The sequence below is a fragment of the Streptomyces sp. NPDC059008 genome, assembly GCF_042749045.1.
In the GTDB taxonomy this organism is placed as follows: domain Bacteria; phylum Actinomycetota; class Actinomycetes; order Streptomycetales; family Streptomycetaceae; genus Streptomyces.
This window is the reverse complement of sequence record NZ_JBHYJC010000037.1, coordinates 1-57671: the sequence shown is the minus strand read 5'-3', so window position 1 is coordinate 57671 and position 57671 is coordinate 1. Positions and strand designations below refer to the sequence as shown.

Sequence of the window (57671 nt, the reverse complement as noted above, 5' to 3'; positions counted from 1 at the left end):
GATGTGGTGCCTGCTGCGGGGCATCCGGGTAGTCACCCTCATGAGCTGGCCAGATACCTTCTTCAAGCCCCTGAAGGAGCCGATCGGGAGCCTGCGACCCAGCAGACTGGGTGACCGCAGGATGACCGTATGGACTGTCTGCGTGTGATCGTGCACCTGCCAGCCGCAAGTGGCGGCCAGCGGGTGCGGATCGACGGCGAGATTCTCACTGCTACCGCCGCCCCTTGACGATGATCCTGGTCATCGATGCCGTGCGGGCCTCCTTCCCCGCGGAGGGGGCCCGCACGGTCTTTGCCAGACTGGGGGGCATTTAAACGCCGAGACGTCGAAGCGGAGACCATCGCGGTCGACGGTCCTATGTAGGGGCCCGCCGTGGCCAGCGGGGTGCCCAGACAGGGTGTGACCGATCTCCGGCCCATGTGGTCGACGAGGTGGCGTGCGTGTCAGGGCCTGATCACGTGCCACACCGCAGGGACGCTCAGCCCCGTTGGCAGGGCTTGGCCGGGTGGCGGCAGCAGGCCATCAGGCGCGTTACCCCGCGCTGCGGAGAAGCCCACGGCGCCGCCGGAGAACTCCGCGCGGTCGAAGGTGACCGTGCTGCCGGCGAACTCCGAGCCGTCGAAGGTGACCGTGCCGTCGGTGAACCTCGCGCGGCTGAAGGTGACCGTGCTGCCGGCGAACTCCGAGCCGTCGAAGGTGACCGTGCTGCCGGCGAACTCCGAGCCGTTGAAGTTGACCGTGCCGTCGGCAAACTCCGCGCTGATGAAGTCAAACGTGCCGCCGGTGAACCTCGCGCGGATAAAGCCGACCCTGCTGCCGGTGAACTCTGCGCTGGTGAAGGTGATCGTGCCGCCGGTGAACTCCGTGACGTCGAAGAAGATCGTGCCGCCGGTGAACTTCGTGCGGTTGAAGGTGACCGTGCCGTCAGGGAACTCCGCGCCCTTGAAGGTGACCATGCCGCCGGAGAACTCCGCGTCGTCGAAGGTGACCGTGCTGCCGGAGAACTTCGCGTCGCCGAAGGTGACCCTGCCGCTGGTGAACTCCGCGTCGATGAAGAAGATCGTGCCGCCGGTGAACTTCGCGTCGTCGAAGGTGACCGTGCTGCCGGTGAACTTCGCGTCGTCGAAGGTGACCGTGCTGCCGGAGAACTCCGCGCCGTTGAAGGTGACCGTGCCGTCAGGGAACTCCGCGCCGTTGAAGGTGACCGTGCCGCCGGAGAACTCCGCACGCGAGAAGTCTCCACCGTCAAAAATCACGTTGCTGAAGTCCAGGTCATGCCCCTGCCACGAGTGAGAGTGGCCGTAGCGGAGGCGGAGGTGGTCACGGATGAGGCGGATGACCGTGTGCCGGACCTCTCGCAGGGCCAGGTAGCCGTGGAGTGCATCCGCGTCGTCTACCGGGAGATCGGCCTTGGCGGTGTAGGGCAGGCGGAGGTAGGCGCACAGGACGTCGATGCAGGTCTGGCGCAGGGCGGGGGTAGGGGCGTCGTCGGCGAGGCCGGCCAAGGCATGCACGCCGCCGAGGCGGACCGCGGCGGACTCCTGGCCTAGCTGGGATACGGCGGTGGTGAACCGCTCGGTGTGCAGCCGGGTGGCTTCCCGCAGGGCGCCGTCCTCATCGACCCGCTGGCGGCGGTAGGCCACGACCAGAGCCACCAGGGCGCCCGCTCCGGCGACCGCCCCGAAGGACAGTTTCACCAGATCGAACAGCGTCGTGGCGCTGAGCTGGCGCTCGTGCTTCAGGCCCTGGGCGCCGAGGAGGTCCCAGCCGGCGAAGAACGCGCCGGCGGCCACGGCGATCGCGGTGGCGAAGACCGCGGGCAGGACGATCCAGACGTGCCACAGGCGCAGGCCACGCTGGCCGGTACCGGACCGGGACAGAGGAAGGTTCACACCCACCGAGACCACTCAGCCCCTCTGCCGGTTGCAGGGCCTCATCGCGGCCGGCGTCTGGACTCCGGATACGCTCCCCATATCCGGTCTTTACGGCGGATCCTGACCAGCTGTCAGTGTCACAGTTATGCCGATACCTGCGACAGCGGACGCCCCCTCGGCCGAGAAGGCGTCCGTTGCCAACCGTGTGCCTGCGATCAGGCGGGTGAGCCGATGATGCTCAGACCACGCCGGCGCCACACGGGAGGCCGCTGTGCAGGTGCCGTCATCGCGGCGATGATCACGGCCGCCCAGGTGCCGAGCGCCTCGATGTACTGCGGCTGAACCCAGGCGACGCTGGTCAGCACCACCACCCCGATCACCACAAGCCAGATCTTCCGGCGACGCGGTGAAAGCGGGTGGTCATCGGATGGGTTACGTTCGAACTGCACTTCTTGTGCCTCTTAATCTGCCGATCTACGTCGGTGGCTGAGGGAACCGCACCGCTTCAGGTGCCAACCAGGTGAGCGGTGCGGTTCCGGAGTGCCCGCGCGCTTATTGCGCGGCGGGAGTCTTGTCGGCGGGCGTCAGCCCGCGGTGGTGGTACGGCTGTATCAGCGAGTACAGGGGGCGGACGCCCCTGCCGCTCTTGGTGTGGAGCGTGTCGTACCACTCCTCACCGACGTGTTCGAGGACGTCGTGGTCTCGGAGTTCCTGAACTCCGTTACCGATCGTCTGCGTGCTGAGCCCGTACCAGTCGTGGATCTTCTTCTGAACCAGCGCGAACTCCTCCTTGCGCAGGCTGAGAGAGATCAGCAGCATCGCCTTGCCGGGGAGCGTCAGCCGGTTGTGCAGCTCGTTCTCCCAGTACTCGAAGGGCAGTTGGAAATAGCGATCCCCGCTGCCCGGGGGGATGTAGGGGGAGCCCGTCCCGTCCTCCAGGAGTTTGGTGACCTTGGTCTTGCGCTCGGCCCCCCGCTCGGTGGCGATCAGGCGGAGATCCCGCAGCGTCTTCCACGCTCGCGACACCGCCGAGCCCCCCGTCTTCTCGTCATGGAGGTCGACGCACCGGGCCCAGGTCGTCGACCAGTCGGTGGCCGAGTGGTCCGTACCTCCCGTGACAGCGGCCAACAGGAGGTAGAGATCGAGCGCCCGCTCCTTCTTGCCGCTCACCAAGCTCTTCAAGGGGCCAGCCGCCGTTGAGCCAGGCTCACCCTGCTGAAGCAGGACCCTCCGAATGGGGACTGTGCGGTTCTTCCGCTGGGAGCGCTCAAGGAGCAGTTCGATGGTTCGCGCCTGGGACATCTGCTGGTCCTCCGGCGGCTGACTGCTCCCTGATTCCGTCGTCGTCATGCCCTAATAGTGCCGCATACCTGCACATAGCGCACGGCCGATTCTCGCGCCGTGAGAGCCCGACTTGACGGTTCATCAAGCGCCATACGAATCACTAATCTAGGATGTCTCTATAAGAAACCTGTAAGACTACAAACTAAGACGAACAAATTAAGCGACTCGACGTGATCTTGGATCGTCGACGCTGGGGTGCCGCGATCTCTCTGGGCGGTCCCATGAATTTGAGAAATTTTCACCGGGTCAGCCGGAGAGACCGCGAGGGGCGTGGACCTGGTCCACGCCCCTCGCCTTCCTCGGTGCAGCGCTCAACGAGGCCCAGGCAGTGCCGTCGTGGGCGAAGCGGCACTCAGGGAGTCCCTCCCGGCCGCCAGCTCCGGCACGTACTTGTAGATCGTGGTGCGGGAGACCCCAGCAGCTTGGCGATCGAGGTGATCGTGTTCTCCGGGTCGGTCAGCAGCCCGCGGGCGTGGCGGATCTGTGAGAGTAACCGCGTGTGTTGCTCTGGCCCTTGCTCGCGGACGGGGAAGATCACCAGGGTGAGGTGGACGGCGTTGCGGCCATCTCGAGCTTCGCAATGAGGAGCCGCGCGTCGGCGACTGCGTCGTGCGGGCCGCCGAGCGGCTGGTTGCGGTACGCGCCCCGCTTGACGGACCACAGCCCGCGCCAGACCGCGTACGGCACCATCGCGTCCTCCCGGACCCGGGCCAGCCACGCGTCCGCCGCCGCGGGGTCGCCGTGGTGGCGGTGGAGCTCGCGCTCGATGACGCCGCGGTCGAAGTCCATCTTGTACGCGACCGCGGTTGTGCCGTGGAAGACGTCGGTGAGGCGGGGCAGCAGCTCGGCGAAGACGGGGGCCTGGGCGAGGCGGTCCGGGGTGATGCCGTGCACGGCTACGGCGGCCGGCTCCAGAGGGGCGTTCGGCTGCACGTACTCGTTGAAGACCACGGTGCCCCGGCGGTCGACGGCGGCGACCTGCACAGCGTACGCGTCCTCCAGCCCGGTCGTCTCCACGTCGACGGCCAGCAGCGTCTCGTCGGCGAGGAGGCGGCGGGCCCAGGCGGCGACCTGCTCGCGCTCGCGGGTCCACGACGACGGGCGCCGCAGGGAACGGATCGCGTCGTCCAGGTCGCGGTGGGCCTCCCGGCTGCCCTGAACCCGCCACAGCGGCCGTCCGCCGTCCGACTCGGCCCGCCACGGTGCCCCGGTAGACCGCGGCCTCGTACAGCGACCAGGTCGGGCGGTCGGTGTCGGCGGGCCGTACGAACTGCACCGGCTGCTCGTCGACGTCGCGGACGAACAGGTCGTCCCAGGTGGCCGGGTTCTCGGTCTGCCGGGCGGTGGTCACGGGCGCCTCTCGCGCGGGCGGCGATGCGCTCGCCGAGCTCGGCGGTGGCCGGGCTGTCGGGGATCGAGGGCAGGCGGGCGGCGATGTTGGTCAGGCCGTCGTTGATCCGTACGGACTGCACGCCGTCGGCGCAGTCGAGGAACTCGCTCCAGGTGGCGAGGGCGGTCTCGGTGTTGCCGCGCTTGAGCTGGACGTGGCCGAGGTCGGTGAGCACGATCGCCCGGGTGCGCTTGCGGTCGAGGCCGTGGATGTCGAGAGAGAGGTGGAGGTGTTCCTCGGCGGCGGTGAGGTCGCCGAGTTTGGCGTGGATCATGCCGGACTCGTGAGCCCACCGGCCGTGGCTGTAGTGGCTCGCCCAGGACTGCCCCGGCAGGGCCGGCGCGTGCTCGATCGCGGCCTGGGCGGAGGTGAGGAGCTTCGCGGCGGTGGTGTGGTCACCGCCGGCTGGTGGCCGGGCCGGACCGCCTGCATGGAGACCGCCCTCGGGGCCGTGCTCGCCGAAGCCCTGCTCGGCCGTCGCCTCGACTGGCACCTGGGGCCCGGTTCGCGCCGCCGCCGGTCGAGTACCACGCCTGGGCCGAACTGCCCGGCCACGGCCCCGTCGGCGAGTACACCGCCGCCGGATGGCACCACCACACCGCCCTGACGATCTGACCCCGCCGACGAGCCGCCGGGCGCGTGTCCTTCACCCGCCCGGAGCAGTTGCCCGTATACGAGTGCACGTAGCCCCTCGAAGGAGTGAGCAGTGACCGCCGTCGCCGACGTCGCCCAGTCCGTCCCCGAACGCCACTACACCCACCACGACGGCCGCGGCGCCACCCTGCACCGTTCCAACCCGGTCGTGATCCACCGCGAGCTCACCACCCTCGACGTCCAGGCGGGCATGAACGTCGCCGAGTTCGGCACCGGCTCCGGCTACTCCGGCGCCCTGCTCGCCGAGATCGTCGGCCCCACCGGCGCGGTGACCAGCCTCGACATCGACGCCTACCTCGTGAAGTGGGCGAACCTCAAGCGCGGCTTCGACCACATCCGCTGCCACGTTGCCGACGGCACCGCCGGCTTCGCCGAGCGGGCCCCGTACGACCGGATGGTGGCCTGGTGCACCCCGCCGCTGCTGCCGAAGGCGTGGGTGGACCAGGTCGCCGACGGCGGCCTGATCGTCGCCCCGCTGCCGATCGCGACCGTGCCGAACATGACGGTGGTCGCCAAGGTCCGCGTGAGCGGCGGCGAGCCGGTCGTGGAGGCGGTGTTCACCGGCGGGTACATCGAGGCGACCGGCTCCCCGAAGGACAACCTCGACCTGCCGGGCCGGTGGGTGGACTGGGAGAACCGCGCCCCCGCCCCCTCGTGGATCTCCATCGCCTGGCGCGAGCGCGACGACCACCTCCACACCGGCGCCCGCACCGCACTCGCCCGCCTGCTCAAGGACGCCCACACCGAGCCGTACGACGGCGGCGAACTCGACTGGCCATCCTGGCGGACCTTCGCCGCCACCCAGGCCGACCCGCAGCTCACCATGGCCGGCCTCACTCCGGACCTGTGGGCCATCGGGCACTCCACCGCGACCACGGCCGCCGTCCTCCAGCAGGACGGCACGATCCTCGCCGACCGCCCCGACTCCCCGTCCCTCGCCGTCCTGCGGGACTGGCTCACCGCCTGGGAGAGCGCCGGCCGCCCCGCACCCGAGACCTACACCCCCGCCCTCGCCCAAGGCGCCGACGGCTGGCACCTGCGCCTGTCCCGATAGGCCGCGCCGAGCCCTCCAAGCTCAGGGGCCCGGGCGGGGAGCGTGACGGCCCCCGCCCGGGCCCCTGGCACGTCCGCCAGCTCCGGCCGACCGGCCGGAAGCCGGCGGACGTAGGTGTTGACGTGCACGAGCGCGGACTGAAGCAGGTGCAGCGCGAGCATCGAGGTCTCGGCGTGCTCCTTGTGTACTCCCGTCCGATGGCAGCCGGATCAGCACCCCCGGCCACCGCCGCGAACGCTCCCCGTGTCATGTCCGCCATGGCCCCGGACATCTGATCGTGTAGCGTGAGAAGGCGATCCCCTGCCTTCCGAGCGGCGGCAACCGGGCGCGTTGCGGATCACACGGCCTGGTCAGGAAGCCCGGCGGCCCTTGCCCGTCACGGCGCTCGGTGGCCTGCACTCAGCCCATGTGGGGGTCGTCTGAACAGTAACCTCCCCGTTGCTGCAGACCATTGGTTCCCCGCTGGGACAATCCACAATCTCGATCTCGCTAATGTTCCGGGGCAGCACGTAGCGTCCAGGAGTCCGGTGCATGGCGCAGAACCACGCCGGGTCGTACGCCGCACTTCCCATGTAATCGTCCGGTCATGCGAAGCGTCCCGACGCGGCGGAGGCGGTGGCCAGCTGGAGGGTCTGGGCGGCGAGCTGGCGGCGGTGCTGGTCGGCCTGGTCGAGGTCGGCGCGCAGGCGGGCGGCGGACTCTGCTGGTGCCCGGTCGAGGGCGGCATACGCGTCCTCCAGGGCGGGGTATCCGGCTTCCTGGATCTGGCGGTACGCCATCTCGTCGCGGGGCGTGGAGCAGAAGATGGGTCGCTTGAGGGCGCTTTCGGCGTGGTCGCGCCACATGTCGATGGCGATCCGGGCCTCGTCGACCGTGGCCACGTAGGCGTGGTGCGCGGCGAGCCAGGCCGCTGCGGTGCTGAGTGCCTCCCAGCGGAGTTCCACCTGGTGCAGCAGAGGGTCGCGTTCGGCGCGGGCCACCTGCTCGTGGGCGAGGCGGTCGCGCACGTCGGGGGGTTTCGCGGCGACGTTGTTCGCCGGCACCGCACCCACACCTCCCTCCCGAGACCTCACCCGAACCCTCCGACACTGGAAAGGCCGCGCCTACGTCGCCTGGGCACGCCTCCTCCAGCACACCGTCGCCGACGACGCACGGCGCCAAGGACACGTTGCCCGCCGCAACCAAGCCATCCGAGCCGCAGCAACCCACGACATCGACAAGACCACCCTCGCCCGCACCCTCCGCCTCAGCGAGCCACCGTTGCGCAGGCCGCGAAAGGGTGACCGACGAGCGAATAACCCCACACGAAGGACCGCAACCCCCTACGCCCCGCCGCACGGCCGGTGGGGCGCTAGGTTGAAGGCGAGCACAGGCCAGCCCAAGGACGGTCCCGGTGAGCGAAGCGCCAGCCGACTACAGCAACGGCGTCGACCCCGAGCGCGCCCTCAAATACGCGCTCCAACACATCCGCGGCGACCGCGCCGAGATCATCGAGGGGGTCACCCCGGCCAGCCGCCGTTTGGCCTTGGGCGGCCACCTACCGGGGTAAGGGACGCGGCGTCCAGGCTTGCTCTGGATCCGTAGCGCATTATGTCGGGTCGTCCCTGGCGGCCGTGGGCCACCAGGGACTGCTCAGTTTCAGAAGAACGTTCTGTCCCAGTCGCCTGCGGCCAGCGCGCGGATCGCATTCTCAAAACCATTCGCGATCCGCTGATACCCGGCGTCTCCGACGAACAGGACGTCGTCGTTCTCTGCCAGCAGCACAGCCTCCTCTGTCACGAATGCAGTACCGACCAGCAAGACACGCTGGCCAAGTTCTTTGCTGAAGATTCGAACGTTCCGAGGAGTGGCGTGTGTGCTTCTCAGAGTTCTTTCAACGGATGTCGTGAGCTCCATCTCTGACGTCTGAAACTTCAGGACCAGGGTGAGCTCACCATACCTCTCAAGAAATTCTCGGAGCTGGTCGGTGACCTCATAGCCGTCTTCGGTGTATCGCTGGCAGGCTTCTTCCACGTCCAGAGGATTGGCCTCGATGGTAGCGGACCCCGGTAGGGCGTCCCTCAGTTCCTGTAGCGCCCGCCGCTCTGGTGTGCCGTTCATCCCGTCAGGACCTCTCCTCCGAATTCGGGAACCCACGTCCTGCAGTTTTCGCACATCTTAAACTTGTCCCCCTTGGTGTTGACGGTCACCAGATCAATGTTCTTGGGATCTGCGCCGTCCTTGATCGCATTGGTGAACATTCGAGGCTCAGCACACACCCCGGGCGGGCGATTGTCTTTGTCCTTGCGTTGAGATTCCTCAGGCATTGCGTCGAGCACAGATTGTTCGTGGCCCGTTTCCGGGCCGCTGTCACCGTAATAGATTTTACCCGTGGTCCGATCCTTGCCTACGGCGTAGGCCCCAGGGGGCCTTTCGTCCTCGCCGAGACCGTCGGCGACGTGTTGGACTCGCTCCTTGCCCAAGCCCATCAACTCCTTCTTGAGCGGGTTGCCCTGGTTCTTCGGCATGAGGCCGAGCGGGTCGCACCACGTGTGAGGGTTGTGGACGTAGGCATCAGGATTGGGGGCGGGCCCGAGGCCGAGCGGGTCCGGAGTGACGTAGCGGGCTGTCTCGGGGTCGTAGTAGCGGTTGAGGTTGTAGTGGAAGCCCGTCTCGGAGTCGAAGTACTGGCCGGGGAAGCGCAGCGGTGTGTTCGTCGTGCTGTCGGCTGCCGAGGCCGTGTTGCCCCAGAGGGTGGGGACAGTGCGCCAGGCGATGGTGTCGGTGGCCGTGTCGACGAGTTCGGTTGGGGCGCCGACAAGGTCGGTGACTATTGCGAAGAACCGGCGGTCGATCTGGTCTTGCGGAGTGTCGGCCGTTGCCGGCGTCGTAATGGTCTCGGTCTGCGCCAGGGGGTGCAGGCCCCGATGGTCCCAGCTCATGCTGTAGGGACCGGGCAAGGTGGGCGCGTACGTCGTCTGTTCGGCAAGGTTCGAGCCGTCCCACGTGAAGTAGGTCCGCTCTTCCGCAGTGCTCCCGTCCGCCGCCAGACGCTCCTTGGAGATGCGCCGGCCGAACGGGTCATAGATGTATCGCCAGTGTGCGCCGTCGGGGGTGGTGACGTGGACGAGGCGGTCTTCGGCGTCCCAGGTGTAGCGCCAGGTGGCGGGCTTCTTCGACAGACGGGTGACCTGGCGCAGAGTGGTGCGCCCGCCGGCGTCGTATTCGTAACGGATTCGGCCGGCGGTGATGAGCTGCGTGCCGTCGTACGTCCGGGTGCCGACTGCCGCCTTGCCGGGGCCGGCCGCGGGCCAGTTCGCCTCGGTGAGATTGCCGGCGGGGTCGTAGGCGTACCGCTCGGTCCATGTGGCGGCCTGGACGGCTGTGACGCGCCCGGCGGTGTCGATGTCGAAGGTGCGGGGCCCGTTGAGCTGGTCTTCGACGCCGGTGAGGATGCCGTCGGCGCGATAGGTGTAGTCACGGCGTTGCAGCACCGAATGCTCGGACCGCAGGATCTGGCCGGTGAGGCGGTGCTCGCTGTCCCAGGAACTGGTCAACGCGAGATGGTCGCCGAGGGTGCGCTCGACCTCGTGGCCGGCTGCATCGTAGGCGAACTCAAGTCGGCCGGAGCTGGTGGTCAAGGAGGTGCGGCGGTCGGCCTGGTCGTAGGTCCAGGAGCTGGTATGGCCGCCGGGGGTGGTCCGCCCAGTGCGTCGGCCGAGGTGGTCGCGGGTGTGGGTGAGGGTGCGGCCGTTGACGGTCTCGGTGATCAGGTTGCCGACAGCGTCGACGGTGCGGAGCACGGCGACGTCGGGGCTGGTTGCTTGGAGCAGGTGTCCAGCGAGGTCGTAGGTGTAGCGGGTGGCGGCTCCGTCGGCGTTCTTCTCCACCAGCTGGCCCAGTACGTCGTAGCGGTACTGGATCTGCTGTCCCAGAGGGTTGGTACGCGAGACGAGCTGGCCGGCGGCATCCAGTTGGTAGCCGACCCTGCGGCCGTTGAAGTCGGTCTCCGACATCAACTGGCCAGCGGCGTCGTAGGTGTATTCCCAGGTTTGGCCGAGAGGGTTGGTGACGGCCACGAGCTGCATGTGGGCGTCGTAGGCAAAGGTGAGACGGGTCCCGTCAGGGTTGGTGCGGGCGGCAAGCGTCTCGAACGGCGTGTACTCGAAAGTGGTGACCCCGCCCTGCGGGTCGGTGTGCGCGAGAACGTTGCCCTCGGCGTCGTAGGTCCAGGTCTCGGCGTTTCCGTCGGGAGCCGTGTACGAGGTCAGGCTGCCCTCGGTGCTCCAGGTCAGCCGGGTGACGCTGCCCAACTGGTCGATGATGGTGGTGACGCGGCCGAAGGCGTCGCGCTCGTAGCGGCTGGTGGCTCCGACGCGGTCGGTGACTTCAATGGGCAGGCCGGCCGGGTTGCAGCGGACGCGGGTGGAGTTGCCGAGAGCGTCGGTGACGGAGGCCAGATGTCCGGACTCGTCGTAGCCGTACCGCGTGGTGGTACCGGCGGGGTCGGTAAGCGAGCTGCGTCGGCCGGCCTCGTCAAAGGTCTGCCGCCAGGTCAGACCGCCCGGTCTGGTGATCAGAGTCGGAAGGTTCGAATCGCCGAAGTAGGCAGCGGTGGACCGTGCGCCGTCCGGACGGGTGACGGCGACGAGGCTGCCTGTGTCGTCGTACTCGAAGCGGGTCGTGCGCCCGAGGGGGTCGGTCTGGGACAGCAGGAAGTCGTATTCGTCCCGTTCGAAGAACGTGGTGTTTCCGAGAGGGTCCGTCTCGGCGACGACCTGGGCGTGCTCGTTGATCTGGTAGCGGGTGGTGTGGCCGAGCGCGTTGGTCTCGGAGTGGACCTTGATGCCGGTGACCGGGTCGGGGGCACCGTAGTCGAAGTGGAATCTGAGTGAGCCGTCCGCGCCGCCCTCTTCCACGACCCGGTCGAGCTCGTCGTAGGTGTAGAGGTAGCGGGTGCCGTTTCGGTCGGTCCAGGACAGGATCCGGCCCTGAGCGTCGTTGGCGAATTGCATGGGACGGCCGGAGGAGTTGTAGACCTCCGTCAAGTGGCCATCGCTGTAGCCGTAGCGCGTCAGGAGCACGTCCTGGCCGTCTGCGCTCGCGCCAGCCAGATGCAGGGCAGTGATCCGGCCAGCGTCCGTGGTGACCTGGAGGCGGTAGCCACCGGAGTGGGTCATGTCCAGCGGCGTGCCGTAGGCGTCGTAGCTGAAATCGACGCGGTGGCCTGCCCGGTCCCGTATCCCGGTCAGCAGGGCCATCGCGCCATCCGGCTGACGGGTGAACTCCCGGACCAGACCCGTGGTGACGTCCGTCAGGGTGTAGTGGCCCGTCAGGTCGTCAACGTCGAGGTCTAGGCGTGCACCGGCCGATGCCTGGACGGGCTCACCAGGGGTCGGATGCGGATACGCCTGCGCCGTTCGGTCGGCGCTGAGGTAGACCACGCCCTCATCGTCGATCTCCAGCCGCTCGTCGAAGGTGCACACCCACCGGGGGCCCATCCAGCGCCCTGCTTGGTAGCCGGACTCGAAGGAACGCCTGAACAGCATGGGTAGCGAGCCAGGCAGCGACAGGTCCATCTGATCGATGAACATGCGGCCTGTCGCCATATCGACTGGCTCGCCGCCCTGGCAGACCGAGTCCTGCGGCCGTCCGGCCTCCCGAGGGTTCTCCACCTGCTTACGGCCGCGGCCACCGGCACCCGGCGCATCGCCACGGCGGGAGTGCGTGCCTTTCGAGTTCGCCGACGCTCCTCCGCCGCTGCCGCCAGACCCTGAGCTGCCGTTGGGGCCCTTGGGATCCTTCTTGCCGTCTTTGCCCAGTCCCTTGAAGTGGTCGGAAAGCGCACGATCGTTGTCGTGATGGTTCTTGGCCATCTGCTTGACACCGCGGGTCATGTTGTCGTCGAGGTGCTTGGCGGTCTTCTTCACGCCGTCCTCGATGCCGTCGATGACCTTGTCCAGCATCGCGTTCGCCGCATCCGCGATGGCATCCTTGCCCCGGGTGCGCCCGTGGTGGCTCCTGGCCCGGCCGATCTTGCCGCCCGCCTTGTTGCGGAACGTGCCGCCCGCACTCTGCAGCCCCGTCACCACCCGGTCGTGCTCGTCCGGGTCGAAGCTGAAGCCGCCAGCAGCGCCCGCGCTGCCTCCTGCTCCGCCGCTTCCCCCGCTTCCTGTGCGACTGCCACCGGCACTGAGCAGTTCCATAGGGTTATCGGCGGCTGACTTGGCCGAGTCCTTGGCATCCTGGACGCCCTGGTTGAAGCCATCCTTGCCGGCTTTGGCCGTCCGGCCGAGGTCGATGCCGTCTTGGACACCGAGGGCATTTGCGCCGAGCTGCACCACCAGGTCGCCGACCATCGCCCCCAGGGCTTCCTCGACGGGGGTCAGGGCGATGCTGATGACCTGTTCGGCGACCTGCTGGCAGACCTCCTTGAACAGCCGCTTCACGATCATCCGGGTGGCCTGGGTAGCAGCCAGCGCGCCGACCTCGGACAGCCCGAGGGTGAAGGGGGCGGCCGCCTGCGCGGCGATCACCTCGGCCGCGAGGATGCCCAGTTGGACCAGCGCACCGATCTTGGCACCCTCAATGAGCACCGCGACGCCGTCCAAGGCGGTGGCCGCCATACGGCCGCATTCACCCAGGTTCTTCAGATGCGTGCCGTTGATCTTGCCCCAGTGCGCGTTGAGCGCCTCCACCGCCAAGGAGCCGCCCGCGGAGCCCACCAGCCCCTGGATGGCCTCATGCGCCTCGTTCGCGCCCTCGTCGATGTCATCGGCGAACTCCCGCATGGCCGTGGCCATCTCGCGGTAGTCGTCCTCATCCACATTCGGCCACGACACGCCGATGAGATCGAGAATCTCATCCGCCCACCCAGGCAGCACAACACCCACGCGAAACACGCCCCCCGTTAAGCACTTCAGATGATCTGACCCTCTCACCTGGGGAAATGGTTCCTCAAGTTCACAATGAGCCGAAACAAGACGTGCTGGGTGCCAAGAATTCAGAGGCGAGCGGCGTCGACGGCCAGCGCGCCTGCGCGGCGCTGGGCGCGGCGGTCGGCCTGCCGTTCCTCGCAGCGCGCGGTACCCGCCGGAGTCGAGCAGCGCGCCGTCGTCGCACCGCACATTTCCGCGCTGCGGGCCCGGCAACCGTCGCCCTCCTGGCACCGACGGCCGACCGGTCCTGTCCCCAGTACAACCAGCGCCACCACTCCCGTCGCCTGACCCGTGAGCGGGCGCGGCCAGCTGCCGGCAACGGTGCCGGACACAGACGCAGCGAGTGCAACGTGTGACGACGGCCGCCGACCGCCCGGCCCGGTAGCCGTCGGTCATGTGGACGCGGCGTGCCCTACGCCAGCTCCGGTAGGCCTCACATTCAGCAGATGTGACGCCTCGGGTCCGTTCAGCGCTTTCCCGGAAACAGGCCATGAAGGCGCTCATGGCCAGCGTGGAGGCGTGCCACATCTGCTGCCCGGACACCGAACTCAGCCTCTGGCCTTGTACCGGCCTCGGCGGTGTAGCCAAGGACGGTCACAGAAACCCGGCGGTCGCGGTTCAGGACCCGGGCGAGGCGGTGGCGGTTCAGCTCGAACCCAGGTGGATTCCCGGTCGCCGTCGGTGGGCGGCGCGACCGGGACGCGGCTCAGCTAATCGGGCCGAAGATCTCGGTGCGGTCGAAGTCGGCGTCCATGCCGTCCAGCACCGCTCCCAGTTGCTTCTCCTCGTACTTGAAGTGCGTCTCCATGACCGCCTCGACCCCCTCCAGGTGACGGTGCGCCACCTCTGGGTCGGTCGACTCGGCCACCGCCTACTGCAATCCACCGATGCGGTGCTCGATCATGTTGTGGTCCTGAGTCAGCTTCGCGACCACCGGCGCCAGGTCGGGTCGCGCCCGTACCAGTTCCGGGAACAGCGAACCGTCCTCGGCGCGATGGTGGCCGGACAGGGCAGCGCAGAACCCGTGGCAGAACAACAGCAGGTCGGTGGCGGCGTCTACAACACCCAAGGCCGGCACTCCCACCTCGGCCGCCCGGGCCATATCCCTGGAACACCGGCTCACCGTCCGGGAGCGACAGCAGCTGCTGTCGCGCGCGCTCTCCCTCCGCGTCCAGCGGATGGCACTCAACGTCCGCCTGCTCCTGCGCCCCTCAAGCCCGTGGGCGTCGTCGAACGCAAGGTCGACACCGTCGAAGGCCACCGCTGAGGTCCTGTTGTGACCCATGGCAACGGCGCCGCCACTGGGGCTCTTCATTCTCGGGTTGCCAAAATATGAGCCCAGAAAGTACTTTCCACTTGGAAAGTGACTTTGCGTGAGGAGCGAGCGGATGGACGAGTACCGGGTAGGCATGGACGTTGTGGCTCGTCAGCGCCAGGCCTCGGCTGCGCGAGTCCGGCTGGGCTGGTGGTTTCCGGTGTTGATCACGGTGTCCTGGACGCTTTCGGTCGGCAGCGTGTTCCCGGCGGCCGGTTACCGGCGCTTGGGCATTCCGGACCTGCCGTACGGCATGGTTGGCAGTCTGCTGTTCTTGGCGTTGATCGTGATGTTCTCCGTACGCTCTGGGATGAATCGGCGGGATGTGTGGCCGTTCGCGGTGTACCCGTCGTTGCGTCGGCGCTACCCGGCGTTCTTCCTGGTGTGCGTGGGCGGTGTGGCGGTGGAGTTCGGGCTGAGCTGGCTGAACGGTTCGTCAAGCGGCGCCGCATGGGCGGCCATCGTGGTCGCGGTGGGCACGGGGGGCGTGATCGCGTTCTTCCTGACCTGGATGGCCGCGGGGATCCGTGGGGACATCCTCACCGGGAGCCAGCGGCGATGACCGACGCATCCGAGGGCCTGGACCCCGTGATCCATCAGCTGCCGAAGCTGTCGATCTGTGCGCTGCTGGCCGCAGGCCCGCAGTGGGTAGAGTTCCGCACGGTCCGGGAGACGACGGGGCTGAGCGATTCGATGGTGTCCAAGCACAGCCGCGCCTTGGAAGACACGGGCTACATCGAGATCCGCAAGGGTGGGATCGGACGGCGCCCGCGCACCTGGTTCCGCATCACCCCACTGGGCCAGGCCCGCTACAGCCGACATGTCGCGGCACTGCAGCGGCTACTCCAGCGTGAAACCGACCAGGACACCAACCCGGACGCCTGACTACCGCGTACCTGCAAGTAGGGATCGGGCGGAAGCCGTGACTGCGCCCCAACCGCGCAGAGGCTGCCGGGCACCTCGAATCCTTAAGGTGCCCGCCAGCCTCTGATCGAGCAGCTACATGCCCAGGCAGGTGAGGACCTCGTTGCCGTAGTACAAGGACACAGCCGCCGCGCACGCAGGCCCCATGGCCGCGCAGGGCGCCCCGAGGATCCCCATCACCCAGCCGGGAATCGAGTCGTCATCGATGCATTTCTTAAGGTCGTCCCAGAAACCCGCCTGCTGGACGTGACCACCCGAGGTGAAGCCCGCCTGCAGGACCTGACCACCCGAGGTCGCCTTCGGCACAGGACCGGTCGCCGGGGATGACGCGCCGTCACCCGAGGCGCTCACGTGCTGCGTGAGGACACCGTCCATCCAGGCCGTCCACACCCCAGAATTCGGCCCCGTGGGCTTGAACTGCGACTCGCCACTGCGCAGAGCACCGTCCTTGCCGATCTGCACCGTCAGGCCGCTCGCGGAAAGCAGTCCCCCACCTTGGATGGGGATCGCCAGGGTAGTACCGTCCGGCCCGACGGCTGCGCGAGCGCGCTCGATCGCCAAGTGCGCGCCGTCGGGCAGGTGGGTCGCCAACTTGCCGGAGGCTATCTGGTTCTTCACCCGTGCCACAGCGTCGGCCTTGACCTTCGCGGGGGCCGCTGCATGGTCCTTGCGGAACTGCTGCAACGCGTCCTTGAAGTTCCGCGCCGCTGTGTCGTTCGCAGCCACCTGGACCGTCCCAGCCGATTGCCCCGCGGCTGCAGCCGCCGGCCCGGTGCGCGTTGGAGTACTCGCACTGGCGGCACTCCCGACGGTAGGCACCATCGTCATCGCTACGCCCGCAGCGACCGTCGAGAACCCCGAGGCGACCACTGCAGCGACCGTCGGAACACTCCACTTTGTTTTACGCATCTTCTCCACTACTACCTATTTCCACATGGCTACTTGCTTGGGCGATCAAGCTAGATGTGGCATAGGAATGGGCAAAGCCCCATAAAGAGGTCTACGCCATCTTTCGCCCCGTTTAGCCCAGGCATCCTCACGCAGACGGGCCTGTGCATCACTGAGGTGAGGAGCATCACGCCCTCCCCCTACAACTCCTGTCGGCAACAACTCGGCCGCCAGTCGACGTACTTGGCGTTCACAGCCCACCGGTGATGCTGTTGCAGCCCGACCGGGTAACCGCACGAGTCGCCCAGAACCGTCCTACCCGGGCTCTTGGCTTAAAACTATGACTCAGACTCATAATCACGACTCAGTGGTATATGAGGCCCACAGCAGCCTTGACGCCCGACGGCAACGGTGAATCCCCCCGTCACATCAGACCGGGCCCGCAGGCCGAGCGCCGTGCCAGTCGTGTGGTTGCTGCGGCGGTCAGAGAACTCTGACGGGCCGATCCGGGACGACGACGCTGGTGAGCCGGTCCAGGCGGTCGAACAGGGCACGCACGAGCCGGGCCCGGCCCTGGACACAGCGCACGGTGCCTCCAGCCGGACGGACAGGCGACGTTCAGACTCGGCCAGAACATACTCGGCAAGCACCCGGGCAGCATGGTCCTGCGGGAGCCGGTATGCGGCACGGCGCACATCGCCGACCAACGCGCGGGCAGCGCCCGTCAGCTGCAGCGCGATCTGCTCGTAGTCCGCTCTCTCCAGGCCAGGGGAGCCGGTCCACGCCAGGACGACCTTGGCCAGGCACTCATGGGGCCCGCGATCGAGAGGGAACTCCGCCTCGATGCGTCCGGTGGGGTCGTACAGAGCAGTGGTGCTGCGCGCGGTGAGCTCACCGCCCGGGGAGCCGGACCCGTCGGTGCGGGCGGCGAGGAGACGCTGATGCCGGCGGTGAACGTCTCGACGACGGTGTGGTGGTCGTCGTAGAGGTAGAACGCCTCTAGCGGCCACACGGTACGCGCGGCGCCGAGCAGGATGATGCCGAGCGAGACCGACGGCAGCGGCATCACGGTGAGCAGATGCTGGAGCTGGCCGGCCATCGTTTCGGTGGAGCCGATCCTCGTGCGCAGCACCCACTCCTCGATCAGGACGACGAATCGGTGGCCTCCCTCGTACAGGAAGCGGGAGCGGGCCAGGCGGGCGGCGACGGCGTCGGGGATGTCGTCGGGGGTGCCCTGGAAGTCGGTGATGGAGCGCATCAGGGCTTGGGCGTAGTCGGCGGTCTGGAAGAAGCCGGGGATGACGTTGGAGGTGTAGGCGCGGCACAGGCGGGCGGCGGCGTTGCGGGCGAGGACGTCGTGCTGGGTGCGGCGCATGCCGTCGCGGTGCTGGCGGCGCCACTCGAGGTACATCGACTCCACGGCGCGGGCGGTGGCGATGAGATCGGCGGCCTGGTCCTCGGCGCCGCATGCGGTGCACCAGGCCCGCAGGTCGCCGTCGGAGGGCGCGGCCTTGGCGCGCAGGATCCGGGAGGTCTTGGCGGGGTGCCAGCCGCACCGGGCGGACAGCTCACGTCCGGTGATCCCGGCGTCCCGCACCAGGTGGCCCAGGCGCACGGCGAGGGCCTCGCGGGCGGCCTGGGCGCTGGAGGACGGGGAGGCGGGCACGAGCTTCCGGCGCCGTCAGACGGTGTACTTCTCGTGCGGGACAGCCCTGCACCACACCGCCTCGAACGCGGCCGCGCACAGCGCTGCGGTCTCCGGGTTGCTGGTGCGTTCCTTGGCTGCCCAGTCTCCGGCGCCGGTGAAGTGGTTGAACTGCACGAGGCGGCCGTCCAGGAGCCAGAAGTCGGCGCCGGGCAGGGCGAGGTCGGCGGCCTGGCGGCGGGGCAGCCAGCGCACGTCCTCCCCGGCCTGCAGGTTGAGCACGGTGATGGCGTGCTCGTAGCGGATGTAGTCGGTGACCGGCTCGGAGACGATCCGCGCCCGGCGCATCACCACCCCGCGGGACACAGCGTCGGCCACCAGCGGCAGCCAGTCGGGCCAGAACGACCGAGACGGGTCGGTGTTGGCCACCCCGGTGCGCAGAAAGGCGGCATAGTCCTCGGCCTCGTCGCTGACCGCGTACTGGTCGCGCATCTCCAGATGCACAGCACTGTGGCGGGTCGCGGCGAGCAGGTCAGCGAACGGTGTCTCGTTGAGCTCGTTCAGCGACATCGCACGCCTCCCTCACGATCGGCACCATGCGAGCCGGGATCCGGATAACCCGCTCATGGGCGGAGACCCCCATCGCGTGCCCGGGCACCCACTGGGTGCTGCCGATCATCTGCAGCAGGAGCGCTTCGGCTCCCTCGCCCTGCAGGACCAGATCGGCGCTCCCCTCCTCCACCCACACCGTCGGCGATCCCTCGCCTCCGGTGTTCGGGGCGATCCCGACGAACCGTAACGTCACGACTGCCTCCCCTGTCGAGTCGGTTGCGCACAGTTGCGCAACGACCGTCCCGCGGCAGTTGGGCACCGCCAATCCCCCGCCCGAGCCATTCGTTCAGCCCCTGCCGGTGGCGGCCATCCACACGAGCGGGAGCGAGAGTAGATCGCGGTGCCCAGCACGGCGCCACGGGACCATCCCCGCGGGTGCGGGGAGCAGGCCGATGTGCCTGGTGAAGATGAGCACGGCACGGGACCATCCCCGCGGGTGCGGGGAGCAGGAGTTGAGCGTCTTCGCGCGCTACAACGCCCAGGGACCATCCCCGCGGGTGCGGGGAGCAGCCGCTCCAGCCCCTGTACGCGCTCCTGAGCCGGGGACCATCCCCGCGGGTGCGGGGAGCAGACGGTCCGTCACCATCGTTCCTGAGGGGGCCACGGGACCATCCCCGCGGGTGCGGGGAGCAGAGCAGCTTGGCGAACGACTTCGCCCCAGCGGTGGGACCATCCCCGCGGGTGCGGGGAGCAGCCCACATGCCGTGCCGGTCGGCGTGCGACCCGGGGACCATCCCCGCGGGTGCGGGGAGCAGGCTCGCGTCGGTGGTCACAGGGACACCTCGCCGGGACCATCCCCGCGGGTGCGGGGAGCAGCGGACGGTCCGGCCCGGAGAGGACGCCCGCATGGGACCATCCCCGCGGGTGCGGGGAGCAGGGTTGGCCTACTCGGTTCGCATTGTCAACCGTGGGACCATCCCCGCGGGTGCGGGGAGCAGCGGCCAGATGGGTTCGGTGGCGAACCGGCTGCGGGACCATCCCCGCGGGTGCGGGGAGCAGGAGCAGGGCCGGCACCTCGGCCGCCGCACGGTAGGACCATCCCCGCGGGTGCGGGGAGCAGGAAGAACCCTCCAGACCACCCAGCCGGAACACGGGACCATCCCCGCGGGTGCGGGGAGCAGGCGGGTGCCCTGCTCTGGAACCCGGTGGAACGGGGACCATCCCCGCGGGTGCGGGGAGCAGACCTCGACGGATCTCGACCTGGATGCGCCGTTGGGACCATCCCCGCGGGTGCGGGGAGCAGAGGCGGCCGCGGCCGCCGGCGAGGGGTGGGCAGGGACCATCCCCGCGGGTGCGGGGAGCAGTTCACCGCGCCACGCTGACCGGTTGAACGGCGGCGCGTTCGGGACCATCCCCGCGGGTGCGGGGAGCAGCGGTCCACGTACGAGAGCGAGTCCGGCCACTCGGGACCATCCCCGCGGGTGCGGGGAGCAGCGGTCCACGTACGAGAGCGAGTCCGGCCACTCGGGACCATCCCCGCGGGTGCGGGGAGCAGACTTCACGACCAGCGGTTTTACGGGGCTTGCGCCACTTTCTTGAGCGCTTTCATCGATTCAGGCTTCCAGGACATTTACCAAGATTCCTCTCTACCGGCCGCCGAAGCGTCGGCGCTTGGACGCCTTGCTCCATCCGGTCGGGGCGACGGTGGATGGCACGGCCTTTGGCCGGCGCATCAGTGTGATGCCCTCGTGGTCCGCAGGCTCCCAGGCATGGTCCAAGGTGCGAAAGGTGAAGCCTTGTTCGTTGTTGGTGGTGTGGGCAAGCAGGGCTTGGCCTTTGGCTGCGTACTGCTCGATTTCCGACCACAGGGAGTCTCTGATGCGGGCTGAGGGGTTTCCGATGAAGACACCTGCGGAGATCTCGAACATCCATCGGGTGAGGAAGCCACGCAGTCCCGGTGGGCAATTGTTGAGGACGATGACCGTCACCAAGTTGCCTCGGCGTAGTTCTGGCCAGCGGCAATGTCTCGGTCTCCGTCCGTACGCAGCGTGACCACGTCGCCGTCGAGGTCACGTTTGGCTCGGGAGCCCCCAGGCTTCAGGAGCTGTTTGATGTCTGCGACGCAGCGGTCGAGCAGGTTGGCGCGGTTGATTTGATCGCGCAGTGCACGGCGTGTGCGGGGACCGACATCGGTCTCGTCTTCGGCTGCGACGGTGAACGCGGTGGGGATGCCGATCTCAGTCTTGTAGAGGTCGGCGATGTCCAAGACGAAGGAGAGTTCGTGCCCTGAGTGGATGAAGCCGAGGCTGGGGCTGCAGCCGAGAGAGGCGATCACCGCGTGGGCGATGCCGTACATGCACTGGGCGGCGGCAGTGATGGCCTGGTTGACGGGGTCACTACTGGTGAAGTCTCCAGGAGTGAACTGTCTACCACGCCAGACCAGCCCGGTTCGCGCCGCCTGCGCGCGGTAGCAGTCTTTGACCCGTTGTCCTTCGCGGCCCAGGAGCTCATGCCGTGTAAGTGCAGCTGGATCCTCGTCCGGGAATCGAAGTTGATACATGGCGCGGGCAACGCACAGGCGCGTTCGACGGTTTGCCCAGCAGGTGGCCTGCGCTTCGGCGAGTGCAGAAGAGCGGGTGAGGGCTCGGCCACTAGCGTAGTAGCGCACACCGTTCTCCCCAACCCACACCACGGCTGCTCCGCTCTCGCCCAGGACGTTCATGGCCTGGTGGGTGACGCGCGTGCCAGGTCCGAGAAGCAGCGTGCCAATGGTGGCGGAGGGGATGTGGGTGATTCCGTCGCTGTCCTCAGCGGTGAGGGCGTTGGCTTCACGGTGGACGGTGCAGCGCTCGAGATAGATGAACGACAGGCGGTCGCTGGTGCGCGTGAGGTTGCGCGGTGTGAGGGCCGGGCGTGCGTTGACGGTGGTCATGCCCTTCCCTGTGTCGTCGCAGCAGGTGCGAGGGTCATCAGTCCGCAGCCGTAGGCCTTGGCTTTGCCGAGACCTTGGGTGAGTGTGCGTCGCAAGGCCGCAGGGTCGGTGACCTCGAGGACGCCGTCGTAGGTGACGGTCACCAGACGCACCGCTTCCTTGGTTGCGCTTCCTTTCGTGAAGGCCAGGTCGCGTCGGTCGCGGACCGTCAGCTCGTACTGGTCGCCGTGGTGGGCATGTCCTTGGTGTGTCGTGCCATGCGGCAGTAGACGGCGCTCGGGCGGTTTCTCGATGATGCGGAATCCGGAGCGTTCTTGGCGCTCGATCAGCCATCGCTGCTGGTGGTGGCTGGTCTGGTGTGCGGTGCGCTTGGTTGGTTCTCCATCTTTGCGGCGTGCGAAGTGGATGGGGTTGGCGGTCAGGCGGAAGGCCCACACGGTGCCGGCGGTGAGCTTGTCGAGAAACGGCGTGTAGGGGCGGCTTTGCCAGCCGGGGGTTTCAGGATCGGTGGCAGCCGCCGGCCAGCCGGCTTGCTCGACGAGATGCGTCATGTCGGGCCGCGTGGGGCTGACGACGTAGAGGAACACCTCGGCGCGTGCGTTGTGGTCCACGCGCCAAAGGACCCGCGGACAGTCGCTGTCACTCGGCAGGACGGTGGGGAAGGAGGACATGACGGCGGCGTGCAGGGACTGGGGGGAGCTGAGCAGCCGGCGTGCTCCTGGGCGTGCGCTGTTCACACGGAATCGGGTCAGGTGCATCAGACGTCTTCTGCTTCCAGAAAGCTGAACGGATCGTGGGCTGGGGCCTGCTGCGGGCCCGTGGCGGGCGCCTTGAGGCTGTGAGGGTTGGGCACGCTGATGGTCGTGCTGGTGTAGGTGCGCAAGGCATGGCGGCGGTGGGCAGTGGAGAAGCTGACGGGCTGGTCGCGCAGGCTGTCCCCGGTTCCGTCCTGTGTTTCCAGCAGTGTCACCAGATCGACCTGGGCATCACTTCGCCGCATGCGTTGGTACCAGCGCGCCGCCTGCCACGGCTCACGCTGCAGTGCCTCCTGGAGCCCGCAACCGCTGTGGACTGCCAGGTCCACGGGGCGCGCAGGCGGGCACGAGCGCCGCCCGAGATAGGGCAGGTAGACAGGTGCGCGCAGAGCGTGACGGAGTTCGGTGACGAGGCTCTCGTCCCCCTCGACAGCGGCGACGAAGACGGCGTCGGAGAGGTAGAACCGTTCGGTCAGCGGCATCGCCTTGCCGGTGGCAGCGTGATGCGCCGTCTGGAAGTCACGTTGGCGGGTTCCGGGCTGGTCGATGCGCACCGCGAAACGGAGGCCGGCCAGCCGGGCGAGGCCGACGTCGTCGTTGCGGTCGGTGCCCTGGGCGGAGGCCAGAAGACCGATCACTCCGCTCTTGGTGGGCGCGGACTCGGTGGTGCGGCGCACGAACCGCGACGAGGCCCCCCACGATTGCAGGGGGCCTGCCAGCAGCAGGGTCAGGACACTCATCCGCCCTGCTCCACGTGATCCGCTACGGCCTGGCCGACGGAGGCGACGAGGGTGGTGAGGCTGGGACTCTCTTGCCCCAGTCCGGCGAGTTTCTCGGTGCTGGCTCCCACACGCAGAACCCACGTCTGTGTGGAGTCCTCATCACCGTAGGCGCGCTCGACCGACGGAACGTACTGAGCGAGCCGTTCGCAGGCCTCCTTGACGTATCCGCCGTCCTCGCCCCGTACCGGCTCCTCGAAGACCGACGCGAAGCTGACGGGCCGAGTGGTGCGCAGCTTGACGATGACCGCGTCGGGCAGGGTGTGGTTGCCGAACGTGTTGATCTTTCCGGTGGGCAGCGACGCGATGAAGCCGTGTACGAAAGCCTCCACCGCTCGCCGTACCGGTGTGGTGAGCGGCTCGTCGTCGCGTAGCCCTTCCCCCAGGTTGCTGCGTAGCTGGTGGACGTTGAGGGCGGCGTAGCGGTAGAGCGTGGCGGAGTTGAAGTCGACGGTGCCGATCATGCCGGCGCCGGGCTCGGCGTCGGTGTTCCGGTCGTCGACGGCGGTGTAATAGTCGGATTCGTTTTCGACCCGGTGGACGCTGATGGCGTGTGCGACCTGCACCGCGGCGTCGACATTGATGTCAGCGGAGTCGGCGACCATCCGACCGAACAGCGCGATGTCCACCGAGTGCCGGGTGTCGGCGATCTCCTTGGCTCGGGCCTTGTTCTCCTTGTCCTTGAAGTGCGTCTTGACGTCGGCCGCGGCGTCGACGGCGATCTGCGCGAGGCCGTCGAGCTGCCGGGCGCTGAGGAACATCAGATACTTCGACGTCGGCGCGGCCGGCTCCTCGCCGTCCTTTTCTGCCCCACGCTTGCGCTGCGGCACCTCGATCTTGGAGCCGGTTGCGGTCTGGATCACTTCAGCGGCCAGAGTCAGTGCCGCTGCGCCGCTGATGGCGGAGTCGAGAGCGGTGATGCGGGCGGCTAGGACTTCGGCGACCTTCTTCGTCCGCACCCCCAACTCCGCAGGCTCCAGAAGCTGCTCGTCGGTGAAGTAGGTGCGGGTGGCGCGCTTCCAGGCCTGGCTGGAGACCCTGGCACGTGACACGCCGCCGTAGACGGCTGACTTCGGAGCGCCGGTGTCGTCGCGGTTGAGGTTGCTGGGCGGGACGGTCTGCAGGGCGTGTACATCGAGGAAGATGCGGTTCACGAGGCGTCCTTGTCGAGGCTCTTGTCGTCGTTGTCGGTGTCAGAAGCGCCGCGCGGGCGGTAGGCCTGGAAGGAGCGGCCCCAGGCCCGGCGCACCGTGTCGCGGCCGCCGGGCTGCTGCCAGGCGTAGAGCTGTCCGGCGAGCAGCGCGTAGTCCACGGCGATGTCTTCGCTGCGGAGCAGGACCACCAGGCCGCGGAGCCTGTCGGCCAGTTCGCGCAGCGTGGGGGCGGTGCCGATACGCACGAAGCGTTTGCGGACCGGTTCGCCTGCCTCGTCGGGCGGCATCAGCTGGCGCACGGCGGCGCCCAGTCCTGTCGGCTTGTCCTTCGTATCGGGCTGGTGCATGGCGCTGCTGCGTGACTGCTGGTGCAGCGTCCATAGGGTCACGGCGATGTGGAGGGCGTCCTCGGCACACGTCAGTTCCCGCTCCCGCAGGGGCCGGCCCCCGTCGGCTGGCTCCTGATACAGGGGTGAGGAGTCCGTCAGTCCCCACAGGTCGGGGACCTGCTGGAGCTCTTTGCCTGCTCCGTGCCGCAGCCGTGCGAGTGTCGCGACGGCCGAAGGCTGGTCGGTCAGATAGCCCCGCTGCAGAGGCAGGATGATCTCAGCTGCTACCTGGGAGACCCGGGTCTGGGCAGGGGATGGTGAAGCCAGAGTGGTCATGCGGGCACCTTTGGAGAAGAGGAACCTGATCCGGGCGGAACATCGGTCGCATCCGCGGCTTCGGTGTCGGCGTCGAAGGACGCGCCTACCGATTTGCTCAGGCGGCTGCGGAACCACCGGTCAGCCAGGGACGAGTTCAGCCACAGTGAGCCCTGCTTGCTCTCCACCAGCCGGCCTTCCCACGCAGCGTCGCCGGCGGCGGCCAGCAGGTCCTGGCCCAGCCGCCGCACGATCCGGTAGACCTGCTGCTGCCAGAGCGCGCGCTGCTTGTGGGGGTCTTCGGCCTCGCCCAGGGCAGCGAGCCAGGTCCGGTACGAGCTGTCCAGCGCCCCGAACCCGGCATCACGCGCGGTGTCACGGACCGGATCCGGCGCGCGGCCGGCGGCCCGGGCAAGGTCCGCAGCCAGATTCCCCAGCGCGGTCACACAGGCTTCCGCATCCGTGACCGCAGCGATCGCCACGGAGGCATGGTCGGCCTGCTCCTGGTGCAGCAGCACCACCGCCATGGCGACGTGATCTTCGACAATGTCGTCGATGACGGACTGCTGTGTGCCATAGAGCGCCCCCACGACCCGGGCCCGGATCAAGTACCGACGCGGCAGCATCCCTTCGGTGACCAACCGAGCCACCCACTCCAGTACCCCTGGCCGCAACGACGCAGCCGCCTCGCTGCCCTGCACCCCACCGGGCGCCCGGTCGGCGATCAGGGAGGCGAGCCCCCGCCAGGCCTGTCGCGCCGGATCGTGCTCCCGCGGCATGTAGACCAGCGCTTCAGCACGCTTCTTCTCCTGCGCCTGGCTACGCCGCCAGCCGGTCATCGGCTCGCGCTCGTGGCGGTTGTGGGGCGTGAGCGGGTCACCGTAGCCGAGCACCATGCCATGGACACCGCCGGCGTCGAAGTGCAGGCGCAGCCGGCGGGTCTGCCAGGTGTACAGGTCCCGCACCCCAGAAGGCCGGTGCGCGAGGTCTTCCTGGGCTGTGGCCCCTGGGCCGCAGGGGTCACGGCGCCAGGCCGGCCGGTCGTCGTCACCGAAGTGCAGGTCGGTGGTGTCGGCGGCGATCAGGTTCAGCAGCAGCGTCTCGCGCAGTGTGGCGCCCTCGACGAAGACTCCGCCGAGGTTGCCGGCCCACCCCACACCGAGAGGGTAGACCTTGCCGCCTTTGACACGGTCGTCGTCGACGACGCCGGTCTTGATGCCGGAGGTGTCGTAGGCGTGGGCGTGGATGAGCCACCGGGCCGCTTCGTCGAAGTTGATACGGCCCACGGCCGGCATCCGGGCGCTGAGGTAGGGATCGCCGTTGGGGACGTCGGCCACGATCCGGTTGAGGTCGAAGACCTCGTCGCGGCCGGTCCTCAGCCCCGCCACCTGGAAGAACGGAGCCGTCGGGTGCAGCAGGTCGAACCTGCCACGGTGGTCATCCAGGTAGCCGCCCAGGGGGGCGAAGCAGTCGTCATCCGCCCACAAGTCCGCCCACTCATCGACGTCGGCCGGTCCGTCGAGCGCATCATGGGTGAGGGCGAGCAGCAGCCGCAGCAGAGCGAACTCCTGCGTCGCAACGTCCCCCACCAGCCGGCGCACCCTGTGGGCTTGGGCGAACACCTCGCGTAAGGACAGATGGTCCTGCTTGCCGTCGAGGTACTGCACCAGCAGCCACGGTTGGCAGCTCAGGTCGAACGATAAGACGTCGGGGGGTGGGCTCTCTTCAGGCACGGGTCACCTCGAGACCGTCGGCTCGGCTGTATCGGAGTGCGTAGCCTGCCAGCTGGCACTGACAATCACCGTCGAGCGCAAGAATCAGCTGGCCAGCGAGCCAATGACTCCCCTTGCCCTGCCACGCCTCCACGTAAAGCTGCTCAAGTTCGGCGACGGCACGGTCCATCACCTTCGGGTCCGAAAACTGCATCGGAAGCCGCAACCCGCTCGCCGCAGCCGCCTTCGCCGCCCTAACCGACGGCACACGGTCCACCGGAAGCTCCAGCCCGCCTCGGCCCTCGTCCAACCACGGCAACGTCGCCAAAGTTCCGTCCTCGCGACGCTGTACAACCAGCACCTCCAGGCTCTCCCGGCTGTCACGCACCTGCGCACGCCCAGCACGGGAGTCATCGGCGTCACCAACCCCCGCCGCAACCCAGCCGACCAACGGCCTCCCCGCCCGACCGACCTCGCCCAGCCGGAAATGCCCAGCACGCTCCACCTGGTCCGCCAGACGCTCCTCATGCTTCCGACGAGCGGCACCGACGGCCTCAGCCCACCGTCCCGACCAGACAGGCTCCGGCCCATAGGCGGACTGGACCAGCACACTGATGTCCTGCGGCAGGCTCACCGACCGCCGCTCACCCTCCAGGTGCGGCGCGAGCACAGCCGCCGACCGCAGCAGCACATACGCCCCATACACCGCTACCGACCCGCGCACCGGAACCGGAACCGGACCCGACCAGTCCGCCCCCGTCACCAGACACCGCGCCACCCGCAGCCGCTCCGGCCGACCCACCTCCTTCACCCCACGCTGATGACGGTGCAGCCGGCCCATCCGCTGCAGCAGCAGGTCAACCGGACACAGATCGCTCACCAGCAGATCGAAGTCCACATCAAGGGACTGCTCAGCCACCTGACTGGCCACCACGACATGCTTCGCCGGCCGCCGACCACCCGCCGCACCGGGCGGACCGAACCTGTCGACCAGCGCAGCATCATTCGCCGCCCGGTCCAGATCCACGAACGCCGAGTGCGCCACCGTTACATGCGCGTCCCCCAGCCGCCTACGCAGCAGCTGCGCGGTCTCCAGCACTCGCTTGACAGTGTTCCGCACCACCAACACACAGCCGCCACCCTCAAGCTCCCTCTCCAGCCGGCCGGCAAGCAGCTCAAGGTCGTCTTCGAACCGCTCAACCTCCACACAGCCCTCACGCCCCGACGCCCCCGGCGCGACCACGACCGGAGCATGCCCCGGCGCCACCGCCGTCACCAGCGGATACGCAGCCTGTTCCGACAGCGCACCGAACCCAACAGCACCATCGCCCGCCCCTGCATACGCCTCGGCAAGCTCCCTCCGGCGCCGCGCCGGCAACGTCGCAGACAACACCACCACCGGCACCCGATATGCCCCCAGCCACGACAGCACACGGTCCAGATACACGTTCATGAACGCGTCGTACGCATGCGCCTCATCGATGACCACGACCTTGCCCGCAATCGCCAGATGACGCAGCGCCAAGTGCCGACTCTTCAGCCCCATGAACAGCAGCTGGTCGACCGTGCCGGCCACGAACGACGACAGCATCGCCTTCTTCCGCCCACGCAGCCACTGGTGCGCCACCAGCTCCGCAGACGCACCATCGCGCACCACACCGGACCGGGAATCCTCGCTGTCACCATCCGCATCAACAGCGCGGATAGCATGCCGGCTCACCCTCTCCAGACCGGCGAACACGTCGTTCAGCGCCGCCTTGGAATGCGCCAACTGAACCGAAACTCGTGCGCCCTCCACTGCCGGCAGCTTCTCCAACCACCGCACGACCCGCGAAAACATCGCATTTCCCGTCGCCATCGTCGGCAATGCGAAGAACACACCCCCAGCCCCCGAACGAGCCGCGAACACCTCAGCGGCCGCCAACGCCGCCTCCGTCTTGCCCTCCCCCATCGGCGCCTCGACCACCAGCAGACCCGGCTGCGGCATCGTTCGAGCCAGCCGCACCACCGCCTCCTGAACCGGCCGCACCTCAGCATCCTCAGGAAGCTCAAACCGCTGAGCAAACAACCCCGCGACGTCAGTCCCAAGCTCACCAGCCACCCACGGCCGCGGCAATCGCAGCCCCCGCCACGCCGCAGCCACACGGTCCGCACCCGAAACTGCAGCGGCCTGCGGAAAGTAGGGAAACAGGTCCGGATTGCTCGCGATCCAGTCAGCGACAATCACCAATGCCGACAACTGCACCTGAACCGGCTGCGGCAACCGCACCGCCTGCCACTCCCCCAGCCGGCCCTCCACCCCGAAGGCCTCCGCGCACACATCCAGCAACGAATCCTGCACCCGCCGCCACACCCCCTCCGACTCACCGGGGGTCCGCAGCAGATCCGGACGGTCCAACAGGTCCTTCAACTGGTGATGATCAGGCGGAACGCCATGATGACCGCCCACCACCACCCCAAACTGCGCCGCCTGCCTACCGGTCCAGCCCCGCCGCTCCTCCAACCACTCGGCAAGCAGCACCTGACCTGCCAGACCATGCGGAGCAATCTTCCGATCACTGCCGAGTTGACGCTGGGTCTTCATCTCCAGCCCCACGTCCCGCATGCAATCAGCCAACGAATCCACCTGGCAGGCGAAAGCAGGAGTTGCCTTGCCGATGTCATGAATCCCTGCCAGCCAGACGCCCAAAGCACGGGCATCCGACAACCCCTGCGGCAGAGCCTCCGCGATCAGCGACTGAACGCTCGACGGCAACCACCTATCCCACAGCAGCCCCGCCACCGCGGCGCTGTCCTCCATGTGTCGCCACAACGGCAGCCAACCCTCACTGCCACGGTCATGCTTGGCCCACACAACCCGAGCTGCCTTCGCCAGCCGGTCTCGCAGTCCAAACGACGTCCCCGCACCTGTCATGCGATATGACTACACACAAGCACCCTTCACGGGGGCTCAATTAAGACAACCCGTCCCTTCCCGGAAGCAGAGCCGCTATGATCCGGCCCCCGCGGGAACGGCTGCTCCCCGCGCCCGCGGGGTGGTCCCGTGGCGACGTCCGTGCAGAGCTGCTCGGCATTCTGATCCCCGCACGCGCAGGGATGGTCCCGGCTTGTACTCCTCGCCCACGCCGAACAGGTCCTGCTCCCCGCACCCGCGGGGATGGCCCTCGTGAGACCGCCGGCCAAGCCGTCGTCGACAGCTGCTCCCCGCACGCGCAGGGATGGCCCCTACACCCTGGGCGCGCTCTCCCTAAGCTCGCCCCCGCCCCTGCGGGGATGGTCCCGCCGACTTGTACACGCTCGGCAGTTTGTTGATCTGCTCCCCGCACCCGCGGGGATGGCCCCTGCCCGTGCCACACGGCCCGGGTGTGCGAGGGCTGCTCCCCGCACCCGCGGGGATGGCCCCGACAGCGCTGATCGTGGTTGACGTCCAAAACGCTGCTCCCCGCACCCGCGGGGATGGCCCCCCTCGACCCGGCCAACAGAAATTCGACGTAGCCTGCTCCCCGCACCCGCGGGGATGGGTGGTCCCCGTTATGAAGTAGTCGGTGGCCATGCCGACCGCCCGACCGCCTGCTGCCCGTGGTGGGCCCAGCCGGCCCGCCTCTCCCGGGCGGGGCAAACTGCTCCCGTGCCCGGCGGTTTCGGCTGTGGCTGCTACCCGCGGTGCGGCAACGGCCTCGAATGTCGTGGATGCCGTAGTTGATGGAAGTGCTTCGAAACCGTGTCGGTCACGTGCAACTATGCAGGTCACTCAGTCTGCTCCCCGCACGCGCGGGGATGGCCCCGGTGGGGCACCAACGGCGCCCAGACCATCATGCTGCTCCCCGCACGCGCGGGGATGGCCCCTGCTGACCCCGCCGAAGGGGAGGCGACCGGCGCTGCTCCCCGCACGCGCGGGGATGGCCCCGCCCACGTGCTTGCGGAACCGGGTGATGAGCTCTGCTCCCCGCACGCGCGGGGATGGCCCCGTCCCCAAGGACAGGGTGCGCCGCATCCACGCCTGCTCCCCGCACGCGCGGGGATGGCCCCTGCGTCCAGGGCGACAGCAGGCCCTTGGCGGTCTGCTCCCCGCACGCGCGGGGATGGCCCCTCTACAAATCGGGGATGCGGCTTTCCGACCCCCTGCTCCCCGCACGCGCGGGGATGGCCCCGACCTCAAGCGCATCGGGAAGACGAAGAGCGACTGCTCCCCGCACGCGCGGGGATGGCCCCGTTCTCCTACTTCGACACCGCAGGCGGCTGGACTGCTCCCCGCACGCGCGGGGATGGCCCCGTGCTGGTACGGAACCGGTTGGCGCCGGTGTTCTGCTCCCCGCACGCGCGGGGATGGCCCCCCGCCATGTCTCCACCCCGAAGAAGTGCCGAACTGCTCCCCGCACGCGCGGGGATGGCCCTCCCGTCCGAGCCGCGGCGCGACGCTGGCGGCGCTGCTCCCCGCAGGCGCGGGGATGGCCCCGCGGTCCGTGCCGAGGGCGGCGAGTGGACCACCTGCTCCCCGCACCCGCGGGGGATGGCCCGTCAAGGACTTCGTGGACCCCGGCTTCTTCGACTGCTCCCCGCGCCCGCGAGGATGGTCCCGGCGTTGAGTTGGCCACCGACGTCAGTGCGCTCTGCTCCCCGCGCCTGCGGGGATGGCTCGAGGCCTATGCCGTCACCATCGCCAGCCCCTCTTCCCCCACACCGGCGGCGATGATCCGTCACCAAGTACACAAGTATGACCCTCTTCTGCTTTCTGCACCCGCAGGGATGGTCCTGAGACGCGAGGATGGTCCCAGCGTGGGCCTGCTTCCGGCGACGCGTCAAAGGCTTCGAATGCCGTGAATGACGGAGAAGTGCTTCCGATCTGTGTCGTCGACGTATAACGATGCAGGGCACGAAGTCTGCTCCCCGCACGCGCGGGGATGGTCCCCGCGGGTCCTCCGCGGCCAGCGCCCGGCCACCCTGCTCCCCGCACGCGCGGGGATGGTCCCGGAAACCGACCACCCCAAAAGCCGGAAGAAGACTGCTCCCCGCACGCGCGGGGATGGTCCCTGGGCCCCGGTCAGGTCGCGGTTCACGAACCTCTGCTCCCCACCCCCGCGGGGATGGTCCCATCTCGCCCACCGTCATCGTCACCATCCAGTCCTGCTCTCCGTGGCCGTGGGGGCCCAGCCAGCCGGCCTCTCCCGGGCGGGGCAAACTGCTCCCGTACCCGGCGGTTTCGGCTGTGGCCGCTACCCGCGGTGCGACAACAGCCTCGAACCTCGTGAATGCCGTAGTTGATGGAAGTGCTTCGAAACCGTGTCGGCGACGTGCAACGACGCAGGTCACGCAGTCTGCTCCCCGCACCCACGGGGATGGTCCCGAGATGAAGTCGCCACAGGCCGAGGTGCCCAACTGCTCCCCGCACCCACGGGGATGGTCCCGCCACGGCGGCCGTCGAGAAGTACCGGGCCTGCTGCTCCCCGCACCCACGGGGATGGTCCCCGCCCGTCACGGGCAGCCGTGTCCGCGTCCGACTGCTCCCCGCACCCACGGGGATGGTCCCGAGCCCGTCCCCGCAGTCGACGCGACTCCCACCTGCTCCCCGCACCCACGGGGATGGTCCTCGCCACAGCCACGCTCCTCAGTCGCTGAGCTGCTGCTCCCCGCACCCACGGGGATGGTCCCTCGATCGCGTCGCCCCGGTGGAAGGTGAAGGGCTGCTCCCCGCACCCACGGGGATGGTCCCGAGCACCAGGACGTCGACGAGACCGCCGGCTTCTGCTCCCCGCACCCACGGGGATGGTCCGACGACCTGGCCGCCGAGCACCAAGCCGGCTCTCTGCTCCCCGCACCCACGGGGATGGTCCCGTCAGAGCGGCTTCGAAGGCAGTGCCCTCGCGCTGCTCCCCGCACCCACGGGGATGGTCCCAAGGTGGGCGACAAGGGCGTGTCCGCGACGACCTGCTCCCCGTACCCACGGGGATGGTCCCTCGGGAAGCTGGTCGTCAACGGATCGCAGGCCCTGCTCCCCGCACCCGCGGGGGTGGTTCCGGTTACGCGTCACCGCGTGGGGGCCGCGGATCCTGCTCTCCGCGGCCGCGGGGCCCAGCCGGCCCGCCTCTCCCGGGCGGGGCAAACTGTTCCCGTGCCCGACGGTTTCGGTTGTGGCCACTGCCGGCGATGCAAAAAACAGCCTCGAATGTCGCGAATTTCGTAGTTGATGGAAGTACTTCGAACCGCGTCGGTCACATGCAACGATGCAGGTCACGAAGTCTGCTCCCCGCGCCTGCGGGGATGGCCCCTGAGTTGTCAGGGGAACCGTGATTGTCGTCCGCTGCTCCCCGCGCCTGCGGGGATGGCCCCGTGTCCGCCGCGAGGCGTGCGTGGGCATGGCTCTGCTCCCCGCGCCTGCGGGGATGGCCCCCCAGCGCGACGGCGGAGAGTACGAACGTTGTTCTGCTCCCCGCGCCTGCGGGGATGGCCCCGGCGTCGCCCCCCACACGCAGGTCGTCGCCTGCTGCTCCCCGCGCCTGCGGGGATGGCCCCCCCGGCCGTACCTTGGCGCGGTAGATCTTCACCTGCTCCCCGCACCCGCGGGGATGGTCCCTCGGCGAACTCGGCGTAGCTGCAGACCGACGGCTGCTCCCCGCACAAGCGCGGATGGTCCCGCTGTCTCGATGTACGAGCCGCAGTGGATGTGCTGCTCCCCGCACCCGCAGGGATGGCCCCAGCTCCCACGGCTACCGCGTGGGAAGAGCTGTTTGCTCCCCGCACCCGCGGGGATGGCCCCGGTGGGGGCACCCGGCTGTTGCCCACGGAGGTCTGCTCCCCATACCCGCAGGGATGGCCCCACGTCGGTGGAGTTGTCGGGGGGCGGAGGGGTCTGCTCCCCACACCCCCGGGGACGGACCCGCTGGCGGTGTGTGGCTGACGGGCGCGCTCAGCTGCTCCCTGCTCGTGCAGGGATGGTCCTGGCGCGCACGCCCTGGCCGTCGAACGGGTGATCTACTCCCCGCCCCCGTGGGGGGGATGGTCCCGTCATGAAGTAGTCGGTAGCCATGCCGACCGCCCGACCGCCTGCTCCCCGCACCTGCGGGGATGGCCCCTCAGGCGATTTCCTGGGATCGCCATCGGTCATCTGCTCCCCGCATCCGCGGGGATGGTCCCTCCTATGCGGACTTGGTGATGGGGCGCGTCATCTGCTCCCCGCACCGGGTCTGCTCCCCGCACCCGCGGGGATGGTCCCGACCGGGGTGTCCACCGGAGTGTCCGGGGTGTCTGCTCCCCGCGCGCGCGGGGATGGCTCCCGTCGCGCAAGGTCCCGTCGCAGGGTGAGCTGCTGCTCCCCGCGCGCGGGGATGGCTCCTCCTCGAAAGTAGGGGCGCCCTGATGGAGTGTCTGCTCTCCGCACAAGCGGGGATGGTCCCATGCCCACTTTGCTGGTCAGCAGCGGACCGAACTGATCCCCGCACCCGCGGGGATGGCCCCGGTGACGCCTGCCCAGTCGGGGTGCTGGCCGGCTGCTCCCCGCACCTGCGGGGATGGCCCCGCCTGGCGGAGCCACTTCTCACCGTTCTGGTGCTGCTCCCCGCACCCGCGGGGATGGCCCCGCATGCGGCCGGGTACTGGTGGGTCCGCCATCCTGCTCCCCGCACCCGCGGGGATGGCCCCCCCGCAGCGATGCGGGCTTCTTCAAGGCCGGACTGCTCCCCGCCCCGCGGGGATGGCCCCGGCAGCCCCGGCTACCGCAAGCCCTGCAAGTGCTGCTCACCGCCCCCGAGGGGATGGTCCCAAGACCGCCGAGGACTTCGCTGGCGGCCTGGACTGCTTCCCGCACCCGCGGGGATGGTCCCCACCCCCTCCGGACCGACGGCACGGCGCTCCTCTGCTTCCCGCACCCGCGGGGATGGTCCCTTCGCGCAGATGGTCAAGGTGGCCCAGGAGCGCTGCTCCGCTCCCCGCACCCGCAGGGATGGCCCCTCGGCGAACGGCTGACGACACCTCTCCGCACGCTGCTCCCCGCACCCGCGGGGATGGTCCCAGGCCGCGCACCTTGGCGTTCGCCCGGCGCTTCTGCTCCCCGCACCCGCGGGGATGGCCCCACGAACTTCTCGTACCACTACTGGCGAGCGATCTGCTCCCCGCGCCTGCGGGGATGGCCCGGAGGTCACCCGCCACGGCGGTGAGAAGCCGTGCTGCTCCTCGCGCCCGCGGGGATGGCCCCACGATTGACACGGTCTACACCGGCCGCAACTCTGCTCCCCGCACCCGCAGGGACGGTCCCCGGGTCAGGATGACGGAGGCTGTGGTCTGCAACTGCTCCCCGCTCCCGCGGGGATGGCCCCGGTCGGGACCGCCGGTGCAACCTGCGTGCCGACTGCTCCCCGCGCCTGCGGGGATGGCCCCCATGATGTGGAGGCGGACACAGGGCCGTTCTCCTGCTCCCCGCACGCGCGGGGATGGCCCCGAGCGGAAGCTCCCCATGTGGGTGCGCTGGCTCTGCTCCCCGCACCCGCGGGGATGGTCCCAACTGGGACCCCCGGGACGGCACCGCCGACCGCTGCTCCCCGCCCCTGTGGGAGTGGTTCCACCTGCGACACCGCGTGCTCGTGGGACTGGACCTACCCCCCCCGCACCCGTGGGGATGGTCCCAGGCGCAGCGTGGGCGTGTGCCCGCCGGTGAACTGCTCCCCGCAGCCGCGGGGATGGTCCTGCCCTCAACGCGAGCGGCGCCCGACCTGACGGCTGCTCCCCGTACCCGCGGGGATGGTTCCAGCGCACGCCGCGGCCGCGCGGAAGATCCTCACCGTGCTGCCAGACGTCTGCCCGCCGATCGCTCCAGTCGCTCGGGGCGCTGCTGAGTTGGCCGGCCCGTTCCTCGGGTAGGCGTCGCAGCGCGCAGCGAGTAGACGCGGCTCAGCTCGCCGCTCACGGATCACCGTCCCGGCGATGTCGCTCTCCAGCGGGTGCGCGGCGAGCTCGGTCAGCCGCGCCGACCACGGCGCGGGCGCGGCCTGCACGGTGCGGACAGTCGTCTGCTCACGCAGCTGCTCCGGCCGCGTCGCCAGCAGGTACTCGGCCGTGCGCTCCCGGGTGGCGACGGCGGCCTTCGTCGCCGCGACGGCGGCGACGGCGCTCGGGTCGTCCAGGTCGGCGGACCAGATGGCCGCGACCCCGCTCCTGCCCCGCGTTGGGGCTCCCCGCCACCGGTTCTTCCTGGATGTGGGGGGGGTAGCGGGCGGAGCCGTCTGTGCCGGGCGTCTTCCCGGGCATGCAGCAAGGCGATGCGTGCGGGATCTGTCTCCGGAGCGGGAGCAAGACCGCGGTATAGGCGGCTGGAGGGTCCGGTCATCCTCTCTCCCTCGGCGGTCATCTGTGATGCCTATTGGACCACTGGTGCTGCTCCGGTGGCGCTCAGCGTGGAAGCCGGTTTGGGAGGACTCTGTGGCTGTGCCGGTCACCAGGTGATGGTGGCTTTCCGAGGTGCGTAGGAGTGGCGGTCCTTGGCTATGAGGACTTCGACGCTGCGGGAGTCGGTTCGGTGCATGAGCAGGAGGGTGTCCGCGTCGTACTCCAGCTCGCCAGCGAGGCCCAGGTGACGGTGCTGCAAGGGGTCGGAGTCGGTGTCGACGGTCAGCTGTGCCATCACCACGATCGGCACGCAGGAGGCGAGCATTTTCAGTCGGCGCCCCAGATCCGCTGCCTGCTCGGGTTCGTGAAAGGGCTCGTCGTCGTCCATCTGCATCAAGGCGAAGTGGTCGATGACGACGAGGCTGACCGGGCGGCTGGTGCCGGCGCGGCCTTCGAGGACGGCTTCGATGCTTTGGGGGCTCAGTCCTCTGCGCCGGATTTCCAGGTTCGGTACGGGATTGCGGGGCGTGAGGTGGGGCGCGTACAGCAGGGTGTGTTCGCCCTGGGCCGCGGTGTGCAGGGCGAGGTCGTAGCCGGCTTCGGCTTCTCGGCTGCCGGTCAGTGCGCCGATGCCGATGAGGTGGCCGGGGCGGAGGTGGAGGTGTTCGTCGAGTTCGGGCCACGGCGAGGGCATATCCGCGTCGCCCGAGGGCTCACGCCAACCCTGACTGTCACTCAGCGCCACACCGTCACCTACTTTCTGGGCCCCCGAGTTGCCCCTTGTCGCCTGCTGATGACACGGTCGCACTGCGCGAGAACGGGCACGGCCCATCCATGATCTTTGGCGTGAATGCAGCGGATGCCGTGTCCGATCGCTCACCTGCCCTCCGCACTGGCCTCGGAGAAGACATCGGCAGCCCCGGGAAGCCGGGCCGACGGGATTCGCGCGCCTTCCCACCGCGGTGCGCACGAAGGGCAGGCGGTGGCCGCCTCGGGGTTGTAGCGGCGGCGTCGGCAGACGCACCATGGCCAGTCGAGGCAGGTGGGGCACTGGGTGTGCGGGGGTAGTACGGGCAGGCCGCAGGCGCCGTTCTTGCCGATGCACTCCCCCATGGGCGGCCGGTAGGCAACGGCCTCGCTGGGTGTGCGGTCCGCAGCCGACGACGGCCCGTGCTCCTCGCCGTAGGAGTTCTCGTCGGCTTCGCGCTGGGGAACCAGGAGACGCCCGCCGCGGCAGACCTTGCAGGGCTCGTCATCGCGGTCGGGGCGGTCGGCCAGATGCCAGCCGTCCTCACACTGGCCGCCGCACGGTGTGGGTGCCAGCAGCCATGCCGCGACGTCGTCGGGCCGGTACCCCTCGCGGTTCCCCTCGGCTTCACGGCTGAGGGGGCGGCTGGACCAGCTGCGCCACCACCGGCGCTCGACGCGGGCTGCGAGCTGCGCGGGGGTGTGACGCTGGAGCTCGTCATAGATCATGTCGACGACCGTGGGCGGGACTCCGCCGCCGCAGGCGAGGACCAGCTTGTCCGGCAGGCCGGCCAGGACCACGCGGAGGGGATTGCTCGCCCGTGCCGCGTTCTGGCACGCGTCGCACTGGTCCCAGTCCCAGGCGCGGGGAAAGAAGGTCTGGGTCCACTTGCGGTGGCGGTCTTTGCGCTTCTCCGGTTCGACGTGGGTGATGCCGGAGGCGTAGTCGGGGCGCTCGGGCAGCGGCTCGGCGCAGGTGCGGCAGCGGCCCCTGCAGACGCGGCACCGTTCGCCGTTGGGCGTGAGCGCCTGGCAGCTGGGGCACTCCCGTCGGCACACGGTGCACAGGTGGTCCTCCGGATGCGGCTGGGGAAGCCAGCGATTCTCGCCCTGGCATCGCACGCAGCGCCGGGAGTCGGTCTCTTCCCGGTGGGTGGGCAGGATCGGCTGTCCTGGGCACTGGTCGCAGCGGATGACGGCCCGGTCGGTGGTGTAGCGCAGGTTCATGTGGCACTCCTGGCGTGTTCCTCGACGTGATGGGCAGCCGCAAGCTGTTCAGCGTAGTGGCTGGTGATAGCGCACCAGGTAGCTGTGGCGGCCGAGACCCGGCGCTGGTACTCGGCTGGGGCTTCGGCCTCGGCCGCGGGGGTGTAAGCGGCGTGGGCGGCAGTCTCCGCGGCGCGGGCCGCCTTGGGGGCGAACGTAGCGAGCACCTGGAGCTGCTCGCGGACTGATACCGGCAACAGCGGCTCGGCCACAGCAGGTTGCATCTGAGGAGCTGTCGAATCTGGAGGACTGTGAGGCGGAGGCACCTGAGCGGCCATGGCCGGCTGCTCGACGGCGGGCCATGGCACCCGCGTGCTGAGCTCTGCCTGGAGCGCCTTCCGAGCCCGAATGGCCCGCTGCTGGTCCATGACCTCGAATTCGCAGGCGTCGCACCGGACCGTGTCGGTGGCCTTGGCCCGGACCGTGCCGCGGCAGCCCTGGCGGGCGCACAGGAGGGTGGTCTTGCCGCCGGGGGCGTAGGGCAGGCCGATGGTCAGAGCCCACGACAGACCGTCGCGGCGGAACGCGTACGGACGGTCCTCGGCGCCGGTAGCCAGGGGCTGGAGACGCTCCCGCAGGCGAGCCGCGATCATCGCGTCGTCGTCACCGTCGACCATGAGACCACGCACCAACTGCGACAGGCGCTCGCGTTGATAGCTGCTGGGCGACGGGACGATCCGCGCGAGGATCTCCGCGACCTGCGGAGTCTGGTGGCCCAGCGCCCGGTGCAGGGGGGAATGGGGAGGAGGTGCGGGCGTTTGCCGTTCCGCGCGCAGCGCGAGGTCGCCCCCGGTCGTCGGCACGGGCACAGCCCTGGCTTTGGGGACGACGGCTTGGTCCTCGCGTGCGCACGTGCATTCCGGCAGGCCACAGCAGTTCCCACGGCCATAGCCGGAAGAGCTACTACCACCTGCACTCTCATCTACCACCGGAGCCATAGGTGTGTGATGAGCGTGCAGTCCTGCAGAAGAAGCACCACCCTCAGAGCCCGCTTGCATCCCCCTGACCTGCGGATTTGCCGACCTCGGGGTGATCTGGTCCCGCCCTGCAGAACGATCACTCCGACGAGGCCCCGGAACGAGCCCTCCGGGACGGCCGGCGGCACGCTGCCTCCGCCGCATCTCCCGGTACGCGGCCTCCACCGCCGGAATTACCAACTGCTCGCGACCGGCCGGCGTCAGCCGGGCCTCGACGACCCCGGCCGTCTGCAGCCGGTCCAGGACCTGAGCACCGGTCGCCGGTGAGCAGCCCAGCAGCCGTGCGATCGTCGCCGCCATGCGCCCGTGCTTGCCCACTGCCCCGCCGCACAGCCGCACCAGACCCGTCGCCCGCGACTCCAGCACCAGCAAAAGCAGCGCGAGACGGTCCGTCGCAGCCCCCCGGCCGGTGCGCCTGCCCAGCAGCCCAGGCGGCGTCTGCGTACCGTCGCGGTGCGACCAGCCCGGCGCGCACACCGCCTCCAACAACCCCCAGAGCACCGCGAACTCCACCTTCTGCAGCCGCAACGGGTGCTCGGCGGGCTGCTCGTGGCGGGCATCGCGCAGCGGCAGCAACTGCCAGCGAATACCGGTGATCACCCGGGTGCCCGGCCGCAGCCGGTTTTCGGAGTGAGTGATGCCCTCCCGGTCCAGATGCGGACGCACCTCGTGCCCGATCGTCGATGCCGACACGCCGACCCAACGGCCCAGCTCCCTGGCCGTCAAGTCGACCGTGAGGTCCGCTGCCGACGTTCTCGCCGCCAGGACCACGGCCGTCATCCGCACCGAATCCGGCGCACCGACCAGACCCGGCTGGCGCATCAGTTCCTGCATCGCCGCCCACAGCCGGTTGCGCATCTTGTTGGTGTGCGTCAGCCAGTTCGCCGCCTCCCACACCAGCGGAGGCTCCGCCTCCCGCACCACCATCGCCGCCGTACTCACAGCTGCCTCCCCTCAGCCACGCGACCGCGCGCGGCGTGTGGGGCGACACCATCAGCCGAACCGGACAGGTCCAGCCGGACGAGCTGAGCGAAGGCGACGTGCGAATCGATCACGCACAGAGAAGGGACCGCTGAAGAAGCTGATGTGACACGGGACGTAGAAGAAGGCATGCGAAACGGCCCAACGGGCTGCCTGTGGACAGCGGCCGCGAACGCAGACCGTCCCGACAGCTGAGTCGTGAACCGTGCCCCATGTCCCGCAGCGCGGGAAGCCGGGCCGGCACCGATCACTGGCTGGAATCCGCCAGAACGAATGGCGGAAACCGACCAGCGAGGAAAGATAGAACGCCCATTCCACGCCAAACAGGCATGGCTGGGCTGGCAGAAGGCGCGAACGTAGTGCAAGATGTCACCGACGTCTTCCTTTACGGGACGACAGAGCCCCGCCTCGGTGGTGCTTGGTTCTGGGAGAACCTGAAAATCGCCTCGATCACCCGGCGCCAACCGGAATCGATCTAGGCCCCGGCCCGGTCGCCAAACCGGTCCGATGACACGAAGGCCGCGCACGGTGCGCCAACACCAGCGGCCAGGGCGGCAAAGCCGCCCAGTGGACCTACCTCATCTCCACCCCCTCCGGGGGAGAGATGTGCCCGTGCCGGACCGGCGCGGAAGACGAGAAAAGGCGCCAAGCCGGAGCGACGAATGAGTCATCACTTCTACGGCAGGCGCCTTGCTGTGTGCCTGGTGAAGGGTACGGGTACCCTTACCCATGTCGAGACCTTTCCTAAGAGGGTCTGCGGCCGTGCCCCGGAGTGCAGCCTCGCGGGGCTTAGCCATGTCTGCATTGATCTTATCCGCCGATACAGTACCCCCCTCACGGCACGTAACGACACTCCGCTGCATGTCGTGTCGGCCTTGCACAGCACGTTCCTGACGAGGCGCCAGCCCGAAAGCGCCCCGACCCTTCGCGACATCCTCGGAGCCCAGACCGGCATGATGAGCAGCATGCATGCGACGCTGACCGATCCCCTGGCCGATCCCCTGGACGTGGACACCTTCGCCACGCCAGTGGTCCAGCGCCGCTTCGCCGCGGCGATGGAGCGGATCGCTGCCAGCCGGGCGCCTGGAACCCCGGTGCGTGTCTACGTCAGCGCGGCCCCCAGGGCGATGCGCAGCCCGAAGTGGGGCGGCTGGCTGGCTCAGATCACCGAGGAACTGCCCGACGGTGTCGAGATCCTCCACTACCGAAACGCCTTCAGTGACGAACGCCCGTACGACTGGGACAGCCTCGTCGAAGGACTCGACGGCCTCGTCGTCGTAGGCAAGCAGAAGCGGGCCGGCAGCCGCGTCTACCTCCTCGGTCCCATCGCACGCCTCGAACTGCGTTCCCTTATCGCGCGAAAGCCTGTGCTTCTCTACGGCCACAACCTCGGGCTCATCCCCGTCATCGACTGCCAGAGTCAAATCCTTGCTCGCGAAGGCGCGCCGCGGCTGAAGCTCATCGCACCGAAGAGATGGCAGCGGGACACTGCGACGCTCAAGGCCGCACTCAACTCGCTCAATCCGGCCGACGTGGAGGCGGCGGAGCAAGAGTGGACGGCCACGCCCGATCACCTTGCTCATCCCTTTGCCGCACCTCCTCGGTGAGGTCTTTTCAAACTGCTTGCTGTACAACCGTGCTGGTCGCGCTTGTAGTGCCCATGATGTGAACAGATACTGGTGTCGCCGCCAAGGGGATTCGTACGAGCTGTTGCCAGCTTCCCGCCTGACGGGCGCCGTCGAGCCCTGCCTCCCGTCCGACGGGAGGCACAGCGGGGCGGTAACAGTTGACGGCCCACCTGGGAAGGCTAAGGTGCTTGAATCAGTGGTTGTCGCGGTTCCCGTCCCTTTGTGAATGGTGGCCAGAACTGTGGCGGGTTGGCCGTCATATACGAGATGAGGCTCGTCATCACTGGGCACTCGGAACCGATCGGCATACCGGAGTAGATCCCCCTCCTCGAACTCGGTGGGGTCGGTGGTCGAGTGCTGGTTGCGTGCCTGGATGCGAGCCCACCGCACGTCATGTGGCGCGGGAAGGTACACCAGGATCGGCACTGCCCCGGCGTTGTCGACAAGGGTCCGCCACTTAGCACGCTCCTCGCTGGTCCACAGTCCGTGATCGAGTACTGCCCGGCCCCTATCTCGACTGGGCCACCGGCGTTCTGCTGGCCTTCGACGGGGAGATCTACAACTGGCGGCAGCAGGCCGCGGCCTGGGGCATCGAGATCGCCGAGCGGGAGTCGGACGCCCACTTCCTGCTGCGGGCATGGGCCAAGCTCGGCCCGTCCTGCCTGGACGGCCTGGATGGCATGTTCGCCCTTGCCGTCTATGACCCCCGCACCGCGAAGCTGTTCCTCGCCCGCGACCGGCTCGGCGAGAAGCCGCTCTACTGGCGGCTGGACGGCGGCCGGCTCGCGTTCGCCTCCGAGGTCACCACCCTGACCGGCTACGGCTCCGCCCCGCTGGTCTTACGGCCCGAGGTCGCGGCGATCGAGACCCCCGTCGGCGTCGACACCCCGTTCCAGGGCATCCAGCTGCTGGCCCCGGGCACCTTGCTGACGTTCGACGTCACCAACGGCTCGATCGACCAGATGACCTGGTGGCACCTGGAGGACCGGCCCCCCTACGCCGGCACCTACACCGAGGCCCTGGCGAAGTTCTCGACCATCCTGGCCGAGCAGGTCCCGCTCAGGTCCCCGGCCTGCGACTTCGCCCTCCTGCTCTCCGGCGGGCTGGACTCGGCGGTGCTGGCCTACCTGATGAGGCCGCCGGTCTGCGTCACCGTCCGCTACCCGGGCCAGGACCGCCTGGACGAGTCGTCGACCGCTGCGGTCATCGCCCGGGACATCAAGGCCGAGCTGGTGGTGGTCGAGCCGGACCACGTCGACTTCGCCCATGCCCTGCCGCACATGATGCGGGCCCTGGACTACCCGATGGGCAACGCGTCTACCTTCTCCGAGCACATGGCCTACCGGAAGATCGCCGATCTCGGGCTGCGGGTCGTGATCGGCGGGCTTGGCCCGGACGAGTTCCTCATGGGCTACGTCCGCCAGGCTCTGGTCCTCTTCGGCCCCGGCGCCGTCCTGAACGCCGGGCTCGACGCCTACCGGCCGCTGGCCGCCAAGCTCCTGCACACCGCCGGCGAACCGTTTGACCCGGCGGAGGCCGTCACCCGGCTGCTCCTCCGCGGCCCCGACCCCGACGGCCGCCTCCGCGACCTCGTCGCCGACGCGATGGCCCGGGCCGGCGGGGACCTGGCCCGCGGCCTGACCCTGGCCGACCTGGCGACGGCCTGGAGGCCGCTGGTGATGACCAGCGACAAGCTCGCCTCCGCCTACGCGCTCGAACGCCGGTCCCCCTACCTCGCCCGCGACCTGGTCGAGTTCTCCTACCGGCTGCCCGCCGACTACAAGATCACGGACCCTGCCCAGGGCAAGCGGATCCTGCGGGACGCGGCCAAGGCTCTCGGCCTGCCCTGCGAGGTCTGGGCCAGCCGCGACAAGCTCGGCTTCGCCTCCCCCTTTCCGTCCTGGCTCAACGGCGACCTCGCCGAGTGGGCCGACGCCCAGATCAACACCGCCCTCACCGAAGCACCGGCCGGCTTCCGCCCCCTCCTCGAGGGGGGTCTTGCCCGCGGGGGCCGGTTCGACCGCACCCGCATGCAGGCCCTCATGGCAGCCGCCTGGTTTTCTGACCAGACCATCCAGGCTGCCGCGTGATCCCCAACTGCCCCACTAGCGTGTCGGAATGCACTCCGACACCACCGCAAGCCCGGAGCCGGGCCCCGCCCGCGGAGCCGTCGCGATCATCACCAACCGCCGCGGCGAACTCCTCCTCCACCTCCGCGACGATCTGCCGCACATCGCCTGGCCCGCCCACTGGAGCCTCCTGGGCGGCGGCTGCGACCCCGGCGAGGACCCGGCCACCGCGATCGTCCGCGAGCTCGACGAGGAAGCCGGCCTCACCGCCGGTCCCCTGACCGAGCTGTTCGAGATCACCGACCACTGCGGCTCCGGGCAAATCATCACCTTCGTCGCCGCTACCTGGGACGGCGACGAAACCGCCCTACCCCTGACCGAAGGCGTCAAGCTCCAGTTCTTCGCCCCCGAACACCTCGACATCCTCACGATCCCGCCGTTCATCAGGGACGGGATCAACCGCCATCTGGCCGCCCGGCCCTCCTGATCACCCCGCCCTTCCGGGCGGGGCAAGGGTGGGGCCGGCCACGGCGGCCCCACCCGAAGGGACGACCCTGCTCATGAAGATGACCGTCATCGGATGCGGCTACCTCGGCGCCACCCACGCCGCCTGCGTGGCCGAGCTCGGCCACGAGGTCCTGGGCATGGACTCCGACATCGACAAGGTCCACACCCTCAACACCGGCAAGGCCCCGTTCTTCGAGCGCGACCTGGACGACCTCCTCGCCAAGCACACCGCGTCGAGCCAGCTGAAGTTCACCGCCTCCTACCAGGAGGCCGCCGAGTTCACCGACCTGCACTTCGTCGGTGTCGGCACCCCCCAGCGGCTCGGCACCGACGCCTACGACCTCACCCACCTCTTCGACACCGTCCGCCAGCTGGCCCCCGGCCTGACCCGGCCGGCGATCGTCGCGGTCAAGTCCACCGTTCCCGTCGGCACCGCACCCCACGTCGGCGAGCTCCTCCGGGAGCACGCCCCCGCCGGGGACCTCATCGAAGTCGCATGGAACCCGGAGTTCCTGCGCGAGTCGTTCGCCGTCGAAGACACCCTCCGCCCGGACCGGCTCGTCCTCGGCTTCAACACCACCCACTCCTGGGCCGAGGCCCTGCTGCGGCAGGCGTTCGCCAAGATCATCGAGTCCGGGACACCAACGATCGTCACCGACTGGGCCACCGCCGAGCTCGCCAAGGGCGCCGCGAACTCCTTCCTCGCCACCAAGATCTCCTTCATCAACGCGATGGCCGAGGTCTGCGAGAAGTCCGGCGCCAACGTCGCCGAGCTCGCCGACATCCTCGGCCACGACCTCCGCATCGGCCGCCGCGGCATGCGGCCCGGCCTCGGCTTCGGCGGCGGCTGCCTGCCCAAAGACCTCGCGGGCTTCATCACCCGCTCCGACGAACTCGGCGCTGACGAGGCTGTCGGGATCCTCCGCGAGGCCGCCGTCGTCAATGCCCGCTGCCGTCAGCGCATCATCGACCTCACCCGCGAAGAACTCGGCACCGACCTGCGCGGCAAGCGGATTACCGTCTGGGGCGCCGCCTTCAAGCCTGAGACCGACGACATCCGCGACTCGCCCGCCCTCGCCGTCGCCCAGGCCCTCCACGACCTCGGCGCCACCGTCACCGTTACCGACCCCAAGGCCCTCGACAACGCCCGCAAGCTCCACCCCGAACTCGACTACGTCGAGGACCCGATCGCCGCAGCCGAGGACGCCGACCTGCTGCGGCACCTGTCAGAGTGGCCGCAGTTCACCCACCTCGACCCCAAGCGACTCGCCACCCGCACCCACAGCCCCAAGGTCATCGACGCCCGCGGCACCCTCAACACCACCCAGTGGCGCGACGCCGGCTGGATCACCCGAGCCCTCGGACGCCGCTGAATCAGCCGACCGCAGGCCCCAGGGGCAGATTCCCCCAGCAGCCGAACGCCGTCAGCGGCCTCACAACGGGGCCGCTGACGGCGTTCCTCTGCTCAGATCCGAGCGCGATGCCTCCTCCGCAGCGACCACCTGGAGCTGAACACAACGACTTGACAGGGAACGCCACCAACGTCGAACAGTGCGTGCGGGCCAACCTGATCGCCGCCGCCAAACGCCACCAGATGCCCGCGGTCGCGCTGGGCGTCGCCACCCCGGCCTCGGTCTGCATCGACCGGCAGAAGCCGAGGCCGGCCAACCGGACTGTGTCTGACGACACTGTCCGCGCCCAGCACAAGGCGATGGTCGCTTCCCACGCGAGTCTCGCGGCGGAGGGCTTCAACCAGGTGCTGTTCGCCGACAGCCTCTACCGCCTGGAGCCGTACCTGCGACGCCTGAGCGAAGCACGGAACGCCGACCTCGGACTGGACGGCAGCGACGGCCTGGGCGACCTCCTCCTCCCCCGCCGAACCTTCGGCCCCGAGATCTTGCGCATGTGGCGGTGGAAGCCCGGCTCCGACGTCGCGGGCGGTGACCGAGTGGCGGAGATCCGCCTCGGCCAGCAGTACCTCACCCTCGCCCTGCGGCAGAACGTCGACGGCAAGGGCCACGTCGGCTTCGACGTCGCCGTGCCCTGTCCCTTCGACCCGGAATGCGACGGCTACGCGTGGGCGCCGGCCTACAGCATCAGCTGCCTGCATCGGGCGCTCAGCGGCGGCGACCCGGACATCGTCTGCACCATCCATGGCGGAATCGACCAGGAGAAACTGGGCGATTTCAGCCCTACCGCAGTATGGGATCAGATCCTCTGATCTGCCTCAAATCATGCCCAGTGTCCAGCGCGCGCTCGCACAGTTGGGCTATGACACTTTGGCAGCGGAGCATCGGTCGTACGCGTGCCCACTGGAAGCTCGCTTGGACCCCCCTCGGTTTCTCGGCCATCGTTTACGGCAACAGCCTTTACGGAAGCTCTGATCAGCGTCTCGGCATGGCCCTCTTCCTCGGCGGCTGGGTCGTAGCAGCCTGTGGGATGCCAGCCTTGAAGCGATTCCTCGAGGAGAGTCCGCTTCGTGAAGGGAACCTGAAGATAGCCTTGTTGGCGCTCTTCCTGCTCTTCCTCATGGCGGGACCTGTTTCCACCGCGGTCAAGGCCGCCTGGGGAGCGGCCCAGCCGACCGACTACCGCACTGCGGCCACATCGCTGGGTCTGATCTACTTCGTGCTTCTGGCCGTACGGTGGGCTGAGCCGAAGGACTTCGCCCTTCAACGGCTCCCGAGCCGCATCCGGCGGGCCGCAGTTTTCCGGACCGTCGCGAACGCGGCGGGTATCGGCGCCGTCGCCACGTTTCTGGGTGCACGTTTTGTCGTCACTTACCCTGCACCGCTGATCTCTACTGCTCTTACTCTCATGCTTGCCATGGCCGTGGTCACACACAAGACTTTCGCGCGGGCGCGGAAGCTGTGCACGCAGACGCACATCGACGTGCAGAACCTGCTTCGGGACATGGAAGAGCTCAACGATGCGAAAGGTCGCGACCAGGCGGAGAGGAATAGGAGGAACTGGCGTCCGAAGATGCGCACCGGCAAGGAGGCGGGCAGTGGCCACGCCGACGAGCGTATGGCGGCCCGACGCAGCTGGGATGTCCTCAAGCTTGACCTCTGCACCACCGTGGACAGCGGCTACCGCCTATTCGGGCTGCCCTTCCTCACCGATGACGCGATAGCCGATCTGGAGAGGAAGGTGCTGGTCGGGATCGAAGCGGCCGATTCCAATGCCGCCGGCCCGGCGCGTGATGACCTCCACGTCATCCTCCACGCGTGTGCAGGGCGCATCGATGTCTTGGCCTAGCAGCTCCATACTTCGGCGGGCCACTGGCCCCCGGATGCCGAACGGGACTACAGCTCCTACGGCGTCGCTTCACCTCGAATACTGCAGGCTTGGAACACTGTCTCTTCCCCAGTCTCCGACGACCAGGACGACGACCCCGACGGCAGCGCCGACCTGGAGGCGCAGTACGCGGACGCGGTCCGCGCATGAGCCGTGCCGCTCCGGGGCCGCACCCGCACCCGCTCACACCGGCCGAACTCCCGGCCGGAGACGAGTGGTGGTGCGGCTGCCCGACCTGCCACCTGCCCATCCAGGGCGGGAGCGCTGGCCTCGCCGCGCACCGCCGCACCGTCCACACCACCGCGGCGGCCCTCGCCGATCACCGTCCAGCTCAACTACTGATGCGGAGGCACCCATGACCACCCAGGCCCACGCCAATACCTTCACCGCACTCGCCGCATGCTTCAGCGCGGACCTCGCCACCTTCATCCAGTGTGCGAGTGATGCATGGAGTGAAACGGTGGATCTTGCCCAGCGGATGACGGCCGGGGTGTAGCCCGTGAAGGAGGAGGCACAGGTTGCTGACTCGTACCCCGCCCCACAAAGCCATGCGCACAAGCTCAACGTACGCAGGATAGCTAGTAGTCAAAAAGGGGATTTCGCCCTTGTCGCCCAAAAAGTGACCGCCAGAACGGCGTCATACACGGCCGAACTCGAAGTCGTTGGTATGGCACGACCTTGAGGTGCCTGCCAGGCCGTCAGATCGCTGCACAGCCGATTCAGGTCCACTGGTGAGGGCCTGTGGTGGCGTCAGGGCATCGCGGTCAGGGTCGGTATGACCGAGTAGTCCCATGTGCCCTTTAGCGCTCCAGTCGGCCCATGAGCGCGGCAGTTGGCCTGAGGAGTGTCTGCACCCTGGGCTTGCGCGCGGCAGACCGCCTCTCACGATCCGCTTTAGTCGGCCTTCGACCCGGCGGGCAGACTACGCACATGCAGCTCCCCGCCCAAGCCGTGGCCGCCACCGTGCTAATCGAGGTCGTAAGGATCTCCGCCCTCCCGGCCAAGCGGGCGGCCCCATACCCGGGAAGGGCGGTCGCCCACTGGGCCGGGAACGAGGCCACCGACGCCCTGACCTTGATGGAGAATCTGCCCGGCAGCGAACAACACCGCTGCGGCTTCTCGCCAGGCTGGAGCGTCCGGGCCTACGAGGACTCCCTCGACCTGGCGCTGTTCGAGGCGGCGTTCTGCTTCAAGTGCCACGAGGTTCGCATGCACGGAACGGCCGTGCCACCCGCGCTGGCCACGCAGTTCTTCGACGCGGACTCGCCGCAGGCCCAGGCTTTCCTGGCCCACTTCCGCGCGGCGGCTGCAGGTCAGAGGCTTCCGAATTTAGCGCTCTAGTTGGCTGGACGGGCCATCGGCAGCTGGAAACCGGTCTACCAGATGCTCACCCGCTCTGCGGCTGGCCGGGACCTCACGTCGGCATGGCGCCGGCCCTCTACACCGTCCATGTCGAAGCCCGGCGGGACGATGGCTCCAGCTACACTCTGCTCGCCTCGGTCCGTACACCCAGGCTCGCCACGCCGACCGTTGTCGGCGTACACGTGAACGTGCTCCAGTCACGTACGGATGAACGGGGTCTGTCGCTGATCTTGTGACGCGGTGCCTGGTTGATCGTTTGTGCGGGTGTGCAGTTCAGGGGGCTTGCGGCGGCTCTTGCCGCATCTGTCGGAAGTGGAAATCGAGTCCATACAACAGTGCGTGGACGGGGTTGCCCTGCGCATGCGTTCTCGTACGCCGTCGGCGCGATGTCCGCATTGCGGGAGGAGCTCAACTCGCGTGCACGGTCAGTACGAACGGCGCTTGGCGGACGCTCCGTTGGGCGGGCTACCTGTCGTGACCACGCTGCTGATACGAAGGTTCAAGTGCCTCGCTGCCGACTGCCCCGCGGTGACGTTCGCCGAACAGATGCCAGGACTGACCCGCCCGCATGCCCGATACACCCCGGTGCTGCATGGGCAGCTGGCCCGAGTCGCCGAAGTCCTGGCCGGCAGGCCAGGGTCACGGCTCGCCCGGAAACTCGGCATGACGGTGACCAAGGACACCTCCTGCGACTCCTGCGGGCAGCGCCACTGCAAGAACCAGGCTCGGTGCGTGTTCTCGGGGTCGATGAATTCGCCCTGCTCAAGGGGCACACCTACGCCACATTGCTGGTCGACCTCGAAGCCCGCAGGCCGATCGACGTCCTGCCTGGCCGGGCAGCCGAGCCGGTGGCACAGTGGCTCGCCGACCACCCGAAAGTGAAGATCGTGTGCTGGGACCGGGCATCGGCCTACGCGGAGGCCGCCAAGCAAGCAGCCCCGCAGGCGACGCAGGTCGCGGACGTGTGACACCTCTGGAACAACCTGACAAAGGCCGTGGCGAAGACTCTCACCGCCCATTACGGCTGCATCCGCGCCGCCCACGCAGCGACAACCCCGCGCCAAGCACCCGAACCATCAGCCGAGCCGGACACAATGCTCGATGTCCGCGGGCGCCCCCGCCACATCGTCACCACCATCCGCGAACGGCACCGCGCCGTCCAGGCACTCCTGGCCGAAGGGCGCTCGCTTCGAGGCATCAGCCGCGACCTGGACCTCGACTACTACGCGGTCCGCCGCTATGCCCGGACCCCGAAGGTCGACGACCTGCTCGTCAAGGTCACCCAACGCCGCACCCTGCTGGACGACTACAAGCCCTACATCTACCGACGCTTCACCCAGGGCTGCCGCAACGCGAGCCAGCTCTACCGCGAAGTCCGCGACCAGGGCTTCCGAGGCAGCCGCACCGGCGTCAACCACTACGTCCGCCAGCTCAAAGAAGGCACCGTGACGACGGCCCCTCCGCCGGCACTACCCAAAACCCGACGAGCCCTGCGCTGGATCATGACCCGCCCCGAACACCTCCGGCCTGACGACACCATCGGCCTCAAAGAAATGCGAGCGGCCTGCCCCGAACTCGACGTAACCGTCGAACACGCCCGGCCCTTCGCCGGTCTCATGCACGAACACCGCGGCAAAGACCTCCCCCACGTGGACCGAGCGGGTCGGACAGAACGACCTTCCTCCCCTGCCGCAATTCGCCGACGGACTCTTGAACGACCTGGACGCGGTCACCACCGGCCTGTCGACCTCTTGGAGTTCCGGCCAGTGGAGGGCCAGGTGACGAGAGTCATTCTGTGGAATCAGAATTGTCAAGCTTGCGGTGCTTTGCCCTGGCGGACGCCGAGGATCGGCAGGAGGGTGGTGCCGGCCGGGACGTCGAGCTGTCGGGGTGTTGGTCCGGCCGGGGTGGGGGTGTCGGCGAGTCTGTCGAGGAGGCGGTCGAGCGCGCTCTGGCCGTCGGTGACGGCTGCTTGCTCATCCTCATTGAGCGGGATCGAGACGGCCATCTTCTGCAAGTTGCCCTTGGCTTCCAGCAGTTGGGCTCTCGTGGAGTCCTTGGGGGTGTAGAAGTCGCAGCGTGCGCAAGCCATGCGGTGCTGGCACTGCTCGAAGAAGGTGTAGGTGCAGTAGCCGTGTCCGAGGTCGTAGTGCTGCCAGGGTTCGCCGGTCGCGGCGGCGCCGGAGGCAACCGCGTCCCGGTCGACCAGGACCTCGATCGTGCGGACGTTCCTCTCGAAGTAGCCCGCTTCGGAGTACGCCTTGGACAGGGCGTTCGGGGTGATCTTCGCGTAGTACTGGGTGGATTGCGGTGATCGGTGTCCGAGCCAGGCTTGCAGTTCGAACAGCGTCATCGGTTCCTTGGCGTTGTAGAGCTGGCTGGCGATGGTGGACCGGGCCCGGTGGCTGGTGATGTTCCCGCGGACGTCGGCATCCGGGACTCCGGCCTTGCGACAGAGCATCGGGATGATCGTGTTGTTGATGTAGTGGGTGGAGACACGGCGGGCCCGGATGGCGAACAGCAGGTCAACGCGTTCGCCGGTGCGGCGGTCGGTGAACTTCGGTTGGTCCGGGAGGACGGCCTGCCAGGCGTCGACGGCCTGGCCGAGGATGGGGTCGACCGGCTTACTGAAGGCAGTGCCGGTTTTGTGAGGCGGGACGTCGAGGAGGCAGACCGTGTCGCGGGCCAAGACCTGCTGTGAGTCACCGGTGATGGGGGCTCCGTCATGCTGCCAGCGGATGCAGCCCACCCTCAACCGGGCGATCTCGTTGCTGCGTTGACCAGAGAACAACCAGGTCAGCGTGACCGCGCGGACCAGTTCGAAGGGGTAGAAGTGCCCGGCCTGGGCCTGTGGGAGATCCGCGACTTCCAGGTTCAGGCCCGCCCACAGGAGCTTCGCCCAGACCTCATCGGCGATCACCCGCGGGTCGGGGCCGAGGAGAGCGGTGATGCTGCGGGGGATTGCCAGCGCGCGCAGTGGATCGAAGCGGCGGGGCAGCCACTCCCATTCCTGGCAGTCCCTGAAGAACGTCCGCAGCGCGGTGATCTGCCCGGCCTTGGTCGCCGCTTCGAGCGGCTTGCCGAGACGGTCCCCCAGGCCAGCCGTTCGCTGAACGTAGTCACCGACCTTCATCCGGTCCAGCGCGGCGATCCAGGTCGCGCAGGTCTGACGCGTCCAGTCTGTCGGGTCTGCAGCGTCGGGCTGTTCAGCCGCTATCCACCGGCCCACTCTGAGGAGGGTGGAGCGCATGCCGCCGCGGGCGCCTGGGGTGAGCGTAGAGGTGGCGTGCCAGCGATCGACCCATTGTTCCCACGTCTTCGCGCCGCCGGTCGCCCGTGCCGAGTGGCGGCCGGTGGTGGGCTGCGGAGGATCACAGAATCCGAGCTCGGCAACCGCTCGCTGAGTGGCGTGCAGGGTGTAGAGCCGTGAGCCGTCCAGTATCTTCTCGCGGCGGACCCGGTCGAACAGCGAGGTGTCGAGATCCTCCAGATGCGGGCTGCGGTTGAGGAGAAGCAGCTGGCAGACGACCATCGGCAGCAGAGTGTCGTCGTCCCGGCCCAGTTGGTAACCCCACGAGGCGAGGACCGCGCGGATGCGGGCGATCTCGCTGCTCACCAGGCCGCGTCCGAAGATCCGCCAGGACAGGGTGAGTCGCTGGAAGCTGCCGAGTCGGTGGACTCGTTGAAGGAGCCCAACAGGTAGGCGTGCGTAGCGAGATAGGGGCGGACCTCGTCGTTGACCCAGCCCGGGGCGTGCTGATGGAAATCGGTCTGGTTGCGGCCGAGCAGATGGATCCACTCCTGCGGGGTCCATCCCCAAAAGGTCCGGCCGGTCTCCGCGCAACGTGTCAGCAGCACAGCGATCACGTCGAGCATGGCACGTCGTCGGTGCGGGGTGGGTGGCGAGTCCAGGGCGGCGTTGACCGCCTCCAGCGGGACCAGCAGACGGCGGATCACCCGCCAGCCGGCAGCGGACGGGTCGTGGTCCTTGAGCCGGCGCAGATTCCGCACCCCGAGTTCGCTCACTGCCAGTGCCTCGGCGGGCCGGATCTCGACAGCAGTGTCGTAGTGGTCCGGGATGATCGGCCAGGACCAGCGTTCGGCCCCATCCTCCGCGGGCAGGGTCAGCCGAGATGCACTCACCGCGCCACCTCCGGCGACGTGCCGTTCGGGGAGGTGAGCGCCTCTATTCGCCACGCGTGGATGTGCTCCATGCCGCGGGCGAGCTTGTCGGCCAGGTCCCGGCCGGACAGATGGATGTACTGAAGCGTGGAGTCGGTGTGGCGGTGGCCGGCGAAGGATGCGATCGCATGCAACTCCCAGCCCATCCTGGCCAGATCGGTCAGACACAGGTGCCGGGTGGTGTGCGTGGAGAACTGCGGGACGCCGGCCGTCACGGCGATCCGGCGTACAACCTTCGACCACGTCCACAGGCTCAGCGGCTGGGCGTAGTTGCGCCGCGATTCGGAGAGGAACAGCGGGCCTCTCGCCCGGCTGACCGTGGCCCGGTGGGTGAGGTAGGCCGACATCAGCACGCCGGTCGACGCCGAGTACGGCACCACCCGTTCCAGCCGGTTCTTCGTCGTCTCCGCGCGCACCCGCAACGTACGGTGAGCCGGATCCAGGTCATCGGTCCGCAGCGAGCACAGCTCTTCGCGACGCAGCGCGGAATCGTAGGCCAGGGCCAGCATCACTCGGTTGCGGACCGACTCCTCCCGTGCGACCTCCAAGATCTCCAACCACTGCTGTTCGCTGGGAATCCACGGCAGCTTCGTCAGCCGCGGCACCAGACCGCGCTGCTGACCGCCGTTCCGCCGGCCAGGGGTGTACCGACCGCGGCCGACGGGGTTGGACTCCCGCAGTCCCTCTTCCATGAGGAAGTCGTAGAACAGGCGGACCGGCACGAGCCGCTGCTGGATCGTCGCGTTCGCCAGCCCCACCCCTGAGTCGATCGAGATCACGTTCGCACCCCGGCGGTGCGGCCGTGAGGTCAACTCCCGTACGTAGAGGGCGACATGTGCACGGCTCACGGTGACCGGGTCGACGCCCTCTCGCTCGCACACCAGCAGGTACTCGGCCAGTCCCCGGCCATAAGCATCGATCGTGCGTGGTGCACGTCCGAGATCCGTCCAGACCGTCAGCCAGGCCGCCGCCTGCACGTGCCGGCCGAGTACCGGCCACTTCTCCGTGAGCACCGTCGTGCCGCTCAAGCCATCTCCCAAGTCCGTGGTTGTGCCGGGGAGACATGATCACCCCGGCAGATTCCACGTAACTTTTAAACTCCTCAAGCGCGCGGGCTATGGCCGGGCCAAGCTCGAACTCCTCCGCACCCGCATCCTCCTGAGGAACTGATCCGGCCGCGTCACAAGATCAGCGACAGACCCCGTTCGTCCGTACTTCACTGAGCACATTCTCGAGTACGCCGACAACCGTCTCAACTATCAGCTGGCGACAACGGAAAACACTGCCGTGCAGGGGTTCACGCTCATGGCGAAGGGTGCCCCGTTCGACGTCGCCGATCACCACGCCTGCGGCGACCTCGTGGCGCTCTTGGTAACCACCCTGCTGCCGCGCCCTGGTTCGGTGCGTAGGGGATCAAAGGGCTGGGAAGGACGCAGGAGTTTGCTGCCGAGGACCAACGGAACCTTGCGTCCGTCCCGGAGGAATCCGGCAATGAACGCGCTGCTGTGCCGACCGGTGTGCGGCGCGGAGAGTGAGGGGGATGGCATTGTCGAAGCATCGCGTTCGGCTCAGTGGTGGTTCTGCTTGGCAGACCGTTTTCCGAAGCCGGACGACAGGCCGGCGTATACGCACGGCCATGGAAATCGCCACTGTTCGCCGCGCGTTGAACCACACATTGGTCGAGTTGAAGCGGGCCATTGACGGTCACAAGGTAGCCGTGGTGGCTGACTTATACGCCCTGGCTTGGCAGCAGGCAGCGGATGCACCGCCGAGCGACACCAGAGAACAGCGCGCACAACTGCAGGTGTACAAGAAGGTCCTCGGATCACGGAGTTGGCGAGAGGAAGAGCGACGGTAAGCGAGGCGAGCTTCTACGAAGCCCCCGCAGCAGCCCGAGCGATTTGCCGCTCCCCCACCCCGACCGAAGGTGAGCCAGCGCTGCAGATCGCAGTCCCCGCCACGGACTCCAGTCCGGCCTCGGCCAGCAGTGGCCCCCTGGCACGGGCAACTGAGCAAGCTCGCTCTTCAAGAGCACAGGCCACTCCCCCGGTCGTCAAACGACAGCAGCCATATCGTTCTGCGGAGTGGGAGCCGGCCTTGCTGGACGCCGGCAAGGTTCTGGAGATCTCGACCGACCTGCGGCCGCTGCTCGAGCAGATTTGCCCGCGACGGTGCCACGACCACATGGTCGCTGATCCGCAAGAGCCTCAAGAACCTGCCCCGTCTCCACAAGGAAGGCCAGTGCGTGGTCCTCTGGATGGTGGACGAGGACCGTCGGAAGGGCGAGCCGCTACTCTCCGCGCTGGTCACCGTCGGAGACAGGCAAATGCACCCACGCTACCCCGCGATCGCCGAAGAGCACGGCATCCTTAATAGGAGCGGTGCACTCCAGCAGAGAAACGGCCTGGAGCTATGAAGTTCTGAAAGCGCACTGGCATCATCGCTGAACGCCACAGGTGCCCGCACTCCGTGCGGCGAATGAGAAGGCCCGGTCCCGCAGTACGCCTGTGGGGCCACGCCTTCTCGTGTTTCTGGGCCTGCCCGGCCGAGCCACGCCCTGGCGGAGACCGCGTATTACGACGTAATGAGCGCCGCTTGGGGGCTGGCGTGGGGTGTCATGTCGACGTAGTTACCGGCCAGACGGCTCTGGAGACGGTGCGGCGGGCACACCATGCCGTGAGGATGGGTGCATGCGTCGCCCACGTCGGCTTGCTCCCTATGCGAGGCTGTACAGCCGCAACCGGCTGTCGGCCCGTGGCGCCTCCCCCACGGCTAGCCGATTCGTGTGGCTGTCCTCATGGGGCGCGAGGGTGTCGGCGATCGCGGCGGCTCTGGGCTTGCTGTTCTCGGGAACCGTGGCCTGGTTCAGCGTGAGCGCCATGCGCCAGCAGCTGGAGCAGAATCGCCGATACCAGGCGGGCCGGGTGACCTTCTGGTACGTGATCACCGAAGGCGGGTACGGCACGGTAGTCGTCAATCGCTCGCTCGACTCGGTGCCCGACCTCAACCTGGACTTCCACGTCTATAAAGTGGCCACCAGCCTGCGCCGGCATTCCGCCTCTATCGGTTTGGGCACTTTGCCGCCCTGCACCCGGTTGACGTTTCCACCCGGTTCATTCTTCGAGGCTCTCACCTCCACTGGCGAGTTCCGCGTCCCAAAGGACACGACTCCGGACGACATCCGGTTCACGGACACCGACGGCCGGAGCTGGGTCCGGAACGAAGCGAGTCTGCGAGGGGACCCCCGTAACGGCACCAGCGACGGCCAGGTCGCCTCTTACGCGACAGCCGAAGTGCATCCCCACCGTGAAGCGTGAGCCGGCCCAGCACTGCGACATCTGACATGGCTTCCTGCCCGCAGCTGCGGGCAGGGTTATCGAGTCCGAGCTATGGCGGCGAGGCGCCGCAGCCACGCAACTACGGCGTCCGCGGGGCGTGGAGTTCGCTTCGCGAGGACTCGAGGATCCACGTGCTGGCGCCCAGCCCTCGGTCCTCCCAAGGGCTGGGCGCCAGCAGCGTTGCCACCATCCGCCCAGGCGATCTCTAGAGATGGGGCTGCAGGACTCGGACAATCGCGTTATGAGCGACATCATCGAATCCGCCTGGTACAAGATCCTCACCACCGCCGGCGAGCCCACCCGGCCTGAGGGCACGCCGCTCCTGGAACCGTTCACCGAGATGGTGAGGGTGGCGCATGCCGAGCCGCAACTACGTCAGCTCTATCCGTGGACCGGAATGTGGGAGCTGCACTTCAGCAGGTGCACGGAGTTCCGACACACCTGGGATATTCCCTACATCGGCGTTCTGGGAGACGGCCGGTACTACGTCGAGGGACCGAGCCGGAGCAGCCCGAGGATCGCCGAGACAGGCAGCGCACAGGCCGCCGTGGCGCTGGTCATCGAGCGACTACCGCCTCACTGCGGTCCGGCCTTGGTCGGCAATGCAGAAGAACTGGCCGCTTACGAGAGGGCGCGAGACAGTCGGTAGGAGCATGCTGGCTGGCACAGCAGAAGCCGCGGAGGGTTCGAGAGCCGCAGGCAAGACCGATCCTGCCCATGGCAGACGGGCCCTCATGCCAACGGCCGCGATCGGGCCATGTTCGATGGAGCTCACTAGGCAGTGGTCAACCGTCGTTGCTAGCCGCAGTTGATCTCAGAGTCGGGCGTGAGGGGCATGAACGAACGCCGTTCGATGAAGCGGTGAAAGGACGGGTGCACGTCGCCATTCCGGAGATCGGCCCCGCACATGTAGAGCTCGGGTCGGTTCGACAGGAGCTCGAAGTCCCGTAGGGCGTCCTTGAAGTGGCACAGCACTCCCGGCTCGGTGGCGGAGTCGATCGCAAGGACATGTGTGTGCAGGGCCAGGGGCGTCTGCTGGGCCCATTGCACACCCTCGTCGTCCGAGATGTTGTCCAGCGTCAGCGAGTGGTGCGGCAGGTCTTGCCAGTCGATCCCGCTGCCTTTCCACGGGAGCGTGCTGAGGTATGCGTCGAACTGGGTCGACAGGAGTATGGGCTGTGGCGCTGCATCATGCTCTTGGAGCCAGTGTCCGATCTGGTCTATGCGCATGATCGAGAGGCTAGGCCAAGCGCTGGATCCTCATGAGTTGGCGTGCTGCCGGGCAACTGAAGGCGCTCTGCCCCCTGCTGGTTGCCTGCTCCCCCGGTCGATCATCGCGTCACTGTCGATGTCGCCGTTTACCAGCTTGATCCACCCTGACCTGCCGTTGGGCGCCTATCTCCTTAACAGGCTCGCTCGTGGCCGACTGCGTGGGTCGGGCGAGGGCCCAGCCTCCAGAGGCTGGGCCC

45 protein-coding genes, 4 pseudogenes and 4 CRISPR repeat arrays (1 of these 53 running past the window's edge) are annotated in these 57671 nt (G+C 68.4%); of the genes and pseudogenes, 19 read left to right on the top strand and 30 right to left on the bottom strand.

Annotation, left to right across the window (positions count from 1 at the left end; translation table 11 throughout):
• Positions 1-148: the 3' end of a hypothetical protein gene (locus tag ACFWZH_RS30615; RefSeq protein ID WP_384438443.1), read on the top strand. Its footprint begins 989 nt before the window's first position; the window shows 148 of its 1137 coding nt (coding positions 990-1137); its start codon lies off the left edge, out of view; its stop codon occupies positions 146-148.
• A 295-nt stretch (positions 149-443) separates the two neighbouring features.
• Here the strand turns inward: ACFWZH_RS30615 and ACFWZH_RS30610 are convergent, their stop codons facing one another.
• From ACFWZH_RS30610 to ACFWZH_RS30595, 4 genes are all read right to left on the bottom strand, one after another.
• Positions 444-1892 carry a pentapeptide repeat-containing protein gene (locus tag ACFWZH_RS30610; protein WP_384438440.1) on the bottom strand — a complete coding sequence of 483 codons (1449 nt, stop codon included), beginning with the start codon at positions 1890-1892 and terminating at the stop codon, positions 444-446.
• A gap of 197 nt (positions 1893-2089) precedes the next feature.
• Positions 2090-2323, bottom strand: coding sequence for a hypothetical protein (locus tag ACFWZH_RS30605; RefSeq protein ID WP_384438437.1), 234 nt, complete (start codon positions 2321-2323; stop codon positions 2090-2092).
• A 103-nt stretch (positions 2324-2426) separates the two neighbouring features.
• Positions 2427-3044, bottom strand: coding sequence for a hypothetical protein (locus tag ACFWZH_RS30600; protein ID WP_384438434.1), 618 nt, complete (start codon positions 3042-3044; stop codon positions 2427-2429).
• A gap of 708 nt (positions 3045-3752) precedes the next feature.
• Positions 3753-4235, bottom strand: a complete 483-nt coding sequence (locus ACFWZH_RS30595) for a 3'-5' exonuclease (protein WP_384438431.1) — start codon at positions 4233-4235, stop codon at positions 3753-3755.
• Between the two features lie 299 nt (positions 4236-4534).
• Between ACFWZH_RS30595 and ACFWZH_RS30590 the strand changes: the two genes are divergently transcribed.
• On the top strand, positions 4535-5215 hold the full coding sequence (locus tag ACFWZH_RS30590; RefSeq protein WP_384438428.1) for a hypothetical protein: 681 nt from the start codon (positions 4535-4537) through the stop codon (positions 5213-5215).
• A gap of 99 nt (positions 5216-5314) precedes the next feature.
• The gene (locus ACFWZH_RS30585) at positions 5315-6316 is read left to right on the top strand and encodes a protein-L-isoaspartate O-methyltransferase (protein ID WP_384438425.1); all 1002 of its coding nucleotides are present in this window, start codon (positions 5315-5317) and stop codon (positions 6314-6316) included.
• Positions 6317-6900: 584 nt separating this feature from the next.
• Here ACFWZH_RS30585 and ACFWZH_RS30580 read toward each other — a convergent pair.
• Positions 6901-7359 (bottom strand): hypothetical protein, encoded by a 459-nt coding sequence (locus ACFWZH_RS30580; RefSeq protein WP_384438422.1) that lies wholly within the window; start codon positions 7357-7359, stop codon positions 6901-6903.
• A 350-nt stretch (positions 7360-7709) separates the two neighbouring features.
• On the opposite strand from ACFWZH_RS30580, the pseudogene ACFWZH_RS30575 reads away from it, so the two are divergent.
• Positions 7710-7817, top strand: a pseudogene (locus ACFWZH_RS30575) (Uma2 family endonuclease); the annotation flags it as partial.
• 137 nt (positions 7818-7954) lie between these two features.
• On the opposite strand, the gene ACFWZH_RS30570 reads toward ACFWZH_RS30575, so the two are convergent.
• The 4 genes from ACFWZH_RS30570 to ACFWZH_RS30555 all read right to left on the bottom strand — a co-directional run bounded on the left by ACFWZH_RS30570 (position 7955) and on the right by ACFWZH_RS30555 (position 14302).
• Positions 7955-8416 carry an SUKH-3 domain-containing protein gene (locus tag ACFWZH_RS30570; RefSeq protein ID WP_384438419.1) on the bottom strand — a complete coding sequence of 154 codons (462 nt, stop codon included), beginning with the start codon at positions 8414-8416 and terminating at the stop codon, positions 7955-7957.
• The gene (locus tag ACFWZH_RS30565; RefSeq protein WP_384438416.1) at positions 8413-13188 is read right to left on the bottom strand and encodes an RHS repeat-associated core domain-containing protein; all 4776 of its coding nucleotides are present in this window, start codon (positions 13186-13188) and stop codon (positions 8413-8415) included. The genes ACFWZH_RS30570 and ACFWZH_RS30565 overlap by 4 nt, the downstream gene beginning before the upstream one ends.
• 751 nt (positions 13189-13939) lie before the next feature.
• On the bottom strand, positions 13940-14101 hold the full coding sequence (locus tag ACFWZH_RS30560) for a hypothetical protein (RefSeq protein ID WP_384438413.1): 162 nt from the start codon (positions 14099-14101) through the stop codon (positions 13940-13942).
• Positions 14102-14104: 3 nt separating this feature from the next.
• The gene (locus ACFWZH_RS30555; protein ID WP_384438410.1) at positions 14105-14302 is read right to left on the bottom strand and encodes a hemerythrin domain-containing protein; all 198 of its coding nucleotides are present in this window, start codon (positions 14300-14302) and stop codon (positions 14105-14107) included.
• A 319-nt stretch (positions 14303-14621) separates the two neighbouring features.
• Between ACFWZH_RS30555 and ACFWZH_RS30550 the strand changes: the two genes are divergently transcribed.
• A complete protein-coding gene (locus tag ACFWZH_RS30550) occupies positions 14622-15110 on the top strand; it encodes a hypothetical protein (RefSeq protein WP_384438407.1) in 489 nt (162 codons plus the stop codon).
• On the top strand, positions 15107-15433 hold the full coding sequence (locus ACFWZH_RS30545; protein ID WP_384438404.1) for a winged helix-turn-helix domain-containing protein: 327 nt from the start codon (positions 15107-15109) through the stop codon (positions 15431-15433). The genes ACFWZH_RS30550 and ACFWZH_RS30545 overlap by 4 nt, the downstream gene beginning before the upstream one ends.
• Before the next feature lie 114 nt (positions 15434-15547).
• On the opposite strand, the gene ACFWZH_RS30540 is transcribed toward ACFWZH_RS30545, so the two are convergent.
• The 15 genes from ACFWZH_RS30540 to ACFWZH_RS30470 all read right to left on the bottom strand — a co-directional run bounded on the left by ACFWZH_RS30540 (position 15548) and on the right by ACFWZH_RS30470 (position 39780).
• Positions 15548-16198, bottom strand: coding sequence for a hypothetical protein (locus ACFWZH_RS30540; RefSeq protein WP_384438401.1), 651 nt, complete (start codon positions 16196-16198; stop codon positions 15548-15550).
• Between the two features lie 886 nt (positions 16199-17084).
• Positions 17085-18026, bottom strand: coding sequence for a helix-turn-helix domain-containing protein (locus ACFWZH_RS30535; RefSeq protein WP_384438398.1), 942 nt, complete (start codon positions 18024-18026; stop codon positions 17085-17087).
• Positions 18027-18041: 15 nt separating this feature from the next.
• A complete protein-coding gene (locus ACFWZH_RS30530; RefSeq protein WP_384438395.1) occupies positions 18042-18575 on the bottom strand; it encodes a DUF6879 family protein in 534 nt (177 codons plus the stop codon).
• Positions 18538-18810 (bottom strand): hypothetical protein, encoded by a 273-nt coding sequence (locus ACFWZH_RS30525; protein WP_384438392.1) that lies wholly within the window; start codon positions 18808-18810, stop codon positions 18538-18540. The genes ACFWZH_RS30530 and ACFWZH_RS30525 overlap by 38 nt, the downstream gene beginning before the upstream one ends.
• Before the next feature lie 166 nt (positions 18811-18976).
• Positions 18977-20112: a CRISPR direct-repeat array (repeat unit 29 nt; unit sequence GGGACCATCCCCGCGGGTGCGGGGAGCAG).
• 91 nt (positions 20113-20203) lie between these two features.
• Positions 20204-20545 carry a type I-E CRISPR-associated endoribonuclease Cas2e gene (gene cas2e, locus ACFWZH_RS30520; protein WP_384438389.1) on the bottom strand — a complete coding sequence of 114 codons (342 nt, stop codon included), beginning with the start codon at positions 20543-20545 and terminating at the stop codon, positions 20204-20206.
• Positions 20542-21489 (bottom strand): type I-E CRISPR-associated endonuclease Cas1e, encoded by a 948-nt coding sequence (gene cas1e / locus ACFWZH_RS30515; RefSeq protein ID WP_384438386.1) that lies wholly within the window; start codon positions 21487-21489, stop codon positions 20542-20544. Before cas1e ends, cas2e begins: the two co-directional genes overlap by 4 nt.
• Complete coding sequence (gene cas6e / locus ACFWZH_RS30510) at positions 21486-22247, bottom strand: type I-E CRISPR-associated protein Cas6/Cse3/CasE (protein WP_384438383.1); 762 nt, start codon at positions 22245-22247, stop codon at positions 21486-21488. Before cas6e ends, cas1e begins: the two co-directional genes overlap by 4 nt.
• The gene (cas5e, locus tag ACFWZH_RS30505; protein WP_384438380.1) at positions 22247-22984 is read right to left on the bottom strand and encodes a type I-E CRISPR-associated protein Cas5/CasD; all 738 of its coding nucleotides are present in this window, start codon (positions 22982-22984) and stop codon (positions 22247-22249) included. The genes cas6e and cas5e overlap by 1 nt, the downstream gene beginning before the upstream one ends.
• A complete protein-coding gene (gene cas7e / locus ACFWZH_RS30500) occupies positions 22981-24177 on the bottom strand; it encodes a type I-E CRISPR-associated protein Cas7/Cse4/CasC (RefSeq protein ID WP_384438377.1) in 1197 nt (398 codons plus the stop codon). The genes cas5e and cas7e overlap by 4 nt, the downstream gene beginning before the upstream one ends.
• Positions 24174-24842, bottom strand: a complete 669-nt coding sequence (gene casB / locus ACFWZH_RS30495) for a type I-E CRISPR-associated protein Cse2/CasB (RefSeq protein ID WP_384438374.1) — start codon at positions 24840-24842, stop codon at positions 24174-24176. The genes cas7e and casB overlap by 4 nt, the downstream gene beginning before the upstream one ends.
• Positions 24839-26554 carry a type I-E CRISPR-associated protein Cse1/CasA gene (gene casA / locus ACFWZH_RS30490; protein WP_384438371.1) on the bottom strand — a complete coding sequence of 572 codons (1716 nt, stop codon included), beginning with the start codon at positions 26552-26554 and terminating at the stop codon, positions 24839-24841. The genes casB and casA overlap by 4 nt, the downstream gene beginning before the upstream one ends.
• Complete coding sequence (gene cas3 / locus ACFWZH_RS30485) at positions 26547-29333, bottom strand: CRISPR-associated helicase Cas3' (protein ID WP_384438368.1); 2787 nt, start codon at positions 29331-29333, stop codon at positions 26547-26549. The genes casA and cas3 overlap by 8 nt, the downstream gene beginning before the upstream one ends.
• 956 nt (positions 29334-30289) lie before the next feature.
• Positions 30290-31172: direct repeats of the CRISPR family, unit length 29 nt; unit sequence CTGCTCCCCGCACGCGCGGGGATGGCCCC.
• A 676-nt stretch (positions 31173-31848) separates the two neighbouring features.
• A CRISPR array of direct repeats spans positions 31849-32548; the repeat unit is 29 nt; unit sequence CTGCTCCCCGCACCCACGGGGATGGTCCC.
• Positions 32549-32770: 222 nt separating this feature from the next.
• A CRISPR array of direct repeats spans positions 32771-33409; the repeat unit is 29 nt; unit sequence CTGCTCCCCGCGCCTGCGGGGATGGCCCC.
• A gap of 2545 nt (positions 33410-35954) precedes the next feature.
• The gene (locus ACFWZH_RS30480) at positions 35955-36593 is read right to left on the bottom strand and encodes a DnaB-like helicase C-terminal domain-containing protein (RefSeq protein ID WP_384438365.1); all 639 of its coding nucleotides are present in this window, start codon (positions 36591-36593) and stop codon (positions 35955-35957) included.
• Positions 36594-36724: 131 nt separating this feature from the next.
• On the bottom strand, positions 36725-37822 hold the full coding sequence (locus ACFWZH_RS30475; RefSeq protein WP_384438363.1) for a hypothetical protein: 1098 nt from the start codon (positions 37820-37822) through the stop codon (positions 36725-36727).
• A complete protein-coding gene (locus ACFWZH_RS30470) occupies positions 37819-39780 on the bottom strand; it encodes a hypothetical protein (protein ID WP_384438360.1) in 1962 nt (653 codons plus the stop codon). The genes ACFWZH_RS30475 and ACFWZH_RS30470 overlap by 4 nt, the downstream gene beginning before the upstream one ends.
• 905 nt (positions 39781-40685) lie before the next feature.
• Here ACFWZH_RS30470 and ACFWZH_RS30465 point away from each other — a divergent pair.
• The gene (locus ACFWZH_RS30465) at positions 40686-41426 is read left to right on the top strand and encodes a hypothetical protein (RefSeq protein WP_384438358.1); all 741 of its coding nucleotides are present in this window, start codon (positions 40686-40688) and stop codon (positions 41424-41426) included.
• Between the two features lie 318 nt (positions 41427-41744).
• On the opposite strand, the pseudogene ACFWZH_RS30460 reads toward ACFWZH_RS30465, so the two are convergent.
• A pseudogene (locus tag ACFWZH_RS30460) lies at positions 41745-41945 on the bottom strand (AAA family ATPase); the annotation flags it as partial.
• On the opposite strand from ACFWZH_RS30460, the gene ACFWZH_RS30455 reads away from it, so the two are divergent.
• The 9 genes and pseudogenes from ACFWZH_RS30455 (at position 41945) to ACFWZH_RS30415 (ending at position 49650) form a co-directional block, all read left to right on the top strand.
• A complete protein-coding gene (locus tag ACFWZH_RS30455) occupies positions 41945-43537 on the top strand; it encodes an asparagine synthetase B family protein (protein WP_384438491.1) in 1593 nt (530 codons plus the stop codon). The pseudogene ACFWZH_RS30460 and the gene ACFWZH_RS30455 overlap by 1 nt on opposite strands.
• A 28-nt stretch (positions 43538-43565) precedes the next feature.
• Positions 43566-44003 (top strand): NUDIX domain-containing protein, encoded by a 438-nt coding sequence (locus ACFWZH_RS30450; protein WP_384438355.1) that lies wholly within the window; start codon positions 43566-43568, stop codon positions 44001-44003.
• Positions 44004-44070: 67 nt separating this feature from the next.
• Positions 44071-45396, top strand: coding sequence for a UDP-glucose dehydrogenase family protein (locus ACFWZH_RS30445; protein ID WP_384438488.1), 1326 nt, complete (start codon positions 44071-44073; stop codon positions 45394-45396).
• Between the two features lie 158 nt (positions 45397-45554).
• Positions 45555-46244 (top strand): annotated as a pseudogene (locus tag ACFWZH_RS30440) (AAA family ATPase); the annotation flags it as partial.
• Positions 46245-46420: 176 nt separating this feature from the next.
• Positions 46421-47281: a hypothetical protein gene (locus ACFWZH_RS30435; RefSeq protein ID WP_384438352.1), complete on the top strand. Its 861-nt coding sequence runs from the start codon at positions 46421-46423 to the stop codon at positions 47279-47281.
• 394 nt (positions 47282-47675) lie between these two features.
• Positions 47676-47816, top strand: coding sequence for a hypothetical protein (locus ACFWZH_RS30430; RefSeq protein ID WP_384438349.1), 141 nt, complete (start codon positions 47676-47678; stop codon positions 47814-47816).
• A 434-nt stretch (positions 47817-48250) separates the two neighbouring features.
• Positions 48251-48661, top strand: coding sequence for a hypothetical protein (locus ACFWZH_RS30425; RefSeq protein ID WP_384438347.1), 411 nt, complete (start codon positions 48251-48253; stop codon positions 48659-48661).
• A 381-nt stretch (positions 48662-49042) separates the two neighbouring features.
• Positions 49043-49180 (top strand): annotated as a pseudogene (locus ACFWZH_RS30420) (transposase family protein); the annotation flags it as partial.
• Positions 49181-49410: 230 nt separating this feature from the next.
• Positions 49411-49650, top strand: coding sequence for a transposase (locus ACFWZH_RS30415; protein WP_384438344.1), 240 nt, complete (start codon positions 49411-49413; stop codon positions 49648-49650).
• Between the two features lie 108 nt (positions 49651-49758).
• On the opposite strand, the gene ACFWZH_RS30410 is transcribed toward ACFWZH_RS30415, so the two are convergent.
• The 4 genes from ACFWZH_RS30410 to ACFWZH_RS30395 all read right to left on the bottom strand — a co-directional run bounded on the left by ACFWZH_RS30410 (position 49759) and on the right by ACFWZH_RS30395 (position 53892).
• A complete protein-coding gene (locus tag ACFWZH_RS30410) occupies positions 49759-49968 on the bottom strand; it encodes a hypothetical protein (protein WP_384438341.1) in 210 nt (69 codons plus the stop codon).
• A gap of 524 nt (positions 49969-50492) precedes the next feature.
• Positions 50493-52214 (bottom strand): tyrosine-type recombinase/integrase, encoded by a 1722-nt coding sequence (locus ACFWZH_RS30405; protein ID WP_384438338.1) that lies wholly within the window; start codon positions 52212-52214, stop codon positions 50493-50495.
• Between the two features lie 80 nt (positions 52215-52294).
• Positions 52295-52825: a hypothetical protein gene (locus ACFWZH_RS30400; protein ID WP_384438335.1), complete on the bottom strand. Its 531-nt coding sequence runs from the start codon at positions 52823-52825 to the stop codon at positions 52295-52297.
• Positions 52822-53892: a tyrosine-type recombinase/integrase gene (locus ACFWZH_RS30395; protein ID WP_384438332.1), complete on the bottom strand. Its 1071-nt coding sequence runs from the start codon at positions 53890-53892 to the stop codon at positions 52822-52824. Before ACFWZH_RS30395 ends, ACFWZH_RS30400 begins: the two co-directional genes overlap by 4 nt.
• A 1217-nt stretch (positions 53893-55109) precedes the next feature.
• On the opposite strand from ACFWZH_RS30395, the gene ACFWZH_RS30390 reads away from it, so the two are divergent.
• The 3 genes from ACFWZH_RS30390 to ACFWZH_RS30380 all read left to right on the top strand — a co-directional run bounded on the left by ACFWZH_RS30390 (position 55110) and on the right by ACFWZH_RS30380 (position 56851).
• Entirely contained in the window at positions 55110-55280 is a 171-nt protein-coding gene (locus ACFWZH_RS30390; RefSeq protein WP_384438329.1) for a hypothetical protein, read from the top strand.
• A gap of 394 nt (positions 55281-55674) precedes the next feature.
• Complete coding sequence (locus ACFWZH_RS30385; RefSeq protein WP_384438327.1) at positions 55675-56181, top strand: hypothetical protein; 507 nt, start codon at positions 55675-55677, stop codon at positions 56179-56181.
• Between the two features lie 262 nt (positions 56182-56443).
• A complete protein-coding gene (locus ACFWZH_RS30380) occupies positions 56444-56851 on the top strand; it encodes a DUF6193 family natural product biosynthesis protein (protein ID WP_384438324.1) in 408 nt (135 codons plus the stop codon).
• Positions 56852-57000: 149 nt separating this feature from the next.
• Here ACFWZH_RS30380 and ACFWZH_RS30375 read toward each other — a convergent pair whose 3' ends face one another.
• Positions 57001-57432 carry a hypothetical protein gene (locus ACFWZH_RS30375; RefSeq protein ID WP_384438322.1) on the bottom strand — a complete coding sequence of 144 codons (432 nt, stop codon included), beginning with the start codon at positions 57430-57432 and terminating at the stop codon, positions 57001-57003.
• Positions 57433-57671: the final 239 nt, after the last annotated feature.

What these genes read in the sequence shown, in the direction of transcription:
- ACFWZH_RS30570 (WP_384438419.1), bottom strand. Translation starts at nt 8,416, where the DNA reads ATGAACGGCACACCAGAGCGGCGGGCGCTACAGGAACTGAGGGACGCC.
- ACFWZH_RS30550 (WP_384438407.1), top strand. Translation starts at nt 14,622, where the DNA reads ATGGACGAGTACCGGGTAGGCATGGACGTTGTGGCTCGTCAGCGCCAG.
- ACFWZH_RS30545 (WP_384438404.1), top strand. Translation starts at nt 15,107, where the DNA reads ATGACCGACGCATCCGAGGGCCTGGACCCCGTGATCCATCAGCTGCCG.
- ACFWZH_RS30530 (WP_384438395.1), bottom strand. Translation starts at nt 18,575, where the DNA reads ATGTCGCTGAACGAGCTCAACGAGACACCGTTCGCTGACCTGCTCGCC.
- cas1e (WP_384438386.1), bottom strand. Translation starts at nt 21,489, where the DNA reads ATGACCACCGTCAACGCACGCCCGGCCCTCACACCGCGCAACCTCACG.
- cas6e (WP_384438383.1), bottom strand. Translation starts at nt 22,247, where the DNA reads ATGCACCTGACCCGATTCCGTGTGAACAGCGCACGCCCAGGAGCACGC.
- cas5e (WP_384438380.1), bottom strand. Translation starts at nt 22,984, where the DNA reads ATGAGTGTCCTGACCCTGCTGCTGGCAGGCCCCCTGCAATCGTGGGGG.
- casB (WP_384438374.1), bottom strand. Translation starts at nt 24,842, where the DNA reads ATGACCACTCTGGCTTCACCATCCCCTGCCCAGACCCGGGTCTCCCAG.
- cas3 (WP_384438368.1), bottom strand. Translation starts at nt 29,333, where the DNA reads ATGGAGGACAGCGCCGCGGTGGCGGGGCTGCTGTGGGATAGGTGGTTG.
- ACFWZH_RS30475 (WP_384438363.1), bottom strand. Translation starts at nt 37,822, where the DNA reads ATGAACCTGCGCTACACCACCGACCGGGCCGTCATCCGCTGCGACCAG.
- ACFWZH_RS30450 (WP_384438355.1), top strand. Translation starts at nt 43,566, where the DNA reads ATGCACTCCGACACCACCGCAAGCCCGGAGCCGGGCCCCGCCCGCGGA.
- ACFWZH_RS30435 (WP_384438352.1), top strand. Translation starts at nt 46,421, where the DNA reads ATGGCCCTCTTCCTCGGCGGCTGGGTCGTAGCAGCCTGTGGGATGCCA.
- ACFWZH_RS30430 (WP_384438349.1), top strand. Translation starts at nt 47,676, where the DNA reads ATGACCACCCAGGCCCACGCCAATACCTTCACCGCACTCGCCGCATGC.
- ACFWZH_RS30425 (WP_384438347.1), top strand. Translation starts at nt 48,251, where the DNA reads ATGCAGCTCCCCGCCCAAGCCGTGGCCGCCACCGTGCTAATCGAGGTC.
- ACFWZH_RS30405 (WP_384438338.1), bottom strand. Translation starts at nt 52,214, where the DNA reads ATGGTCGTCTGCCAGCTGCTTCTCCTCAACCGCAGCCCGCATCTGGAG.
- ACFWZH_RS30380 (WP_384438324.1), top strand. Translation starts at nt 56,444, where the DNA reads ATGAGCGACATCATCGAATCCGCCTGGTACAAGATCCTCACCACCGCC.
- ACFWZH_RS30375 (WP_384438322.1), bottom strand. Translation starts at nt 57,432, where the DNA reads ATGCGCATAGACCAGATCGGACACTGGCTCCAAGAGCATGATGCAGCG.